The sequence below is a fragment of the Xanthomonas campestris pv. asclepiadis genome, from assembly GCF_020784175.1.
In the GTDB taxonomy this organism is placed as follows: Bacteria; Pseudomonadota; Gammaproteobacteria; order Xanthomonadales; family Xanthomonadaceae; genus Xanthomonas; species Xanthomonas campestris_D.
In genome coordinates this window covers 1-57,671 of record NZ_JAJGQM010000029.1, presented here as the reverse complement: position 1 = coordinate 57,671, position 57,671 = coordinate 1, and the positions used below count along the sequence as shown (strand labels likewise).

The window sequence follows — 57,671 nt, the reverse complement described above, 5'->3', positions numbered from 1 at the left end:
GACGACGACCGACAGCGCACTACCGAAGCGGCCGGTCTCGTCAAGTTTGGTCAGCACCACGCCCTGGGGCTTGGCATGGGCGAAGCGGCGCACGACCTCGTCGAGGTCGGAAAAGTGCGCGTTGGCAGGCAGCACCAGCAGCGAGGTGACCTGGTGCGCGGCGCGCAGCCAGTTCAGCTGGGCGGCCAGGGCGCGGTCGCGCTGGCCCATGCCGGCGGTGTCGATCAGCACCAGCTTGTAGTCGCGCAGGCGCTCGAGCAGTTCCAGCAGGCTCTCGGCGCTGTCGGCCTCGTGCACGGCGATGCCGAGCTGACGGCCGTAGCTGTGCAGCTGCTCGCGGCCGCCGACGCGCTGGGTGTCGGTGGTGACCAGGGCCACGTCGCGCGGGGCGTGCTGGGCGGCGAAGCGCTGGGCGAGCTTGGCAATGGTGGTGGTCTTGCCGGCACCGGTCGGGCCGACCAGGGCGATCACGCCGCCGCGTTCCAGCGGGTCGACCGGGGCCACCGGCAGGCGCTTGGACAGCAGGCCCAGCATCAGCCCGCGGCCGCGGTGCAATTCGGTATCGGCCGGGATCTGCAGCGCCACATCGCGGATCAGGCCGGCGTCGAAGCCATAGTCGTCCATCAGCTCCAGGGCCTGCGCACGCACCGGTGAGCCACGCAGGCGCTCGTCGGTGAGGCGGTTCATTTCGCGCTCGATCATCTGCCGCATCAGCGCCAGCTCGCCACGCAACTGCTTGAGTTCTTCGTCGTTCTGCGGCGCCGGGGCGGCGACGACCGGCACAGCGGCCAGCGCCGGCGGGGCGGCCACCAGCGGCGGCAACGCGGCCGGCGGCAGGATCTGCGGCAGCGCGTCCAGGTCGAAGTCGGCGTCGTCGGCCAGCGCGTCTTCGTCCTGGTCGTAGCCGGCCTGCACGGGGGCCGCGGAGGCGGCCATGATCGGCGTCGGCGCCTGCACCGGGGCGGCCTGCACGGCGGCGCGCTGCACCGGGGCGGTGGTCAGGAAGTCGGCGAACAGTTGTTCCGGCACCGCCGACAACGCGTGTTCCTGGCGCGGCGCGGCGGACACCGCAACGGCGCGGGCCAGGGCCTGGGCGGCGGGCGAGGGGACGGCGGCGGTACGCACCGGCGCGGCGACCGGAGCCTGGCGCGGCACGTTGACCGGCTGGCGCAGCGCCATCGCGGCGATCATGTCTTCGGCGGCGCTGGCAACACGCTGGCGCTGGCTCGCACCGGCATCTGCGGCCGGCGTGAGCGGTGCGTGGACCGGCGCGGCCGCGGCTCGCGGGGCCGGGGCCTGCTGGGCAGGTGCCGACGGGATCGGCGCGGCGGCAACCGCCGGCGTCTCGGAGCGTGCGGTTTCCAGGGCGCGCTGGACGAGTTCTTCGTCGTAGTTGCTGGCAGCGACGATCTCGATGCCTTCGGCGGTGCGGCGATTGGACAGGATCACTGCGTCCGGGCCGTGTTCTTCACGCACCATGCGGAATGCGGTGCGCATGTCCGGGGCAACGAAGCGTTTGATTTTCATGCCAAGTGCCTCCAGGAACGGGACCCGCCGGACGCCGGACGGGTGCGCGATGAATGTGGGTGCGTTGCCAGCGTCATGAGGTGCCTGTCCCGTTCGGTTGTTCCAAGTGCTGCTCTCGCCCCGCAGCGGTGACGCTGGCTGCGGTCTCGCCAGAGCTAATGCACGCGGCGTGCCAAAACGCGGTGCCAGGGTTCCGGCGCGGGACCCTGGCCGGTCGGGGCGGGGCGGCGGCTGTGCGTCTGGTCCGGATTGGGAGGTTCAAGTCAATGGATTGATTGACTTTTCTCCGGGCCGGCACGGCGTTGGCATTGCCCGTGCGGGCGGATGCACCGGCGGTGCGGGCGCCGGGATTGCTGTGCCCGGAACGCCTCGAAACGGCCGGCGGCGTGCAATCGATTGGATGGCCGGACCGGTGGCGGCTTTCCGACGCCGGGTGTGGCGGTCGGTCTGAACGCGTTGCCGGTTGGCGTGGTGGAGGCACAACGGCCTGACGATTTCGTAGGAGCGCACCCGGGCGCGACGGGCTGTCCCGGTAACGCCGGTCGCGCCCAGGTGCGCTCCTACAGGGGTGTTCTGGTTTGCGGCGTGCCGTCGGATACCCCGGCGCGTCGTAGGAGCGCACCTGGGCGCGATGGGGCTGTCCTGGGAAAGCCTTTCGCGCCCGGGTGCGCTCCTACGCCTTAGCTGATCGTGCCGACCAGCTTCAGGCGCTTGTCTTCGGGCACTTCGCTGTAAGCCAGTACCGACAGGCTCGGGACGCTATGGCGGACCAGGCGGGCCAGTGCGGCGCGGACCTGGCCGGGCACCAGCACCACCGCCGGTTCGTTGCGGGCTTCCTGCTTGCCGACGCAGTCGGCCAGGCTCTGGTGCAGGCGCTCGGCCAGGCCGGGTTCCAGCGCCACGCCGTTGCCGTGGGTGGATTCCTGCAGCACGCGCTCCAGCTGCGGGGCCAGCGTATAGACCGGCAGCTCGGCCGACATGCCGGCGATTTCCTGCACGATGAAGCGGCCAAGCGAGGTGCGTACCGCGGCGGTGAGGGTGGTCGGGTCCTGGCTGTGCGGGGCGTGTTCGACCAGCGCTTCGACGATCTTGCGCAGCTGGCGCACCGGGATGCGCTCGATCAGCAGGTTCTGCAGCACGCGCACCACCACCGACAGCGGCAGCGCCTTCGGGGTGAGGTCTTCCACCATCTTCGGCGCGGTCTTGGCCAGGGTCGCCAGCAACTGCTGCACTTCCTCGTGGCCGAGCAGTTCCGGGGCGTGTTCGCGGATCAGGTGCGACAGATGGGTGGCGACCACGGTGGCCGGGTCGACCACGGTGTAGCCCATCGATTCGGCATAGGCGCGTTGGTGCGGCTGGATCCAGCTGGCATCCAGTCCGAACGCCGGGTCCTTGCCGGGAATACCGTCGAGCTGGCCGAGCGCACCGCCCGGGTCCAGCGCCAGTTCGCGGTCGGGATAGATTTCCGCGGTGGCCACCGGCACCCCGTGCACCAGCAGCCGATACGCGTTGGCCGACAGTTCCAGGTTGTCGCGGATATGCACCGGCGGCACCAGGAAGCCGATGTCCTGGGTGAGCTTGCGGCGCACGCCCTTGATGCGCGCCATCAGTTCGCCGCCCTGGTTCTTGTCCACCAGCGGAATCAGCCGGTAGCCCACTTCCAGGCCCAGCGGGTCGATCGGGCGCAGCTCGTCCCAGCTCAGCTCCGAGCTCGCCTGGGCGGCGGTGGCCGCAGCGGCGGCCTTGGGGTCGGTGGCGGGGTCGCCGGTCGGCGAGATGACCAGGCTGCGCTTGTACATTTTCCAGGCGATCACGCCCAGGATCAGGCCCAGCGTCAAAAACGCGACGTTGGGCATGCCCGGCACCAGGCCGACCAGGCCCAGGATGGCCGCGGCCACCGCGAGGGCGCGGTGCTGGCCGAACACCTGGCTGATCATGGCGCCGCGCATGTCCTGCGCGCGCGAGGCACGGGTCACCAGCAAGGCGACCGAGGACGACACCAGCAGGGCCGGCAGCTGCGCCACCAGGCCGTCGCCGATCGACAGCAAAGTGTAGGTGGAGGCGGCATCCACAAAGCTCATGCCGTGCTGGAACATGCCCACCGCCATGCCGCCGATGAGGTTGATGAACAGGATCAGGATGGCAGCGATGGCGTCGCCGCGGATGAACTTGTTGGCACCATCCATTGCACCGTAGAAGTCGGCTTCCTCGCGGACTTCCTCGCGGCGGGCCTTGGCTTCCTCGCGCGTCAGCAAACCGGCGTTGAGGTCGGCGTCGATGGCCATCTGCTTGCCGGGCATGGCGTCCAGGATGAAGCGCGCGGTCACTTCCGACACGCGCCCGGCACCCTTGGTGATGACCACGAAGTTGATGATGGTCAGGATCGCGAACACCACGATGCCCACGGCGTAGTTGCCGCCGATGACGAACTGGCCGAACGCCTCGATGACCTTGCCGGCCGCGGCATGGCCGTCCTGGCCGTTGATCAGGATCACGCGGCTGGAGGCGACGTTGAGCGCCAGGCGCAGCATCGTGGTCATCAACAGCACGATCGGGAAAATGGTGAATTCCAGCGGGCGCTGCACATACACCACCGCCAGCAGCACCATCAGCGAGATGGCGATGTTGAAGGTGAACAGGGCATCCAGCACCGGTGCGGCCAGCGGCACCATCAGCATGGCCAGCATGGCCATCAGGGCCAGCGGCGCGCCCAGGCCGTTGCGCAGCAACTCCATAATGCGCCGGGCATTCGTCGGGGCGGGTTGGGCGCTCATGCGCTGGCTCCCTTGCCGAACTCATCCACGTCCAGCGACGGCAATTCCGGCATCGGGCCGCCGTTCCAGCCACGCAGCTGGTAGACGTAGGAGAGCACCTGGGCCACGACCGAATAGAGTCTCACGGGAATTTCCTTGCCAATTTGTGCTTCCCTATACAAGGCGCGTGCCAAAGGCGGGGCGGTGACGATCGCCACCCGGTGCTGTTCGCAGGCTTCGCGGATGCGGAAGGCCATTTCGTCCACGCCCTTGGCCACCACGATCGGGGCGCGCATCTTGCCGCCTTCGTACTTGAGCGCCACCGCGTAGTGGGTCGGATTCATCAGCACCACGTCGGCCTTGGGCACCGCTTCCATCATCTGGCGCTGCGACATCTGCATCTGCATCTGGCGGATGCGGCCCTTGACCTCCGGGCTGCCCTCGCTTTCCTTCATCTCGCGCTTGATCTCTTCGCGGGTCATCTTGAGCTTCCGCAGCCAGTTCCACTTCTGGTACGGCGCGTCGATGGCGGCCAGCAGCACCAAGGCGCCGGCGGTGTAGAACAGCAGGCTCTTGGTGAAGTCCAGGCCGTTGCCCACCGCCTGTTCCAGCGGCTGGTTCACCAGCGAGCGCAGGCCGTGCAGGCCCTTGGAGATGCACAGGCTGGCGGCCAGGCCGACGAACAGCAGCCGCAGCACCGACTTGACCAGCTCGGCCAGGCTGTTGCTGCCCCACATGCGCTTGATCCCGTTGGCCGGGTTGAGCTTGTTGAGGTCGGGCATGATCGCCTTGCCCGAAAACCGCAGCCCGCTCATCAGCAACGGGCCGGCCAGGCCGGCGGCCAGGCAGATGCCGATCAACGGCAGCATCACCCACAGCAGCTGCAGCAGCAGGTCGCCGAAATGGCCGAACAGCGCCATCGGGTTTTCACGCATCTTCGGGTCCGGGCTAAGCGCGGTCTTCATCCAGACGCTGGCGCCATCGCCGATGCCGCGGGCCAGGGCCATCAGCGCGAACACGCCGGCGCCGAACACCGCGGCGGTGGACAACTCGCGCGATTGCGGGATGTTGCCCTGCTCGCGGGCTTCGCGCAGGCGTTTTTCGGTGGGAAGCTCTGTGCGTTCGCCGCCGTCTTCGGACTCGGACATGGAGGTGCCGGTGACTGGTCAGCCCTGCCTCATGCAAGTGGCGTTCCAGTTTGTGGGCTGGGAATCGGGAATCGGGATTGGGGAATCGGAAGAGCAGCGGCCGGGAGTGGAGCCGCTGGCGGGGTGTTGTGGTTGGTGGTGAGCAAGCGCACGCCGGGCTTTGTGGATGGCGCTGCCGTCGCGATAGATCGCCCCGCCTGCGCGCCTGCGACGGCTGTTGCAGTTGGAAGGCGCGCAGGTCGCCGCGTGCGCGGGGGAGGGCCGCAGGCAGGAAATGGGGGGCGGCGGACCAAGTGCAGGCTGGTGCTTGGCTTGGTTGACGGGTCAGAGATTGATGGCAGATGCCGGGGCGGCGGTCGTTTTGACGCCTTTCGCTTAACCGGTCGGGCGAGTTGCGCCGTCGCGTTGGGCGACCACCACCGCGATGAAGTGCTCGGCGTCCATCGGCCGGCCCAGCAGATAGCCCTGCAGCTGGTCGCAGCCCAGCCGTTCCAGGGTGTTGCGCTGGGCGGTGGTCTCCACGCCCTCGGCCACCACCTGCAGGCGCATGGTGTGGGCCAGCGCCACCACCGCGGCGACGATGGCGATGTCTTCCGGGCCGTTGTCCAGGGCCTGCACGAAGCTGCGGTCGATCTTGAGTTCGTGCGCGGGGAGCTTGCGCAGGTACATCAGGTTGGAATAGCCGGTGCCGAAGTCGTCGATGGCGATGCGCACGCCCAGCGTGTTGAGCTGGCCGAGCGTGCGCAGGCAGGCCTCGGCGTCGCGCATGGCCATGCTTTCGGTGATTTCCAGGGTGAGCTGGGCCGGTGGGATCGCGTAATCGGCCAGGGTGGTGGCCACCTCGTCCAGCAGGCTGGGCGAGGCCAGTTGCGTGGCCGACAGGTTGACCGCCACGTGCCAGTCGCCGTGTCCGGCCTCGCGCCAGTCGCGCATCTGCCGACAGGCCTGCTGCAGGACCCAGCTGCCGAGCGGGCCGATCATGCCGCTGCGCTCGGCCAGCGGGATGAAGCTGTCCGGCGGCACTAGGCCGCGCTCGGGGTGCTGCCAGCGGATCAATGCCTCGGCGCCGACCGGGCGGCCATCGTCGGCGCAGTACTTGGGCTGGTAATGCAGCACGAACTGGCCCAGTTCCAGCGCACGTGGCAGATCCTGCAGCAGCTGCAGGCGCTCGCGGGTGGTGCCGGTCATGGAGTGCTCGAAAAAGCTGTAACGGTTGCGGCCGGCCTGCTTGGCGTGACGCATCGCCGCATCGGCGTGTGTCATCAACTGATGCTCGCTGCCGGCATCCTCCGGATACAGCGCAATGCCGACGCTGCTGCTGAGGCGCAACTCCAGGTCGGCCACCAGGAACGGCACTGCCAGCGCCTGCAGCAGATGCGCGGCGATCGCGGCGGCATCCTCGGGGTCGGCAATGGCCGACACCAGCACGAACTCGTCGGCACCCAGCCGCGCCAGGCTGCCGTGGGCGCTCCGGTGTGCTCGCATGCGCTCGGCCACCGCCACCAGCAACTGGTCGCCGAACGGGTGACCGTAGCCATCGTTGATCGCCTTGAATCCATCCAGGTTGATCAGCATCACCGCAAAGCGTTGTCCGTCGCGCTGGGCGCGGTCGATGCCTTGCAGCACGTGCTCGTGCAGCAGCACGCGGTTGGGCAGGCGGGTCAGCGGGTCGTGCAGGGCGGCCAGCACCAGCTCGGCATTGGCCTGCGCCAACGACGCAGACAGCACGTCGGTGCGTTGCTGGAACCGCCGCGACAGCACCGAGATCACCAGCGCCAGCGCCAACAGGGCCAGCGTGACCAGCACCACCACGGCCGCCAGCCAGGGCAGGGGCAGATGCGCACCGGTGGCCGCGTCGCAAATGCTGCCGGGCGCGAACCGCGCGGCGGCCATGCCGGTGTAGTGCATGCCCACGATCGCCACGCCCATGATCATCGCCGCGATCAGCCGCAGGCTGTAGCGGCGGCCGCCGTGGCGCAGCCGGAAGGCGGTCCACAACGCCGCCGCCGAGGCGCCGACGGCGATGGCGATGGACAGCCCGAACAGCAGCGGGTCGTAGCTGATGGTCGGGGACATGCGCAGCGCGCCCATGCCCATGTAGTGCATCAGCGCAATGCCCAGCCCCATCAGCACCGCACCCAGGCCCAGCCGCGGCCATGGCAGATCCGCACGCGAGGTCAGCCACAGCGCCAAGGCCGAGGCCAGAATCGCCGCCAGCATCGACCAGGTCGTCAGCGCCAGGTCGTAGCCCAGCGGAATCGGCAGGCGAAACGCCAGCATGCCGACGAAGTGCATCGACCAGATGCCGATGCCCATCGCCACCGCGCCGCCCATCAGCCAGGCCACGGCATCGCCGCCACGACTGGCAGTCACGCGGGCGGCCAGATGCAGCGCGGTGTAGGAGGCCAGCACGGCCACCACCAGCGACAGCATCACCATGCCAGGGTTATAGGTTCCGACCACCCATCCACTTCCAGCGCCGAAGGACGCACTTGCTCAAGCACGTAGCGACCTCGGGTGCCAGTTCTTGAGCGCCTGCGGGCAGCCAGCGGCGATCCAAATCGCATGCGCTGATCGACCTGGCGCGGGCGGCAGGCGATGCGGTGATGTGGCGCGTCAGCCATGCACTTTCTGCGCAAGGTGACGATGCTGCCGCACCTGTGATCGGCAGGCGGGTCGGCGTCACTGCACGCGTGGATGCCGTGTATCGGAAGCAGGATCCGTACGTGGGTGTCGAGCCGACCTACGCCCGAGCGGCAGCGCGCATGCTCATGCCACCGACGATTCGGGCTCTTCCGGTTCGATGCGATTGCGGCCATGCCGCTTGGCGCGGTAGAGCGCTTCGTCGGCACGCGCCAGCAGCGTGGCGGCGTTGTCGCCGCTCCGGAACCAGGCCACGCCGACCGAACAGGTCACCTGCAGCGGCCGGGCGGTGCCGACCTCGTACGGTGCCAGGCTGAGCTTTTCGTGGATGGCGCGCAGCCGGTGCTGGCTGTGCCGCGACATGCCCGGCAGCAACAGCAGCAATTCCTCGCCACCATAACGGCCGACCTTGTCCGAGTCGCGCAGGCAGGCGGTCAGGCGCGCACCGACCTTGGCCAGCACCGCATCGCCGACCAGATGCCCGTGTTGGTCGTTGACCAGCTTGAAGTGGTCCAGATCGATCAGCACCACCGCCAGCGGATGCCCGCCGTGCGCACAGGCCTGCAGTTCTTCGGCCATGGCTTCCAGTATGCCGGAGCGGTTGAGCAGGCCGGTCAGGGCATCGTGACTGGCCTTCAGGGCCAGCGCGGCGCGCGCGCTTTCCAGATCACGTTTTTCGTGTTCCAGCTGGTAGGTGCGCTCGGCCACCAGTTCGGCCAGCATGCGTTCGCGCGCGACCAGATGGCGGTGCCGCCAGCGCCACAGGCCGGCCAGCAATGCGCTGCCGATCAGCACATACAACACGATCGCCGGTGGACTGCGCCACCACAGCGGCGCCACCGCAAACGGCAGGTCGGCGATCGGCGAGGCGGTGCGGCGGTAGCGGTCCAGCACCTGCACCTGCAGGCGGAAATGCCCGGAGGGCAGCGGCGGTTGGTCGATCGACAGATCGTCGCTCTGGATCCATTCGTCATGCAGACCGAGCAGGCGGTAACGCACCGTCAGGCGGCTCGGGTCGTCGTACACCTCCATCGTGGACAGCTCGATATGCAGCGGCTTGTCGCTCCAGCCCAGCAATTGGCCGCGCTGCACCGGCACGCCGCCACGGCTGACGCTGTCGATGCGTACGCTGGGCTGGCGCGCGTCGAACAGCCGCGCCGGATCCAGCAGATGACTCACGCCGCGCGCGGTGCCGATCCATACCGACCCATCCGGATCCTCGGCGAAGGCGGCTTCGGAGACGTCATCCCACAGCAAGCCCTGCGACTGCGACAGATGCGCCCAACGCTCCCCGTCGTAGACCTCCACGCCACGCGCGTGGCCCACCCAGACCCGGCCGAGGCTGTCGCCGCGCATCAGGTAGACGCCGACATCGCGCAGCGCTTCGTCGCTGATCGCCTGCAGGTCCAGCCGGTCGCCCAGCAGCATGCCGTGCCAGAGACCGGGCCGATAGAACGCCAGCCACACCTCGCCGCCGTCGCTGATGTGGAACTTGCTGATCCACGGGTCGGACGCGCCGCCATTGACCAGCACCCTGACCTTGGACCAGCGCGCGCCCTGCAGGCGGAACAGGCCGTTGGCGGTGGACACCCACAGCGTGCCGTTGGCGGTCTGCTGGATGTCGGTGTAGGCAATCGTGGGCATGCCGGTAACCGCTTCCATCGTGCCGCCTTCCAGCGGGCGCTGGATCACGAACAGCCCGCCCGCACTGAGCATCCACATCCGCCCCTGCCGGTCGATCAGCAGGCGGCGCGCGGTGCGTGGCAGCTTGGCGACCTGGGTACTGCGGCCATCCGGCCAGGTGCGGCGCAAAAAGCCGGCCGAATTGAGCGTCCACAGGCTGCCGTCGGCACTGCGTTGCATGCCCACGATCTCGATCCCGGAGGCCTGCAAGGCCGGAACGAACCGCCCGCCCGGATCGGCCTGGCGGTCGGTGCCGTGTTCGTTGCCGACCAGTAGTGCCCCCTGCGCGTCGCGGGCGATCGACCAGGTGGGGGCGGCCGGCATGCCTTGCGAGGCGTCCCAGTTCTCGATCCATTCGTAGCCGGCCCAGCGCACCAGGCCTTCGCCATCGACGGTCATCCAGACATCGCCATCGCGGTCCACCAGGATCGCATCGCTGCTGCCGGGCGGCAGCCCGTTGTCGGCACCGAAACTGCGCCAGCGGCCGTTTTCCCAGCGTGCCAGCCCGTCGTTGCGACGCACCAGCACGCGCCCTTCGCGGTCCAGCACCAACGGCGCCTGTCGCCCGATGGTGCTGCCATCGAGCAATGGCAGCGGCCGCACACTGAATTTGCTTGCGCCCGGCGCGCGATAGAGCAGGTTGCCGGTGCCACGCACCCACAGTGCGCCGTCGTGATCGCGCAACACGCTGTACCAGCGATCTTCCGGCACGCCCTGGTCCGGCCCGTAGACCTGCACCTTGCGCTGCGCATCGATGGCGCACAGCCGCTTGGCGCAGCCGGCCCACAAGGTGTCGCCTTCCACCGACAGGCTCAGCACCTTGGACAGTTCGGGCACGCGCACCCGGGTGGCGGTGTCCAGCAGCGGCTCGCTATGCCAGTGGCCGTTGCCGCGTGCGCTCAACCGTTCCAGCGTGCCGCCATTGGCCAGCACCGTTCCCCAGGAGGGACTGGCCAGCAGCATGTCTTCCTGCAGATGTTCGGCCTCATCGGGAGCCAGTTTGCGAAAGCCGTGCTCGTCGCCGACAAACAGGGCCTGGAAGCCGGCCACCCACAGCCGCCCGTCGGCGGCTTCGCTCATCGAGGTGATCGGTTCGTTGCGCAGGCCATCGAGCATGACCTGCTGGAAGCTGCGCCCGTTGTAGCGATACAGGCCGCTTTCGGTGCACACCCATAGCAGCGTGGCGCGGGTCTGCAGCAGGCAGGTGCCGGCGAGCCCGAGCAGGCCCTGGTCGTGGGCATAGCGACGAATGCTCGCGCTCTGCGCGCCTGCCGAATCGGCCAGCGACAGCACAGCCAGCAGCAGCACCGCAAAGAACGGTGCACGCCGGCCTGACGACCTGCATTGGCGGTACTGAAACCCCACGGGCGTTGCACTCTCCCACGCATCGGCATGTGTGGTCCGCGCCCCTCGCGCGGGTGTCTCACGCTTGCCATGGGCGGCCCCCATCGCAGGCCGCAGTAAACCGACTAGCGGCTGTTCACGTGTGTTTCTTTAATGCGTGAGCAGGCATGACGGCGCGAGTGCGCAGCGGGCACAGTCATTACCAGGGGCCTGTTGTTCCCGAGCCGCACACTGTGGCTGCAGGCGCGATCACGCCGATTGCTTGATGCCGGCTTCAAAACAGCGGCGCGCTGCTCGCGCCCAGGCATCTGCCTGGCAGCGGATCAGCCTGCGTCGAAATGCAGGTTCAGCCGCTGGCTGCGGCGTCGTAGGCCACCTGGTCGTAATCGATGCGGTTGCGTCCACTGCGCTTTGCCCGATAGAGCGCGGCGTCGGCGCGCGCCAGCAGTTGTTCCAGGGTTTCGCCCGGCTGCAACCAGGCCACGCCCACCGAACAGGTCACCGGCAAGACGCCGCCATCGATGGGGTAGTCGCCGCAGATGCCGCGATGCAATGCCTGCAGGCGATGGATGGCCTCGGCACTGAGCCCCGGCAGCAGCGCCAGCAACTCCTCGCCACCGTAGCGACCGATGCGGTCGTCGCCGCGCACCAACGTATCCAGGCGCCGGCCGACCTCGGCCAGCACCGCATCCCCGGCCAGATGGCCATGCAGGTCGTTGACCAGCTTGAAGTGGTCCAGGTCGATCAGCACCACCGCCAGCATGCCGCGCAGCGCGTGCAGGATGCCGGCGCGATTGAGCAGCCCGGTCAGTTCGTCGTGGGTGGCCTTGAGCGCGAGTTCGGCGCGCGCCGCTTCCAGCTCGCGCTTGTCCTGTTCCAGCTCGGCAGTGCGCTCGGCCACCAGTTGTTCCAGCTCGCGTTTGCGGCGCAGCAGCTTGCGTGTGCGCCAGCGCAGCAACGCAATCACCGCCGCAATGCCCAGCAGCACGTAGCCGGCCACTGCGGGGGCGCCGCGCCACCACGGTGGGCGCAGCACGAAAGGCAGCCGCGTGACCGGGCTGGCGCTGCGCTGGTAGGCATCCAGCGCCTGCACTTCCAGCGTGTAGGTGCCGGGTGGCAACAGGGGATAGGTGAGGTGACTGAGCGAGGTCGTGGTCCAGCGCGCCTGGTGGCCCTCCACCCGGTAGCGGAAGCTGATGCGGTCCGGGCCACCTTCGGCACCGGGTGCGCTGATGTCGACATCCAGCGGCACCTGCGACCAATCGACCTGCGCCCCCGGGGTGATCGTCTGGCTGCCACGCCGCACGCGCAGGATGTCCACCCGCAATGGCGGTGCGGCGAACACGCGCAACGGGTCGATCAGATGGGTGACACCGCGGCTGCTGCCGAGCCAGATGCTGCCATCCACATCCTCGAAGAATGCATTGGCCGACATGTCGTCCCACAGCAGGCCCTCGGTGCGCGTGGCCCGCGACCAATGGCCGTTTTCCAGCATGTCCAGGCCCTGGCTGCTGCCCAGCCACAGCCGTCCCTTGCGGTCGTGGCGCAGGATGAACGGCATCACCCGCGCTACCAGCGGGTCGTCGACCGCGCGCAGCGCCAGCACGCCATCGGCCTGCAGGCGGCCATGCCACAGCCCGGTGTCGCGCAGCGAGATCCACAGCTCGCCATCGGGAGCAAAATCGATCAGGAAGAAATCCTGGCTGGGCAGCGCGCCACGCACCTGCACGCGTTGCCAGGCGCCGTCTGCCTGCCGCTTGTACAGCCCCTCGCGGGTGCTGGCCCAGAGCCGGCCCCGGGGATCGAGATCGACATCGCCCACGAACGCGGCCGGCACGCCCGGATCGCGGGTGGCCTGACACGGCGCCCCCGGCGGCATGCGATACAGGCCGCGCGGTGTGGTGATCCACAAGGTGCCGGTGGCGTCGAACAGCAGCTTGTTGATCGGCAGGCCCAGCTGCAACACGTCGAGGGTCCTGCCGCTGCGCGGATCGCGCCGCGCCAGCGCGCCGGACGAGCGCGCCACCCAGGCCGCGCCGTCTGTCGGCGAGAGCGCCAGGGAGATCGACTGCAGCAGCGGCTGGCCGTCGTCCAGCGTCCAGGGCTGCATGCGCCCGCTGCGCGGATCCAGCACGTTGGAGCCGGCATCGCTGCCAACCAGCAGTTCCCCGCTGGGCAGGCGCTGGATCATCCAGGTCGGCGCCTCTGCCAGCCCCTGGCTTTCGTCCCAGTGCTCGATGTTGCCGTAGCCCAGCCAGCGCTGTACGCCCAGGCCACGGGTGCCGATCCACAGCTGGCCGGTGCTCTGCATCATCAGCGGGCCGACCATCGGGCTGATCGGCTGCCCCTGGTTGTGGCCGAAATAGCGCCAGTGATCGCCTTCCCAGCGCACCAGGCCGCGATCGGAACGTGTCAGCAGGCGGCCCTGTGCATCTTCGGACAGGGTAGTGGCCGCCGAGAGCGTGTCGAAGCTGGTACCTGCCGGCGGCGCATGACTGCGGAATACACGCTCGCCAGCCGCGCGCGACAGCACCAGGCCACCGCCGCGCAGCCACAGGGTGTGCTGGTGGTCGCGAAAGATCGCCCGCCACTGCCGCTCCGGCACACCGTCGGCTTCGCCGAGCATCTCGGCGCGCCCGTTCTGGTCGATCCGGCAGACGTGCTGTCCGCAGCTGGTCCATAGCGCCGTGCCATCGGCAAGTAATGCCTTGCCGGCCGGCAAGCTGGTGCCATCGGCCAGCTGCAACGGCAGTGGGCGCACCGACCAGCCGCCCGCGCGGTCCGGCGACAGGCGCAGCAAGGCGTTCTCGCTCACCACTACCATGCCGTCGGCGTAGGCGGCCAGCACGTTGCCGCTGTCGGCGCGGATCGGTTTGCCGTCGCGCAGGAGCTGCACGAATGTACCGCCGTCGCGGACGAACACGCCGTTGGCACTGGCCACCCAGAGCCGTCCTGCCGCATCCAGTGCCAGTGCGCGGATATAGCGCGCATCCAGGCCGCTTTCCTGGCCAACCGGTATTAAGCTCTCGCGCTCAAAGCGGTGCAGGGCCAGCTCGGTGCCCACCCAGACCACGCCCTGGCGATCTTCGAGCAGGCTGTTGACGGTCATGCCCTGCAGGCCGTCGGCCTGGGCGTAGTCGCGGAAGCTGTAGGTCTGCGCCTGGGCGTGCCCGCACACCACCAGCCCGGCAATCCAACAGCAGGCCCAGGCCCACCAGTGGCCGCCTCGTGACGCAATCGGAGCGAACAGCGCAGACACGTTGGGCATCGGTTCCCGCGAGCGTTGGCGTGGGGTAAGTGATGGCGATTGGCGGTATCAATCGTCCTCTGGCGTTGACGGCTGGCCGAGGAAAAACTTGAGGTAGTTCACAGTTACGGATGTGCCCGCTAGGCAGTCAATTCCCTGGCGGCGTCGAAGGCGGTATCGAACATGCGTTGCACGGGCGGTGCGAATTCGCTGGCAAAGCTGGACAGCAGAAACAGCCCCAGCAACACCGTCAGCGGCAGGCCCAGCTGCATCGGATTCAACGCCGGCGCGGCCTTGGCCAATGCACCGAAGGCCAGGTTGACCGCCAGCATCGCCACCATCATCGGCAATGCCAGGGTGAGCCCGCCGCGCAGGATCTGCAGGAACAGGGTCGGCGCCACTTCGGCAAATGCGGCGGCGTCGGGGATGGCGGTGCCGATCGGCAAGGCCTTGTAGCTGTCCACCAATAACGCGATCACCGCCAGGTGTCCGTTGGCTGCGAAGAACAGCAAGCCGAATCCCAGGTAGAACCACTGCGCGATCACCCCGGAGGTCACCCCGCGCAGCGGGTCGGACATCTGCGCGAACGACAGGCCGGTGGACTGCGATACCAGCTCGCCGGCCATCGCGCCGGCCTCGAAGATCAGCTTGAGCATGAAGCCCATGCTGGCACCCACCGCCAGCTCACGGGCGACGCTGAGCACTGCCTGCGCGGTGAATCCATCCCAGTCCGGCACCGGCGGCAGCAGCGGCGCCAGCACCATCGACAAGGTGCCGGCCAGCATCACCCGCACCCGTCCCGGTACCGCGCGCGTGCCGATCAACGGCATTGCGGTCAGCAAGGCGCCGGTGCGCAGCATGGTCCACATGATCGCCCCGACCATCGCGAACGCGCGCTGGCCGTCGATCACCATCTGGGTGGCAGCATCCATCCGGCCGGGTCCGCTAACCGATCAGATGCGGAATGCGCTGGAACAGCGCAATGGTGAACTCCACCAGATGCCCCAGCAGCATGCTGCCGGTGGCGAACAAGGTGGCCGTCAGCGCGACCGCCTTGGCCACGAAGGCGATGGTCGGTTCGTTCAACTGGGTGGCGGCCTGCACCACACCAATCACGACACCGACGACCAGCACCGCCAGCAACATCGGTCCGGCGATCCACAGGACGGTGACCAGGCCACCACGTAATTCGGTCAGGGCGATTTCAGGGCTCATGGGGTGTGGTGATGCAAGTGGGGTGCCAAAGGGAATGGGATTGGGGATTGGGGATTGGGGATTGGGGAGGCGGGAGGCGGGAATCGGGAGTGTGAATAGGGGGAGGATATCTGAGCTGTGCGTCGAGGTATGGGCTGACGAAGGTGCGGTCTGCAGAAGCTCGCCCCTCTCCAGCGGGAGAGGGGTTGGGGTGAGGGTGCGAGGCGAAGCCACGCGTATTGGGTGGTTCGGGTGGGGCATTGCTCAGCTGTGCGCTTCGGCCGCTGTTGGCTGCACTGGCTATCGCTGTCGTTGTTTGCTCTGCGGTAGCGTCGGCGTTTGCTGCTCGGCCTCGGGACCGCACACCGACGCTGGCAAACCGGGTCGACACGCCGGCAGGCGGCGCGCATGCAGACCTCGCGGCTACGACGCGTTGAAGCTCGCCGCCAACGTGCCGACCACCAGCACCCAGCCGTCCACCAGGATGAACAGCAGGATCTTGAACGGTGCCGAGATCAGCATCGGCGACAGCATCATCATGCCCATCGACATCAGCACGCTGGCGACCACCAGATCGATGATCACGAACGGAATGAAGATCAGAAAGCCGATCTCGAACGCTGTCTTCAGTTCGCTGGTCACGAACGAGGCCACCAGCACCGGGAACGGCACCGCGTCCGGGCCGGCGTACTTGCCGTCGCCGGCCATGCCGGCGAAGGTCATCAGGTCGGTCTCGCGGATCTGCGCCAGCATGAAGGCGCGCAGCGGCTGGGTGGTCAGCGTCCAGGCGGTCTGGAAGTCGATCTGGTTGTTGAGGTACGGCGACAGGCCGGCGCCCCACATCTTCTGCCACACCGGCATCATCACCAGCGCGGTCAGGAACATCGACAGCCCCAGCAGCACCTGATTGGACGGAGTCTGGCCGGTGCCCAGCGCCTGGCGCAGCAGGCCCAGCACGATGGTGATGCGGGTGAAGGCGGTCAGCACCAGCAGCATCGACGGCAGCAGGGTGATCGCCGTCATCAGCAGCAAGGTCTGCAGCGGCAGGCTCACCGGTTGGTCGCCGATGCGGCCGACGCTGACATTGGGCAACGACGGCAGCTGATTGGCACCGGCCGGAGCGCTCGCCGGCGCGGCGGCGGGAGCGGCAGCCTGGGCCATGGCCGGCCATGCGGCAGGCGTGGCGGCAGCCAGCAGCGGGCAGCTCATCACCAGCAGGATCAGCACCAGGCGGAGGCTGCGCCCCCAGCGATTCCAACGACTCAACATGTCACGGGTCCTTGCGCAGCTTCTGTGCCAGCAGCTGGGCGAAATTGGGAAGTTGCTTGAAGTTGGGCAGGGTGGGGGCGGGCGCGGGCGGCAGCGGTTCGGACAGGGTGTGCAAGGTGTTGATGCCGCCGGCGGTGACGCCCAGCAACAACTGCTGGCCGTTGACCTCCACCACCACCACGCGTTCCTTGGCACCCACCGCCAGGCTGGTCACCAACCGCAGGCCCTCGGTGTTGCGGAAGCCGCTACCGGGCATGCGCTTGAGCAACCAGCCCAGGCCGACGATCAGCGCGAGCACCAGCAGCAATGCAAAGACCGCGCCAAACAGGCTGGGCGAGGACGGCGCCTGCGCACCGACCTGGGTGGCCTTGGCCGCGACCGGCGCGGCAGCGGCCAGCAGGCCGATCACCGCAGCCTCCGGATCCGTTCGCTGGGGCTGACCACGTCGGTCAGGCGGATACCGAAACGGTCGTTGATGACCACCACTTCGCCATGCGCGATCAGGGTGCCGTTGACGTACACGTCCAGCGGTTCGCCGGCGCCGCGCTCCAGCTCCACCACCGAACCCTGGTTGAGCTGCAGCAGGTTGCGGATCGGGATGCGCGCACGGCCCACTTCCAGCGACAGCGTCACCGGCACGTCCAGGATGACGTCCAGGTTGAGGTCGGTGGCATTGTTGTCGTGCTCGGCCTGCAGGCTGTCGAAGGTGGCGGGCGCGGCGTCGAGGGTGTCGGAGTTGATCATTTGCTGGAGTCCTGGGAGGGAACGGCGCGTGGGGCTTGCACGCCGGGCGGGCGTACGGCGGTGATCTTGACGGCGTTGTTGCCATTGGACACGCCGAATTCGCCGGTGAACAACGGGATCTCTTCCACGCACAGCGGCACCTGTGCGGGCAGGTCGATCGGCAGGATGTCGCCGACCTTCAGGCCGGTGAGCTGGCGCAGGCTCATGCGCTTGCTGGCCAGCACGCTGGACAGGGTCACCTCGGCGGTGTCCAGCTGCTCGCGCAGCATCACGTTCCAGGAGTCGTCGCGGTCGTTGCGGTCGCTCTGGATGCCGGCATCGAGCAGTTCGCGGATCGGCTCCAGCATCGAATACGGCAGGGTGATGTGGATCTCGCCGCCGCCGCCTTCCAGTTCGACATGGAAGCGGCACACCACCACGTACTCGCGCGGGGTGACGATGTTGGCGAAATGCGGGTTGATCTCCGAGTTGATGTACTCGAAGTCCACTTCCATCACCGGCGCCCAGGCTTCCTTCAGGTCGGCGAAGGTCTGCTTGAGCATCAGCTGCACCACGCGCATCTCGGTGGCGGTGAATTCGCGGCCTTCGATACGGGTGTGGTAACGGCCGTCGCCACCGAAGAAGTTGTCCACGACGGTGAACACCAGCGTGGGTTCGAACACGATCAGGCCGGTGCCGCGCAGCGGCTTGAAGCGGATCAGGTTGAGGTTGGTGGGCACATACAGCGAGTGCATGTACTCGTTGAACTTGACCAGGTCGATGCCACGCACCGACAGGTCGGCCGAGCGCCGGATCAGGTTGAACAGGCCGATGCGCCACAGCCGCGCGAAGCGCTCGTTGACCATCTCCAGGGTCGGCATGCGGCCGCGGATGATGCGGTCCTGGCTGGACAGGTCGTACTGGCGCGCCTCGCCGGGCAGCGGCTCCGGCTCGGTGTTGACCGCACCCGAATCCACGCCATGCAGCAGGGCATCGATTTCGTCCTGGGAAAGCAGATCGCTGACGCTCATGGGGCAGGCCTTACTGGGTGACGAAACTGGTGAACAGCAGTTCTTCGACGCACTTCTTGCCGGTCTCGCCGGTCATGACCTTCTGCGCTTCGGCCAGGGCCGCCTTCTGCAGCTTCTGCTTGCCGACCAGGTCGGCCACATCGGCGGCCTTGACCTGCGACAGCAGCATCAGCAGATGCGCGCGGATGGCCGGGGCGTTTTCGGTGATCAGCTTGAGGTCTTCCGGATCGCGGGTGACCAGCTGCACTTCGACCTGCAGGTACTGCGGGCCGTCGCCGGGGTCGGCCAGGTTGACCACGATCGCCGGGTCCATCGGGAAGTACTGCGCCGGCTTGGGCACCTCGGCCACCTTGGGCGCGTCGTGCTTGCCGCCTTTCTCCTCGCCCTTGTGGCCGAAGAAGAACCAGGCGCCGCCGCCGGCCGCGGCCAGCACCACGACCCCGACGGCGATCAGCAGAAGTTTCTTGCCGCCCTTCTTCTTGTCGCCCTTGTCGTCTTTGTCTTCGGTCTTCTTGGGTTTTTCCGCGGCTGCCACAGTCTGCTCCAGGGGAATGCTCACCCAATGGATGCAATTGGCATGCCAATGACGCGACGGTTTCCTGGCGCAGGTGGAGGGTCAACGACAAAACCCCCGCAAGCCTTGCGCTGCGAGGGTGGGTGGGCGGTGCCGGCATGTGGCGACACGCGGTTTTCGGCCGCGCCGGGGCGCTTCCGGCGCGCGGGCTCAGGCGTAGGCGTCCAGCAATCCACGCTGGCGTAGCACCACCGACGGAATTCCGACGGGCGGGCTGTCGTCCAGGCTGAGGCCATTGCCGTCGCTGCCGCCACCGTTGCGGTTGCCGGACTGACCCTGCTGTTGCTGGCCGACATCGGCCTGGCCGAGCTGGAAGCCGTTCTGCCCGAGCATTTCGCGCAGGCGCGGCAGGCTCTGTTCCAGCGCCTGGCGCACGTCGGCATTGGCAGAGCTGAAGCTGGCATTGACCTTGTCGCCGTCCAGGTGCAACCGCACCTCGACCGGGCCCATCTCGTTCGGGGTCACCTTGATATGCGCATGGCCGATCTTCTGGTCGGCCAGCCAGCTCATGCGCGCGCCGATGGCGTCGTCGAAGCTGTCGCTGCCCATGTCCGGGGTCGGGGTGGGCGAGGCGCTGAACACCGGCGCCGGGTCCTGCAGGCGGCCAAGCGCGGCCGCCGTGGTGGTCGGCAGCACGAACGCCGGGGCGTCCGGCGCAGCCGGGCCGGCGCTGTCGTCGGTGCCCGGGTCCAGCGCCTTGGTCGCCATGCCCATCAGTGCGGCCGCCTGGGCGTCGCCGCTCAAGGCGGTGACGGAGGTGGGCTTGGCGCCTGCGGCGGCAGCCGGTGCCAGCGCGCCCAATGAGGGCAGGGCGGTGCCGGCAGTCGCGGTTGCGGTTGGGGCGGCCGCGTCGGTCGGCAGCGCGGGTGCGGTCGGCGTGGTGCCGGCACCGGCGGTCACGCCGGCAGCCAGTGCCGCCGCCGCGGCCGCCAGCACATCGCCGCCCGGCAGCGCCTGCGTCAGCAGGCCCATACCGAAGCCGCCCAGGCCCGGCGGCGGCCAGCCGGTGTCGGTTGCGGCGGCTGCATCGGCCGGTGCGTCTTCGCTATTGGTCGTGGTCTTGCCGGTCTTGGTGGTGCCGGCGGTGCTGCTGCCGTCGGTGGCAGCCGGTTCCTTGGCGGCGCCGGACTTGGCCGCCTTGGCATCGCCATCCTGCGCGCGCGGGCGCGCGGTGGCGTCGCCGGGCGCATCGTCGCCGTGGTCCTCGTCGCTGCGCTGCCTGTCGGGCTGGTTGGACTTGGGCGCGGCCTGCTTGGCCGGCACGCGCTCGGGCGCCTGCGGCGGGGCCTGGTTCGGCGTGTTGGCCGGATTGAGCATGCGTGCGAACTGGTCCTGGCCGGCGTCGGGCTCGGACGAGGGGTCGCTGTAGCTGGATTTCTTGCCGGTGCTAGCGAGCGCGCCGAGGCCGGCAGCAAAAGCGGACAAGGGGTTCATGGGGATTCTCCGTGGGTATCTTCGCTGCGGGCCAGGCGCGAACGACGCGCGCCGAGGTCGTCCATCTCACGCTGGTCGCGGCGTTCGATCACCTTGTTCTCCTGTGCGCGGTAGCTGGCGGCCAGTTGCTCCAGCACCTGCTTCTCGCGGCTGGCCAGCAGCAGCCGGGTGCGCTCGGCTTCCACCTTGTTGCGGTTGGTTTCCACGGTCTGCGCCTGCTGCAGCACCGCGCTGTCCAGGCGGTCCAGGAAGGCGCGGCGGTTGGTCAGCGCGGCGGCGCTGGTACCGGCCATGTGGCTGTTGGCGTATTCCTCGGCGTAGCGGCGCAGTTCTTCCAGGCGCGACTGGTGGGTATCCAGGGCGCGCTGACGCTCGGCCAGGTCGCGCGCGACCTTGTCTTCCTGTTCCTGGGCGCGGCGCAGCAGGGGGTCGATCCGTTTGGACTGCATCATGGATTAGTTCTCGGGTTCGACCAGCCGCTGCAACGCGGACAGGCTGTCGGGCAGGTCGGCGGCCCGGTGGACGTCCTGGCCGAGGAATTCGACGATCTCCGGCCAGCGCGCCAATGCTTCGTCGGTGGCCGGGTCGCTGCCGCGCTGGTAGGCGCCGATGGCGATCAGGTCGCGGTTGGCGGTGTAGGCCGACAGCAGGCGCTTGAGCTTGCGGATGCGCAGGCGCCAGGTGTCGTCGGCGATGTCCTGCACCACGCGGCTGACCGAGGATTCGACGTCGATGGCCGGGTACAGGCCGCTGTCGGCAACCCGGCGCGAGAGCAGGATGTGGCCGTCGAGAATGGCGCGCGCGGCGTCGGCAATCGGGTCCTGCGGGTCGTCGCCTTCGGTCAGCACGGTGTAGAAGGCGGTGATCGAGCCGCGCCCCTTGGCGCCGTTGCCGGCGCGTTCGACCAGCGCCGGCAATTTGGCGAATACCGACGGCGGGTAGCCGCGGGTGGTCGGCGGCTCGCCGACCGACAGGCCGATCTCGCGCTGCGCCTGGGCGAAACGGGTCAGCGAATCCATCAGCAGCAGCACGTTCAAGCCCTGGTCGCGGAACCATTCGGCGATGGCGGTGGCGCGGTAGGCGCCATGCAGACGCGCCAACGGCGGGCGGTCGGCCGGTGCGGCGACCACCACGGCGCGGCGCAGGCCTTCTTCGCCCAGGGTGGTTTCGACGAAGTCGCGCACTTCGCGGCCACGTTCGCCGATCAGCCCGACCACGATCACGTCGGCCGAGGTGAAGCGGGTCATCATGCCGAGCAGTGTCGATTTACCGACGCCGGAGCCGGCAAACAGGCCGACGCGCTGGCCGCGGCCGATCGGCAGCAGCGCGTTGATCGCGCGCACGCCGACATCCAGCGAGGTGGTGATCGGCTCGCGCGCCAGCGGGTTGATCGACACGCCGGCCATGCTGACGCTGCCTTCGCCGCGGATCGGGCCCTTGCCGTCCAGCGGGGTGCCGTCGCTGTCGATGACGCGGCCGAGCAGGCCTTCGCCCACTTCCACGCCGCCGCGGCGCCGCGAGGGCACCACGCGGGCGTTCGGCAGCAGGCCATGCAGTTCGGCGCTGGGCATCAGATAGGTGCGTTCGCCGGCAAAGCCGACCACTTCGGCATCGACCCAGCCGCCGTCGACTTCGACCTTGCAGGTGGCGCCCATCGGCGCCTCGCAGCCAGTGGCTTCCAGGGTCAGGCCGACCGCGCGACGCAGGATGCCTTCGCGGATCAGGGTGCGCCCGGCGGTGGGCTCCAGCCCGAGCCCGCTCAGGCGGGTGGCCAGGCGCAGGTTGCGCGCGTCCAGCCAGTCGGCCGGGGCGGGGGTGGCTCCCAACAGGTCGCTCACAGGCCGGCTCCGGATTTGCGCATGACCGTCTCCAGCGCGGCCCGCAGGCGCGCATCCAGTGTTCCGTCCACGCGCACGCTTTCGGCATGCACGCGCAGGTCGCCGCGGCTCAGGCTCAGGTCCGGGGCCACGCGGGTGGTGCTGCTGGGCGCCAGATGCGGCAGCAGCGCGGTGATGTCGTCCGGGTGCAGGCGCACTTCCACCTCGCGGCCGGCGCCGCCGACCGCATCGACGGCCTCCTGCACCAGCTCGGCCAGCAGCTGCGGGTCGGCCTGATAGGCGCGCCCGACCAGCGAGCCGGCGATGCGCACGGCCAGCTCGCCGAGCGCGCCGACCACTTCGTTCTCCAGCCGCGCCAGCGGCCGGGTGAAGTTGTCCAGGATGCCGTCGATCTGCGCAGTCAGGCGGCGCACCTCCGACTGGCCCTGGGCAAAGCCTTCGGCATGCCCGCGCGCGAAGCCTTCCTGCTGGGCGGCGTCTTCGATGGCCTGGATCTCTTCCAGGGTCGGCGGACGCAGCACCGGCTCGTACACCGCCGGTTCGTCGAATTCCGGCTCCGGCGCGGCCGGCTCCAGGTGCAGGTCGGGGGCCAGCCAGCGGGTGACGATGTCGGTCATACCATCGCCTCCGCACCGGCGCCGCCCAGGCTGATGGCGCCTTCGTCAGCCAGGCGGCGGACGATGGTGAGGATTTCCTTCTGCGCCGCTTCCACGTCGGCCAGGCGCACCGGGCCGCGCGCTTCCATATCCTCGAGCAGGATCTCGGCGGCGCGCTGGGACATGTTGCGGGTGATCTTCTCGCGCACCTTGACGTCGGCGCCGCGCAGGGCCAGCCCCAGACGCTCGCCGGAGACTTCGCGCAGCAGCGTCTGCAGGCCGCGGTCGTCCAGGTCCACCAGGTTGTCGAACACGAACATCAGGTCCTGGATCTTGCCGGCCAGGTCGGCGTCGATCTTGCCGATCTCGCCCAGCACACCCTGGTCGGCGCCGGTGTCCAGGAAGTTGAGGATGTTGGCGGCGACCTTGATGCCGCCCACGTTGGACGACTTGAGGTTCTGGTTGCCGGAAAACTGGCGCTCCATGATGTCGTTGAGCTCGCTCAGCGCATTGGGCGGGATGCCGTCCAGGGTGGCGATGCGCAGCAGCACGTCGGCGCGGGTGCGCTCGGGCAGCAGCTTCAAGGCCTCCGCGGCCTGGTCGCTGTCCAGATGCGCCATGACGATGGCGATGATCTGCGGGTGCTCGTTGCGCACCAGATCCGCCACCGCGCGTGGGTCCATCCACTTCAGGGTATCCAGGCCGGTGGTGTTGCGGCCGAGCAGGATGCGGTCGATCAGGCCACCGGCCTTGTCGGCGCCCAGCGCCTGGATCAGCACGTTGCGGATGTAGTCGTCGGCGCCCACGCCCAGCGAGGTCTTGCCGGCCAGTTCGCCGTTGAACTCGTCCATGACCTTCTCGACCTGGTCGCGCGAGATGCCGGTCATGGTGGCCATGGCGATGCCGATCTTCTGCACCTCCTTGGGGTCCATGTGCTTGAGCACTTCGGCGGCGTCGCTTTCCCCAAGCGACAGCAGCAGCACGGCGGCGCGCTGTACGCCGGTCATCGGTGGTGTATCAGGCTTCACTGGCGACCCATCCCTTCACGACTTGTGCGACACGTTTTGAATCGGCTTTGACTGCTTCGCGTGCGAGGCGCATGCGTTCTTCGTAGGCGTCCGGCAGCGCGATCGGGGTCTTGCGGTCCTGACCGAGCTGGGCGGTGTCCTCTTCCAGGCGCGGCATCAGGTCGTCATCGTCGACCATCCGTACGTCGGCGCTCTGCGGAGTGCCATCGTTGCCGCCCTTGGCCTGCTTTTCCTTGATCGCGGTCACGCCGGTGAGCTGGCGCAGGGTGGGGCGCACCACGCCGAACAGCAGCGCCAGCACCACCACCGCACCGACCAGCAGGCGCAGACCGTTCTGCACGCGCGGGTCTTCCCACCACTTCGGACCTTCCTCGCCGGTGACCGCCTCGCGCACAAACGGGGCGTTCATCACCGACACCGTGTCGCCACGGGCCGCGTCGAAGCCCACCGCCTGCTTGACCAGGCCCTCGATGCGGGTGAGCTCGGCGGCCGTCAGCGGCTGCTCGACCATCTTGCCCTTGGCACCGGGGCGCGGGACGTTGTCCAGCAGCACCGCCACCGACACCCGCTTGATGCGGCCGGCCGGCTGGCGGGTGTGTTGCAAGGTCCGGTCCAATTCGTAATTGCGGGTGGCGCTCTTGGAACTTTCGGTCGGCGCGGCCGCTGCGGCGGCCTGGCCATTGGCAGCGGCCGGGGTGCCCGGTGCGCCGGCAGTGGCGTTTGCGGCCGGCGCCGGCGGCTGGCCGGGGCTGTTGCTGGTGGCGCCCGGCGGGCCCTGCGGGCCGGTGGCGCTGGTGCTGGTGTCGCTGACCTGCTCGCTGCGCAGCTTGGCCGGCTCGCCGTTGTAGAGTTCGCGGGCTTCCTCGACCACCGAGAAGTCCATGTCCACGCTGACCTCCGGGTTGACCCGGCCCGGGCCGGTCATCGGCTCGAGCAGTTCGCGGATGCGCTGGTTGTAGGAGCTTTCCTGGCGACGCACCTGTTCGAACTGGGCGGCGTGCTGGGCGGCGTCGCTGTTGGGATCGGCGATGGAGAGCATGCGGCCGCTCTGGTCGACCACGGTGACGCGCTCGGGGGTCATGTCCGGGATGCTGGAAGCGACCAGATTGACGATGGCATCGACCTGGTTGCGCTCCAGGCCCTGGCCGCCGCGCAGCTCCAGCACCACCGAGGCGCTGGCCACGTCACGCTGGCGGGTGAAGGCGCTGGGCTTGGGAATGGCCAGGTGCACGCGGGCCTCGCGCACCGGGCGCAGGGTGCCGATGGTGCGCGACAACTCGGTTTCCAGGGCGTGCTGGTAGCGGGCGTTTTCGACGAACTGGCTGACGCCGAAGCCCGGGTCCTTTTCCATCAGCTCGAAGCCGCCGCCGGTTTCCTTGCCGGTCAGGCCGGAGCCGGCCAGCTTCAGGCGGGCATCGTACAGACGGTCCTGCGGCACCGAGATGGCACCGGTGTCCTGGTCGATCTTGAACGGGATCTGCGCGGTGCGCAGCAGGTCGGCCGCCTCGGCATTGCCCTTGTCGTCCAGGCCGGTGTACAGCGACTGGTAACCGGGTTTCTGCGACCAGAAGAACACCGCCAGACCGGCCGCCACCGCCACGGCGATCATCGCCATCATGGTCAGCTTGCGGGTGATCTGCAGGCTGCGGACACGGTCGAACCATTGCCCCGCCTTTTCGGCGTTCTGGTTCATGTTTTCTTTGGTGATCGCGAGTGCCATGTGTCGTCAACCCTTACAGCGGCATGTTCATGACGTCCTGATAAGCCTGGACGAGACGGTTGCGGACTTCCACGGTGGCGCGGAAGGCCACCTGGGACTGCTGGGAGGCGACCATGACCCGCGCCAGATCGGCACTGGGGTCGCCCATTTCGAAGGCCTTGGCCAAGGCGCCGGACTTCTGCTGGGCCTCGTTGACGCCGCCGATGGCGCCGCGCAAGGTTTCGCTGAAGCTCGGCGCCTGGGTGGCCGGTGTTCCCTGCGTGCCGGCCAGCCCCTGGATCTGATTGCCGCGCGCCGCATCGCCCACCGCGCCCATCGGGCCTTGGCCCATCTGCGTCTGGTAGCTGCGGATCTGCGAGAGGATGGAGGTAACGGAGTCGCTCATGGGTGCGGTCAGCCAGGGAGGCATCCACACCAATGCAAGCGGCGTGCCGAAACTGCGCCGGGATTCCGGCGCTGGGGCGGGGAGGGGCTTTAGTCAGCCGCGGATGGGTCCGGCGCTGGGCGATGGCCCGGGGGGACTTGGCTGCACGGCTTCGGGTCTGTGGCGTGGTTGCGGGAGCAGTACCCGCTCTCCATCGCCGGATGTGTCTTCCCGTACCTTCAGGCTCTTATGCAGTATCCGTACCGCATGAAGTCCCGCGACGGTGGGCGGGCAAGGCCCAATCGAGATGGTCGGTGTGCATGGTTGCAAGCGGGGCATGAAGTGCATGCACCCGCGCTCCTTGATCGATTAATCCGGCAACCATGCCGCGCGCCATCGCTCAAGATTGCTTCCGGTCAGCATCCAGTCCCGGCGCACCACTTCACGCAAGGCCGCGCCCCTTGCTGCCGAAGCGGCCGGGTCGGCCAGATGCTCGCGGATCGCGCCGATCCAGTCGCGGTAGCGGTTCTTCACCAGGGTCACCGGCAGGTTGCCCTGGTAGCAGCGCACGTCGCTGGCGATCACCGGGTAGCCGCAGGCGCCGTATTCCAGCAGGCGCAGATTGCTCTTGCACTCGTTGAACAGGTTTTGTTCCACCGGCGCCAGCGCCAGATCCAGATCCAGCGCCGCCAGTGCGGCCGGGTAATGATCGATCGGCACACCGGGCTGGAACTGATGGATGTGCTGGCGCAGCGCGAACGGGTACATCCCCATGAACACCCACTCGACCTCGTCGGCCAGCTCGCGGACTACATCGGCGATCAGTTCCAGGTCGCCGGTGTGACTGACGCCGCCGGCCCAGCCGATGCGCGGCTTGCCGCCCTGGCGTTGCTTGCGTTCGCTGTGTGCTGGCAGGTGCTCCCACCAATGCGGCGGCAGGCGGTTTTCGGCCACGCGGATGTCGCTGTGCAACCCGGCGAACGCCTCGGCCAGGGCAGGGGTGGACACCACGAAGCGGTCCACCATGCCCAGCCCGCGCCGCACTGTCTTGAGGATGTCCTTGGGCATGTGCTCGCGGTGGGCATTCTTCAGCGGCAGGTTGGGGAGGTAGTCGTCGAGCTCGTAGACCTTGAATGCGCGCGACAGCGCCTGCATCCGCCGCATCGCTTCCAGTCGCGGCTCGCCGACCTGGCGTTGCAGGATCACCACGTCGGGATCCTGGCGCGCCAGCTCGCTGATCTCCAGATAGCCGTTGAACAGCACGCCTTCGACCATGCCGGCCTCGCGCAAGGCGCGCAGCGGCTGGATCACCCGATAGTGGCCGCAGCCTTCGATATCGGCGGGCAGGGCGATCATCGTCGGCAGCGGTCGCCACGACTGCAATGGCCGCCAACTGGCGCGCGGGTCGGCCAGCTGGAAGCCGGCGCCGGGATCCAGCGAGAAGCCCGGGTTGTAGGCCGGGTCGTTGGCCATCACCGGTAGCCAGCGCGCATACATCGCTTCTTCGTCGAGTGCAGTGGCGGGTGTTGTGTCGGGCGGGTCGATCAGCAGCTGCGCGCGCGCGGCGTAGACATTGAGATAGCCTGCCTGCTGCAGGCGCAGACACAGGTCGACATCGCTCCATTGCGCCAATGCCGGTTCCTGCGCAAAGCCGCCGGCGTCCAGGAACAGCTGGCGCGGCAGCATCAGGCATTCGCCACTGAGCGCGCTGTAGTTCTGATCCAGTTGCAGGCGCTGCAGATAGCCCGATTCGTCGAACGCGGCACCTTCGAAGGCGCGTGCTGCCGGTGCACCCAGGCCCAGCAGCAGGCCGGCGTGATGCACGGTGCCGTCGTTGCGCAGCAGCTTGCCGGCCACTGCGCCAACCTCGGGACGCAGCGCGTGGTTGAGCAACTGCGCCAGCCAATCGGCCTTGATCGCTGCGGTGCCGGCCGCCAACCACAGCAAGACCTCCCCACGTGCCTGCTCGGCCGCCGCATTGCAGGCCGCCTCGGGCGAGGGGTCGCCTTCGAAGCGCAGCACGCGGATCTGCTGCAGAGCGAGGTTGTCGATGCCCGTCAGCCAGTCGCGCAGCCCCGGCTCGGTGCTGTCGCCGCGATCCAGCAACAGCAGTTCGTAGTGCGCGTAGCCGGTATTGGCAAGCACGCTTTCCAGGCAGCGTTGCAGCTGCGCAAGGCGTCCATCCACCAATACCAGGATGCTGACCAGAGGCTGCTGTGCATGCTGGTAATCCACCGCATGCCGGCCGGGGCCGGTGCTGCTCACCACCGCGTCCACGTAACCGCGCGCGGCAAGATGGCGGCTGATGGCGCGCTGCTCGTCTTCGTCGCCATGCCGCGTGGTGGCCGATGCCACCAGCAAGGGTTCGGCGATGTGCTGGATGCAGGCCAGCCCGTATCGTTCGACTAGCCCCAACTGGTAATCCAGTTCGAAAGCGTCGCTTGTTTCGGCAGGAAAGCCGCCATCGGCCAACAGCGTTTGGTGCCGGAACAGCCAATGCCGCGACATCGTCGACGGCGCGCTCAATAGCATGTCCAGATACAGCGCCGGCCGCATCGCCAGCCCCAGCTGGCCGTCGTCCAGCGCGACCACTTCGTCGGCGTAAATGGCCTGACACGTGTCCGGCAGCGCGAGCATCTCCAGCGCCAGCATCAGCAGGCCGCTGGCGGTGAACAGGCTGCCGGCCTGGACCAGCAGCACCCAGTCGATGGACTGTTGCGTGGCGATGGTCCGATTGAGGGTAGGCACCAACCCGTCCTGACCGATCAGCACACCGCGCTCGCCGTGCTCGGCGGCTTGCTGCGGGGAGCTGCTGAGTACCCAGGTCTGCTGATTCGGATAACACGCCAGCGCTGCCAGGCTGGCCTGGGTGGCGGCCACCGCTGCCGCATCGCCATGGCCGTCGATCACCATCACTGCGATCCGCGGGCCGCCCGCATGCGCCTGCAGGCGCGCATCGATCAAGGCGCGTTGGACCTCGCTCGGATGCCGCACCCCCAACCAAGTGGCCGGCGACACGCGCTCGGCCATGCCGGCGCTCTGCATCAACGCGTTGACCAGGTCCACCGACTTGAATACCCGCGCCTTGTGCGGGCTGAGCGGGGCGACGCGTACCTGGCGGTTGTCGCCGGTCTCGCGCCGCCAGCCCAACTGGCGGATGCCCTGGCGCAAGTCTTCATGGCCCTGGTCGCCGACCCCGACCTGATCGCGGCCGGCCTGACTGAACTGCGCGCTGGACACGCGAAACTGCGTGAGCGGGCTGGACAGCAGGGCCAGGTTGCCGTGACGCAGCAGCTTGACGTAGATCGCCAGGTCGCCGACCCAGTGGATGGCCTTGCCGTTCAACATCATTAGCTCATTGCCCAGCGCCACCAGGTCGGCGCGCCGTGCAAGCACGCAACTCGGCTCGCCGATGAAGTTGATGGCGTGGTCGGCCAGGAACGACACCAGCTCCGGCCCGTCGATCAGCACGTCCTCGCCGAACGGAAAGCTGGTGGCCAGGATGTCGGGCAACGGCGCACCGTCATCGTCGATGCGCAGCCGGCGCGAGGACGCCAGCGCGGTGCCGGGGTTGCGTTCCATCGCCGACACCAATTGCGTAATGCAGTCCGGCTGCAGCACATCGTCGTCGTGCAGGAACTTGACGTACTCGCCTCGCGCCAGGCCGATGCCCTTGATGGTGCTGCCGAGTTCGCCGAGGCGGGGGGTATTGCGGTGGTAGCGGATCGGAAATGGGGCGTCAGCCAGCCTCGACGCCAGCACGGCCTCGATCGCGCCATCGGCGTTGTCGTCGCAGATCACCAGCTCCAGCGCCGGGTAGGTCTGTGCCAGCACGCTGTCCAGCGCCTGCGCGACATAGCGCGGCTTGTAGGTCGGCATGACGATACTGACCAGGGCGTTGGACGTCATCGGCGATCGATTGTCTTGAACAGTCAAAGGTGCATCCAAGGCGCGGAAACGGGGGAGGGCGGAGCGCCCAATCGTGCACCAGTAGATAGCGCACCTGGGTGTGGTTCAACCTAGCCGATAATGCAATAAGCATGCCGTTAGTGTGTACGGTGGCAACCTGACCGGCGGCGGCACGCAGTCGCCCTTATGGCTGAGAAAGATCTCGCGGTTGTGCTGAGTCTTTGCGATACACCACCTCAATCCAATCGGTACGCAAGCTCTTTGGGTTCTTCGACAGTGTGGCGATGTCCCACAACGAAAAGCCGGCCGCCTGCATCAGGTTGACCACGTCGACGAAGCTGGTGGTCTTGCCATAGAAGTCGTATAGCCCGATCTCGATAACCGCGCAGTCGGTGTGCTGCAGTATCGCAGTTGCCCCCTCCAGCACCTGACGCTCAAACCCCTGCACATCGATCTTGAGAATATGTACCTGGGCGATCCCCAGCATGACGCAGGCGTGGTCGAGGGTGGTCTTGCTGACCACAATTTCCTCGTTCGTCGCCTGCCGCGCATAGCCAAGCGAGTCGGTGGAGTCGGCATTGATCGGCAGCAACCCGCCCAGGTGCGAGATGCTCTGCCGGTAGTAATGACCGACTTCTTCCTTTTCGCCCAGTGCAACGCACATGGTGGTCGTGCCGAACTGTGCAGCCACTTTTTCCAGCTCGGCAAAGTTCTGCGGATCGGGCTCGAACGAATACAGCCGGCAATCCGGATAGATCGACTTGAAGTGCTGGATCGACTCGCCGCGATGCGCGCCCACGTCCAGCACCACCGGAGCGTCGGTCTTCAGTAACTGGTCGAAGAAGCGGCGTGGTGAATACGCCTGGGCATGCGCTTGGTTTCTGAGATCGGAAGTTCCGCAGATGGGCGAATGCATGCCGGGCTGCGTGTGGGACGTCTTATCCTGCGTCATGGCGCGTTCTGCTCGCCAAGCTGCATCATGCGCAGTGCTGCTTCCACCCGCACTACATCAGCCGGCGTATCCACCGCGATCGATCGGTTGCTCATCTGCACCATGCGCACTTCGAAGCCCAGTTCCAGGAAGCGCAGGATCTCGATATCCTCGATTTCTTCCAGCGGCGTCTTGCAAGACACCGATGCAAACGCCTGCAATGCCTGCCTGGGAAACGCATAGGCGCAGACCTGACGCCAGGCGCGCCGGAACTCGCCTTGCTTGGTGATCGGGATTGCCGCGCGCGACATGTAAAGCAAACGCCCATCCGGGCGAACGACCACCTTGGGCACGCTCGGATTACGGAACTCTTCGACGTTGGCAACCGGGCAATAACCATTGATGACATCGTTCGGCGCCGCTACCGCAGCGTCGATCAGCAAGCGCACGTCCTGCGGATTGAATAGCGGATCGTCACCCTGCACGTTGATGTAGGTATCCACATCGAGCTGTTGTGCGACTTCGGCAACGCGATCGGTACCGGTCAGGCAATTGCTGGAGGTCATCAAGGCGCGGATGCCGGCCTGCTCGCAGGTACGTTGAATCACGTTGCAGTCGGTGGCGACCAGAATGTGCTCGGCCGGCGCCGCCTTGGCGCATTGTTGATAGGTGCGCACGATCATGGGCACGCCGCCCAACTCGATCAGCGGTTTTCCGGGCAGGCGCGAAGAGTCGCGCCGCGCGGGGATGATGATGGCGTAGGTCATGGAAGCCTCCTGGCAACCGATGGCGTTGAGTGGCGAGGGCGGCTCAGCCAACTCTGCCTTGCCAAAAATCGGTGGAGTTGAGCTCCAGCAGGCTGACTGCCTCGGCAGCCTCAAGTACCGCATCGGTGTCAGTGAACAGCCGGTTCCACAAGTCCATCGAGAAACCGTAGCTGTTGTCGCGCGCTACATTGAACAACGACACGAGCTTCAATGACGTCCAGCTCATCTGTGGCTCCAATGCCAGCAGACGGGACTTTGCAAAACGGTAGCTATCGACCAGGGTCTCGGCCGGAAATCCGAGCTAGCGTGCGTAGCTCTTCCACAACGACGATTCGAAGGCGTATTGGCTCAGCTGTTGAAAATGCCGATCGGGTGCAAGTTCGTTCATTGGAGAAAACTCGTCGTCCGCATAATTCGCCGGTCGCGGATCCTCTGGCATCGACCACAATGCCAGCATGTCCTGCGTCCTACCAAGCATGGCTTTCTCGGTGAAAAGGAACGGGATGTTTCGAAACCCTGCTCCCAAAGAAATTGCGATTTTTCCTTGATTGCGTTTGCCTCTAAAATGGACATTGATGGCGTCGTGCGTTGAGCCGGTCAGCACGTTGTCGCTACGGCAACGCACCGCAAACGCGATGCCTTGCCCGGCCAGATGCTCCACGCCCAGACGTGCGGAACGCAGCACCGCATTGCGATAGTGCAGGCCGAGGTTGTCCGGCCGAGGCACCAAAATCAGCTTATCCAGCCAGGGCCTGCAGCGGTCCAGTAGCGCACTTGGTTGGTGGTCCCAGGTCACCATGCACTGGTACGCCCAAGGGAAACGCAGACGATTCCAGGCCAGCACCAAAGGTGTAAAGTCGAACGCTAGCCCCTGCACGAAGATGCCGGTATCCGGCTTGGTCAGTTGTCGCGACAGTTGCAGCTCGGGCAACAAGCGCGAGAAATCCTGCAATTCCTGCAACAGTGCAACGCTGCCCTGGCCGTATTCGACGGCACGTACCGTGCGGAAACGGCCATGTGCCTTCGCAATCTGGTTCATCACCTCTGCGGCGTGATTGGAGAAGATGACGATCAGCACATCATCGACCGATTCCTCCTCCAGTGCCGAAGGTGGTCTGACCGGCAGGCCATGGACAGTTGTGCCCTGATTCTCCGGCCGCGGGCAGATGGTGTACTGCAAGTTCAACTGCTGGGCGATGGCTGGATAGAAATCACGGAAAAACTGTCCTGCCCCCCAGCCGATCAACTTGGTGTTGTGCAGATTCAGTCCTGGATATTTGATCGTTGCTCGCTCGATCGAGCCGACTGCTAACGCCATGGCAGGGCTTCCTTATGTGCTTTGCTGGTCTTATCAGTGTCATTGAATTCGGAGATGCTGTTGTTCTTCGTCGAGCAGCATCGCGCCGATTGCGATTGCGATTGCGATCATCCAGCGCCATGTCACGATCGAGTCGGCGACATGGCGCTGGGCGCCTGACGGGTGCGGCGTAGGCGGTCATCGTCGGACAAAGCGGGCCGCGCACATCGCGACGATCTTTTAAGCCCCCCGCGTTGCGGGCGTCAGTCATCGCTCCATCTCTCAAGTCGTGAGTTTCCCCGGGCTTACTCCGCCCAGGGCGGCGGTGCGGCACCGGCCACGGGCGATGCATACAAAACGAGGTCGTAGTAGTGGCCGGGAGAGTGCTGGCGTAGACGGAAGTGATAGCCATCGACCAGTTTGTCCAGTTGCTCCACGATATCCAGCAGATCCTGGGCGTAGTGGTATACACAAATGGCCATGCGGGGGCGCTGGGTACGGATGAGGTGAGATGCGCCTTCCAGTGCCCTGGCCTCGAACCCTTCGATGTCCAACTTCAGTAGCGTCAGCTTTTCCAACTCGTCGTCCAGGCGTGTCGTAGCCACGGAGATTCCGCCATTTGGCGATACATGGCTGGAAACGGTGCCGGTCTGCTCGAAGCGCAGCGTCGTATGTTCGTTGGAGATGGCTTTTTTTATGGCCCTGAAGTTATGCGGGGGAAGTGGAAGGGTGCTGGCGATGCCCTCCAATTTCTGGAAGTTGATGCTATCGGGTTCAAAGGCGGTGATGCTTTCATAATGATGGCGGGATGCTTCTAGAAACTTGTGCACGATAGGACCCTGGAAGGCACCGCCATCGCAGAAATGTTCACGCCGACCCAGCTGGAATGTGCTGCTATCGGCGTATGTTGAAAAGTACTCGTTGATCGGCGTCGCCCAGCAATCCAACAGGAGGCTGGAGTTGTAGGTCAGGCGGAACAACAGGTTGCTGTAGAGCGTAAAGACGCTGAGATCGTCGTCCAGTCGATCGGCAAGACGCAGAAATTCGTCCAGGCGCGCAAGCGTCCGCTGACGGTATACCCGGGCAGGCTCGTATACGGCGGGCAGCCCACAGTGCGCAACGGCCAGGCAGGCATCCACCCTTTCAATGCCTGCTTGTTCGCAGAGCTTGCGGGCAAGGCCCGATTCTCCAGGGCTGTAGGAACAATCGATGGCCAATGCCTGGGGATGCTGGGCCGCTTGTTCAATGAACTGGCGCGAGCTCCAACGCGGCACGCCATGAACGGTGTCGCTGTCGCTTGGCTGGTCATCGACGGCGGCAATGACATGGCTGGAGCGCTGGACGATCTTTGGGCCATAAATCTCGCCAATGCCCGAGCGCGGATGGAGCAGAAAGAGGGGGCGTTGCTCGAAGCGTGGGATCAGCGGATCCAAGCAAGGCGCAATGCTCAGTTGCTCGATGCCCGCGCTGGTACAGAGGTCATTTGCAAACGCCCGACCGCGCGGGCTGCAAGAGAAATCGATAGCGATCGCATCGGCGTACTGCCCTGCCTTGGCAAGGAACTCCTGACTACTCCAGCGCGGTGCGCCGTGAATGCGGTCCAGGTGGATGCTTTGGTCATCAATCGCGGCAACCACATGGCGCAGGTCGGCAACGACGCTGGGGCCATGCACCACGCCAGCATAAGACTCGGGAGCGACGAGGAATGCAGGGCGGTCGGCAATCGCGGGCAGGCGCGCGATGACATCTTCGAGTACGGGGCGTTCCTGCTCCGCAATTCGGAGAATCTGTTGGCGAAGCTGCTCATTTCTTGAGCTCATGAACGTCATCTCTCGTAGGTGTGAATAGGGGCGTCGTAGCGGGCGTCGAAATAGGTCTTGGCAGGTACGTCCTCGCAGTAGACGCGCGGCCAGCCAAGTTCGCAGCTTCGTCCCACCTTGACGCCACTGCGCACGATGGCGCCAGTCCGCAGGATGCTATTGCCGCCGATCTCGACGCCCGCGCCGACGTGCACACCGTTCTCTATCCAGCATGACGATTTGACGCGGCATGCCGGTCCGAGGTGCGCGCCGGCATGGATGACGGTGTTGTAGTCGATCCTGCACCCGTGCCCGACGACGGCATGGGCACCCACGAACGCGTTGGGCCCGATGACCGTGTCAGCGCCGATGGCTGCGCTGGGGTGGATGAAGGGCTCCAGCTTGAAGCCACGTTCCATTGCTGCCTGCATCAATTCCATGCGCTTGAAGTTGCCGAAGCGTTCGTCGAAAGCCACAAACATGGCCCCTGCGGTCGGATTCAGCCCATCCAGCACGCCAAGATCGAATTCGTGTCCCGTGTCTTGTGGCACGTCGACCCTGATGACCGTCTCGTCCTGCCGCGTCTGCTTCCAGGCGTGAAAGGCCAGGTCGAGGTAGTCGCTGCTGCCGATGATCCACCTAGATTTCATGTTCGGTCTCCATCAGCGTCGTGTACCAGCGTTCGACCAGGCGGTTCATGGATTCATAGGCTCCCTGGGTAGGTAGCGGAGCGTCTGTGTGCAAGGCCGCCTGCACCCGCTCCATGATGTCCACGTCTTCGCCTACCACCACCTTGCTGCCGTGCATCTGTGCCAGTAGCACTTGGCTGGAGGAACCGTAAGGCTGCTTCCTGCGTGCGCTAAACCAGTAGATTTCCAGGTCGGTTTGGTCCGGCGCGACGGGAATGTGGTGTTCCAGGGTGAAGGAATAGCCGCCGTTAGCACTGGCGATATGCAGGTTTGGGAAGGCAAGCCAGTTGAAGTAGGCGTCCTGCTTGCCCCAGCGTTCCACTTTCTCGTGCCAGCCGAAATGCTGAAGGTTGGGGATGGCGGCTTCCGGGCCGCCGAAACTGAAGCGGCGCATCTCGCGCCTCAAGGCAGCGGGCGAGCTGTCTCGCAACGCTTCCATGGACTCCCTGGCTTGTTCCTCGTTTACCTCGGGAGTGAAGCTGACGCTCTTGGCCAGTGTCTTGGGGTGGACGAAGCGCGGGTGATTGGCATCGCGAAGATTTTCGTAAGCGAGTTTCCAGTTGTACCGGCCACGCCACGTGGTCACCATGACCTCGGTGTCATAGGCATTGGAACTGCTTTCCAGCAAGGCGATGAAGTCTGCCGAAAACTGTTCCTCGATCGGCATCGGGTCGGGATCGAGGTTGACGAACAGCAGGTTGCCCACCTCGCGCAGGGCGAACTCCCGCAATTTCAGGCCGCGTCTTTCTTCCTCGTCGAAGCCATACACAGCCGCGCACTCGGGGATGTTCTCAACCCGACCGTCTGCGTCGTACTTCCATGCATGGTAGGGACAGACCAACGGGCGCTTTCCCACCGCAGTGGTCTGTAGCAGCGCGCTGCGGTGCAGGCAGACGTTCTCGAACGCGCGCAGGCGGCCCTGGAAGTTCTGGATCAGCACCGGAATGCCAGCGAGCCTGCGGGTGATGAAGCAGTTGTTGTCGGGCAGCAGCGTCTTCAGCCCGGCAAACAGCCAGGCCTTGCGAAAGATCTTGCGCTGTTCACGGGCGAAGATGTCCGTCGATAGGTAGTAGCTGGGGTGCATTCGCGATCGCATCGGCGCGGCTTCCTCAGGAATCCTTGTGGTAGATGACCCGGGCCGGGTTGCCGAACACGCTGGCGCCGGCCGGCACGTCCTTGACCACGACCGCGCCGGCACCGACCACGGCGCCGACGCCAATGTGGGTGCCGGGCAGGATGGTGGCGTGCGGGTGCACGATGGCGCGCTCACCGATCCGCGCGCCGCCGCCGATGAAGGTCATCGCACCGATCTGCGCGTAGTCACCGACATGGACGTCGTGCCCAAGCATGGTGTTGGCATGCACATTGGCGAAGTCGCCCAGCCACACGTCGGGGCTGAGCTGTACGCGATGGCACAGGAAACAGCCCTGGCCGATGCGCACGCGCGGGCTCAGGAACGCACCGGTGAGGATCGGAATGAATTGCGCGCCTTGCGCCAGCAGCGGCTGCGCATAGCGCTGGCGCGCATGCGGATCGCCGATCGCGCAGACGAAGCGCTCTTCGTCCCGCGGCTGGTACGCGAGCGGGCTGCCGACGATGGCCAGATCGCAGCCGTGACCGTCCAGCATCTGCGGGCGCGTGTCGAGGAAGCCCACCGGACGCCACTGCGTTCCGCACGCCGGATCGCCCTGCATCTGCGCCAAGACCTCGCGACCCCATCCGCCGGCACCGATGATCAAGACCGGATGGGTCATAGGATCGAGCCGCCGTCCATGACCAGACTGGTCCCGGTGACCCAGCGGCTGGCGTCGGCCAGCAGGTAGACCGCGGCGTTGGCGACGTCCTGCGGCTCGCCCAGGCCCAGCGGATGCCGCGCCTTCTGCGCCTCGAGCTGGGCGGCGCCCCACATCGGCGTGGCCACGGCCGAGGGGGAAATGCCGTTGACACGGATCCTGCGCTTTGCCTGTTCGAGCGCCAGGCACTTGATGATGCCGATCAGGCCGGCCTTCATCGCCGAATACGGCCCCACGCCGCGCGTGCCAAGGTGCGCGGCAGTGGACAGCATGAACACGATCGAGCCCTGCGGGGCAATGGCGTTTGCCTGCAGCAGGCGCTGCGTCAGCATTACCGGAGCGAGGAAATTGACCGTGTACATCTCGGTCATCGCCGCCTCGGTCAGCTGCCGGATCGGGCAATGCTTCTGCATGCCTGCGCAGTGCACCACGCCATGCACCGTCGCGCCTGCCGAGACAACTAGCGCCTCGCGGTCGGCGGCGCTGGTCAGGTCGCCGAGCACGCCGACATGGCCCGTGCCCTGCAACTGCGCCTGGGTCTGCGCGAGGCGGTCCGTGTCGCGGCCGGCCAGGATGATGCGGGCGCCTCGCTGTGCGCAGGCAATGGCGATCTGCCGGCCGAGCCCCGACGACGCTCCCGTCACCAGGACCGTCTTGCCCTCGAGCGAGAACGCAGTGCGTGCCGGTGTAGTCATGCGTAGATATCCATCGGCACCGTGAGGCCGCCGTCCACCACGAAATAGGTACGCGTGATCCAGCGGCTCGCATCGGCCAGCAGGAACGTGGCGGCGTAAGCGACATCCTCCGGCTCGCCCATACCCAGCGGTGTCAGTTCGAACAGCCCTTCCATGTTGCCGCCGCTGCCCTGCAGGCCGTCCAGCAGCGGTGTGCGCACGTAGCCCGGGGCGATACAGTTGGCACGGATACCGTTCTTGGCAACTTCCTGCGCCAGCGATCTCACCATGCCGAGCAGGGCACTCTTGCTGGCCGCGTACGCGCTGCTCGCCATTGGCCCGATGTGCGAAGCGACCGAAGCGACGAACACCAGCGAGCCGTTTGCGGCGATGCGCTTCTTTGCCAGCAGGCCGCGTGTCAGCAGCATCGGTGCGAACGTGTTGCTGGAGAAGATGGTGTCCAGATGCGCCCGGTTGACCAGGCGCAGCGGCACCAGCCGGGAGATCCCGGCCGCATGTGCCATCCCGTCCAACACGCCGACCTCGGCGACCAAACGGTCGATGTCCTCCTGCCGGTCCAGGTCTGCCGCGATTGCCATATGGCCGTCGCCTGGCAACGCCTCCAGGGTCGACGTCAACCGCACACGGTCACGTCCGTTGATCACCAGCTGGGCACCCAGCTCGGCGCAGGAAATCGCGATCTGGCGGCCGATACCCGAGGAAGCGCCGGTGACGAGGATGCGTTTGCCGGCAAGCGCGAAGGGGTCGGGAGCAATGCTCACGATTCGATGAGATCTGGAAAAGCGGCCCCTTCGATGTCGAGCAGGCAGGTACCCCACGACAGCCCGATGCCGAAGCCGCATAGCAGCACGCGCTTGCGCCCTGATTCCAGGTCCTTGTTGATGCGTGCGGTCATGGTCACCGGCAGCGAGGCGCCGCTGGTATTGCCGAAGTCGCGCAACGTCGAGGGCACCTTTTCCACCGGCAGGCCGAGCTTCTTGCGGATGGTCTCATTGATCATGCGGTTGGCCTGGTGGAACACGAAATGGTCGATCTCCTCCTTGGACACGCCCGCATACTCAAGCAGCTTCTGCACTGCCGGCGGGATGCGCTGGGTAGAGAAGCTCAGCACTGCCACGCCGTCCAGGATCAGGTCCACGCCACGCTTCCAGGCACCATCCGCCTCGTCGCGATACGGCACCAAGTGCTGGATGCCGACCGGTTCACGGTGGCCGCCCACTGGCAGGATGATCGCCCTGTAGCCGCTCCCATCGCTATTGAGGTCGAAATGCATCGGCGGCGCGTCGGCGCTAAATTCCAGCGCGGTGGCGGTGCCGGAATCGGAGAAGATCGGATCTTCCAATGTGGCGCTGCGGTCACCGACCAACAGCAGCCCTTTTTTGACGCCGCCGGCGGCGATCATCGAGCCGAGCAGGTTGATGCCGAACGGGTAAGCGGAGCAGCCCAGATTGACGTCGAAGGCGACCGTGGCGTGCGACAGCCCCAGCCGGTCCTGCAGGATGATCGCGGTGGCCGGAATCGGATAATCCGGCGACTGGGTCACCACGATCAGTGCATCGATCTCCTCGCGCTTCCACTGCAGCTTTTCCAGCAGCACCTCGGTCGCATCGAAGGCCAGGTCGGAAAAACACTGCCATTCCGATGCCATGCGGCGCGTCTCGATGCCGATGTTGCGCACCAGCCGCTCGCGCTCGGAACGGATCTGCGGCCGACAATCGGTGAGATTGGACACCACGCGCTTCGGCACGCAGGTCGCCATGCCGGCAAAGCGGACGTTGTGCAGCGTGGAGGTCGGCATGCTGCTTACGCCTCGGTCAGTTTGTAGAGATCGCCGACGGTGACGGCAGCGGTCAGGTCTTCGCCGGTGATGGTCTTGCCGTATTCCATATCGAACATCACGATCACGCCCAGCGCGGCCAGCGAATCCCATTCCGGGAGTTCGAGCAGCACGGTGTCGGTGGTGACATCGACCGGCTCCTGGAAGTCGGTGGCGGAGAGGAAGTTCTCGATAAACGTTGCCTGGGTCATGCGATCTCGCCTGGTTGCCTGTTGAAGATGCGGGAGTCTGGAAACACGGTGTTGTGTACTGAGGTCATGTGGCCTGTGCGCCGGCGATCAGGTCGGCAATGGTATCGACCTGGTCGCGGGTCAGGCCAGGAAAGATCGGCAGGCACAATACCTGTGCGGCCACCGAGCGCGCGACCGGCAGCCATGCCGGCGCCGAGGAGGGCAGGGCGCGATACATCGGGAAATCACTGATCAACGGGTAGAAGTAACGCCGTACCAGGATGCCGTGCTCGCGCATCAATTGGTACAGCGCATCGCGCGACAACGGGTAGTCGTCCTGCACCAGGATCGGGAAGTACGCGTAGTTGGCACTGGCGTGATCGGGCCGCGCCACGCAACGCACGCCGCGGACATCGCCCAGGCGCTGCCGATACTGCGCGTCGATGGCGCTGCGTTGGGCGATGGCGTGATCGATGTGCTTGAGCTGCAGCAGGCCGAAGGCCGCGCTGATCTCATTCATCTTGCCGTTGATGCCCGGTGCCACCACCGTGGTTTCATCGACGAAGCCAAAATTCTTCAGATGCCCGATGCGCTGATAGGTTCGTTCGTCGGGGCAGACGATGGCGCCACCTTCGAAGGTGTTGAACACCTTGGTGGCATGGAAACTCAAGACGCTCAGGTCGCCATGGCGCAGGATCGAGCCGCCGTCATCGCGCACGCCGAAGGCATGTGCCGCGTCGTAGATCACCTTGAGGTTGTAGATGTCGGCGATGCGCGTGATCGCGGCGGTATCGCACGCCGTGCCGTAGCAGTGCACCGGCATGATGGCGGTGGTCTGTGGGGTGATGGCCGCCTCGATCTTGGACGGATCCATGTTGAGCGTCACCGGGTCGATATCCACAAACACCGGGGTGATGCTCTTCCACAGCAGCGAATGCGCGGTGGCCACGAACGAGTACGGTGTGGTGATCACTTCCCCGGTGATGCGCAGCGCCTGCAGGGCGGTGATCAAGGCGGTGGTGCCGTTGGTCAGCAAGGCCAGGTACGGCACGTCCAGGTATTCGCACAACGCGCGTTCGAAGGCGCGATGCATGTCCCCCCCATTGCTGACAATGCGGCTGTCCCAGATCTGCTCGAGGTAGGGCAGAAATTCTTCCAGCGGCGGCAGCAGCGGACTGGTGACGGGGATGGGCATCAATGCCTCGGCAGGTGCTGATGAATGTCGGGATTCCGCCGCAGCCGACGGCTGCGGACGGGGTGATCCTGCTGAAGCAAGCGCCATGCCAGCAAGCGGGGCCAGGCGCGTGGCCCGGTCAGTTCGCCAGCTCGGTCTGCTCGCGATCGATGCCGTACTTGCGCAGCTTTTCCACCAGCGTGGTGCGGCGCAGGCCGAGTAGCTGCGCTGCATGTGCCACCACGCCCTGGGTGCGTTCCAGCGCCTCGTTGATCAGCGCCAGCTCGATGTTGGCCATGTGGCCACGCAGGTCGATGCCATCGTCGGGCAGGCTGGACGTGGCCGTCGGCTCGGCATCGGCTGTGGTGGGCTGCAGGGTCACCACATTGTCCGGCAGCGCGATGGCTTCGACGGGGGCGGCAACCAGCGCCGGTTCGGGCGCAGGCTCGACCGCAGTGGCTGATGCAAAATCACCGCGGTAACGCGCCGGCAGGTCCTGCACGCGCACCAGTCCGCCCGGATGCAGCACCGCCAGGCGCTCCACCAGATTGGTCAGCTCGCGCACGTTGCCCGGCCAGTCGTAGCTGCGCAGCGCCTGCAGGGCTTCGTCGGCAAAGCGCACTTCGCCGCGTCCGGTGCGTGCCAGTTGCCCGGCGATGGTCTGCACCAGCATGGCCAGGTCGTCGACCCGTTCGCGCAGCGCCGGCATTTCGATCGGAAACACGTTGAGGCGATAGAACAGGTCCTCGCGGAACTGGCCGTCGCTGATGCGGGTTTCCAGGTTGCGGTGGGTCGCGGCGATCACGCGCACGTTGCAACGGATGGTCTGACCACCGCCAACGCGCTCGAAGCTGCGCTCCTGCAGCACGCGCAGCAGCTTGACCTGCATCGGCAGGCTCATGTCGCCGATTTCGTCCAGCAGCAGCGTGCCGCCCTCGGCCATTTCGAAGCGTCCCTTGCGGGTGCTCAGCGCGCCGGTGAAGGCGCCTTTTTCGTGACCGAACAGTTCGCTTTCCAGCAAATCCGGCGGGATCGCGCCGCAGTTGATCGCTACGAACGGCCCGTCGCGCCGCGGCGAATGCTGGTGGATGGCACGCGCCACGACTTCCTTGCCGGTGCCTGATTCGCCCAGCACCAGCACCGTGGTGTCGAATGCGGCCACCTGGTCGATCAGGCGGCGCAAGCGGGTCACGGCCTCGCTGTTGCCGGTCGGGCCGGTGTCCTGCTGCACCCCGGCCTGATGTTCGGCATCCAGGCGCTTGAGGCTGGCACGGCGCAGCAAGGCTTCCAGCTGCGTATGCCGCAGCGGCGTGTCCAGCGTCCAGACATTGGCTTCGTGCAGGCCATGGGCCTGCGCAAACGCGCTCGGGCTGCCTTCCATCAGCAACACCGGTGGCGGCAGCTTGGCATCGGCCAGCCAGTCGAAGAACTTGTCGGCCTGTGCGGCATCCTGCGCCGAGCCCACCATCACCGCCATCCACTCGTCATGGCGATGGCGGCCAGGATTGATGTCGGCGCCGTCGGTGACCCAGCGGGGATTGAAGTCCATGAACTCAAGCAACGAGACGGTGCGCTCGGCGCGCACGGCATCGCTGTCGATCAACAGAATGCGGGACTCACTCATTCCTGGCTCCTTACCGTCAGGCCCTCCAGGATTGGCATGACTTCCTGGATATAGGACAGCTTGCTAACAAAATTGTCAGCACCCGCGCGAAGAGCATGTTCACGATGCTCTGCATCGTCAAAGTGGCTCGCGATGACAATATACGGCGGATCGTCCTGCGTCTTGATCAGACGCGTTGCCTGCAGCCCGCCCATCTCCGGCATGGCCAGGTCCATCAGCACGACATTGGGGCGCAGCGACTCAGAGCGCTCGATCGCTTCCAGTCCATTGGCGGCACTGCCCACGATATCGAGCCACTCCACTTTGCGAAAATGACGCATCGCAGCGTTGATGAAGCCCTCGTGGTCATCGACCAGCAGCACGGTGAGTTTGCTCATAGTAGTCCTTATCCTGCCCGGGCAAGCAGTGGTTTGTTGGTGCGGCGGCGCTCGCGTGCCGGGGCGATGTCGAGTTGTTCGCGGTACTTGGCCACAGTGCGACGGGCAATGTTAACGCCCTGGTGCGACAACAGCCCGGCGATGGCTTCGTCGGCCAGCGGCCGACCGGCCGGCTCGCTTTCGATCAGTCGGCGCACCATCGCCTTGACCGCCTGGCCGGAGACGCTGGCGCCTTCCAGGCGCACGGCAAAGAAGTGCTTGAGCTCGAAGGTGCCGCGCGGGGTCTGGATGTATTTACCGGTGGTAATGCGCGAAATCGTCGATTCGTGCATGCCGATCTCATCGGCGATTTCCTTCAGCGTCAGCGGTGCCATCGCTTCTTCGCCGCGCACCAGGAAGGTGGCCTGGCGTTCGACGATGGCGCGCGTGGCACGCAGCAGGGTCTCGTAGCGCATCGACAGGCCCCGGGTCAGCCAGCGCGCTTCCTGCAGCATGTCGCGCAGCGGCTGGGCGGCGTCACCGGCCTCGGCCAGTGCGCGCTCATGCACGGGGTTGATGCTCACCCGATGCGTGGTGGCCGGGTTCAGTGCCACCCGCCAGCTGCCGTCTGCATGCCAGGCGAGCACGTCCGGAATCACGCTGGCGTTGCTCTCCTGCAGCAGGTCATCGCCGGGGCGCGGTTGCAGCGACAGGATCAGGCGTACCGCTTCGCGTGCATCGTCCACTTCGGCATCGTGCGCGCGCGCCAGCAGCGGATAGTCGTGGCTGGCCAGCAGGTCCAGATCGCCGGCAAGGATGCGCGCGGCCAGATGGCGCGCCGGCACGCGGCCGGGCAGGGCGCTCAGCTGGGCCTGCAGGCACTCGCGCAGGTCGCAGGCGGCCAGGCCGGCCGGGTCGCCGTGCAGCAGGCGCTGACGGATCGCTTCCACTGCCTGCACGGTCATACCAAGCCGGGTCGCGCCGAGTTGCTGCAGCGTCGCCAGGGCTTCTGTCAGGTAGCCGGCATCGTCGGTCTGTTCCAGCCAGAACGCGGCGGCCCCCAATGCGGCCTCGTCCAGGTCCAACGCCAGCTCGCGCAGGATGCGCACGTGCGGGTCGGTGGAGTCGCCGGCCGCCACGCGCTGCATGCGGTCGTCGTCGTCGCCGTTCCAACTGCTGCTCTGCACGTCCCACATCGTGCTTTCCGGCAGTTCGTCGAAGGCAGCGACATCGGAGGCGCCATCGTCGCTGCTCGCGACGGCGTCGCTGTCGGCCAGCTCTTCCAGTTCCAGCAGCGGATTGGTTTCCAGCGCGCGACGGATTTCCAGTTCCAACTGCATGCCGTCCAATTGCAACAGACGGATCGACTGCAGCAACTGCGGGGTCAGGTGCAGTTGCTGGCCAAGCTGGGCGGAAATGGTCGTCTTCATCGAAGCGCTTCCGGAAGGCGCCGCACGTGGCAGCGATGGAACGCATCTTGCAGGACAAGACGACGGGTTTCTAATCAGGGAATCGCGTGAGGCGATTCGTGATTTTCCTGACAGCGTGTGGGGAATTCCCTGACGTTCAATACGGACTCAAGCGTGCCCGCCGGAATCCCGTCACTGTTTCGGTCGCTGGCGGCCGTTTCCGGGCACGCACAGCGCTCGGCTCAGACCAGTTCGTTGTGATGCTTGGCGGCCAGCAACACCAGGTCGTTGGCACGCCGGCAACCGAGCGATTCCATCATGCGCGCGCGATGGGTCTCCACCGTCTTGACGCTGATGCCAAGATCGGCGGCGATTTCCTTGTTGCTCTGGCCGCGGCCGATTTCGCGCAGGATCTCGCGCTGGCGCGGCGACAAGGCAGCAATGCCGACCGGTTTTTCGCGGCCCAGCATCGGCGCGATCATCTTGGACGAAATCTGCGGGCTCAGGAACACCTGGCCGGCCGCCGCTGCACGCAATGCCAGTTCCAGCTCCAGCGGCGCCGCATCCTTGACCACGAAGCCGACCGCGCCGCGATCCAGCGCGTCGCGCACATGCACCGGATCGTCGTGCATCGACATCATCACCACGTGCGTGCGCGGCGCAGCGCGCAACACATCAGTCATGGCATCCAGGCCGCTGCGGCCGGGCAGGGACAGATCCATCAACACCAGATCAGGCCGGTGCAGGGATGTCATGTCCAAGGCTTGCTGTGCATTGCTGGCCTCACCCACGACATCGATGCCGGCGAAGGTTTGCAGCAGCCTGGACAAGCCGGCACGGACAAGGGTGTGATCGTCGACGATGATGACTCGCACGGAGCAGAAGAGACCTTTTTTCAGTAAAGGGCACCTTAGCCGACCCGGCGCCCCGCGCCAACAGGCGGCGTCAGCGCTGGCGGCGGGCGTCGGCGATCTGACGGCGATGCAGACGGAACAGATGGCGTTCCAACGCCTCCTGCAAGCCTGGCGAAAGCGGCGCAAACCGCAGCCATAGCCAATGATCGTGGCCATCACTCGCGCTTGCCAGGACCTCGGCAGGAAGCTGTACCAGTTCAGGAAGCCAGTCGGAGGGTTGCAGGCAAACACTCCCCAGCGTGCCCGGCGGATGGCTGCTTGCGCAGCTCAGGCGGATCCCGCGTACCGACCAGTGCACGTTCGCCTGGATCAGTCCGCTATCGCCCTGCTGCACCAGACGGCCGATCAGGGCCAGCATCAGGTCGAGCTTGGCGTCCATGCGCTGCACCAGCAGCGGCAACTCGCCACGGTCTTCGCTGGTGTCTTCGCTGCGCAGGTCTTCCACCTGGCCCAGGCTGCGCAGCAGGGTTTCCGCAGCGCTGTGCGAGCCGGCGTCGCTGCCGGCACGGAAGCCGGCCGGCAGACGCACTTCGCAGCTGAGCGTGTCGGCGAACAGCGCGGCATCGGCCGATGGCGCGAGTGTGCCGAGCGCGGACATCAGATCCGTCCGACCCGTGCGTAGGCGCGGCTGGCCGACGACGAGGTGCGTTGCGCGCGGATCAGGTCCAGCAGCTTGCGTCGGCGCTCGAGCATCATCCGCATCAGATCCTGCTGCATGGCCTGCAGCGTCTGCAGTGCTTCGCGGTCCTGGCTCAGGTCCACATGCTGCGCATACTCGCGCAGGTGCAGATCGTGGGCGTCCAGCATGAACGGCATCACCTCGAACTCCTCCTGCGCCATGGCGAGGCGGATGTCGGCAATTTCGGCTTGAAGGCTTTGCGCGCTATGCATGGTCTGACTCACGAAACGGCAGAAAGGCCGCGTTGGTCCAGGGGGATGGAATTCCACGCCGAGTCGATTTCGCTGAGCAGTTCCAGTGCTTCGACCAACGCGGTCTCGTCATTGTGCAGGTTGGCGGCAGTCAGCCGCTGCATCACGTAGTCGTAGAGCGCCGACAGGTTACCAGCGATCTCGCCACCGGCTTCGTGATCGAGCGAGCCGTTCAAGTGACCGACGATGGCGCAGGCTTCGCCGATGGCCTTGCCCTTGCGCGCCTGGTCGCCCTGCGCCAGGCAGGCCTGGGCCAGACGGATGCGTTGGCAGGCGCCGGCAAACAGCAGCGACACCAGCTTGTGCGGGTCGGCTTCGGTCACGCTGGTGGACACGCCGACCTTGCGGTATTGCTCGGCATACTGACGATTGGAACCGTACATGGATGACTCCTCAATGGGCTGACCTTCGTTGGTCCCGGAGCGCTGCGCTCCTGCGACGACGCTCCTGCCGGAAGGCAAGGCCGAAATCACGATAGGCCCTTCTTGTATCGGCAAGACCATTGCGGGACTTGAGGATCCTCATCACGGAAATCAGCTCGTCAGCAGGCTGCTGAGCGAACTGGTGCTGCTCTGCAGCTTGCTGATCATGGTTTCCATCGCGGTGAACTGCGCGGTGTAACGGTCGCTGAGCTTGGTCATGCGCGCGTCGAGGTCATCCAGGTCATCCTCGTAGCCCTTGATCTGCTTGTTCAGGCTGTCCGAACGCAGGGTCAGGGTGCCGTTGTTGGCGTTGACGTTGCTGTCGAGCAGCTTGGTCATGGCCGAGCCGAACTTGCTGTCCTTGCCGAGCACCTCGGCGGCGGCACCGCCGTCGGCGGCGATGGCGGTGTCGAACTTGCCGCCATCGAAGCTCATCACGCCATCCTTGTCGATGGTCAGGCCGAGCGACTTGAGTTCGGTGAGGTTGCCGCTGACCTGGCCGCGCAACTGCTGCTGCAGGCCGCGCACCAGCGAGTCGCCGGTCAACGCCGCGGCGGTCTTGGTGGTGGCGTCGTAGGCGCTGCTCTTGGCCAGCAAGGTATTGGCGGTGTTGTAGGCGGCGGCGTACGCGGTCAGATTGGCCTTGAGGCCGCTGGTGTCGGCCGCAACGCCCAACGTGACCTTGGTGCCTTCGGCGGCCTTGGTGAGGTTGAGCACCACGCCCGGCACGATGTCGGTGACGGTGTTGGAGCTGGAGGTGCGTTCGAAGCCGTCCACGCGCACCAGCGCATCGGTCGCGGCCACGGACTGGTTCAGGCCGCCGCTGACGCCGGGGCCATAGGTGAGGCTGCTCAGGCTCGGGTCGCTGGCGCTGACCGTCAGCGCGCCCTTGGTCCCGGTGTCGACCGCGTTGAACACCAGGTGCTGGCCGTCGTTGGCGGTCACCACGCTGGCGGTGACGCCCTTGCCACCGGCCGCCTTGTTGATGGCGGCGGCGATGTCGGTGAGCTTGTCGGTGCCGCTGATGTCAACGGTGATCTTCTTGTCGCCATACCCGATCGTCAGCGTGCCGCTGCCGACGGTGGCGTCGGCGGTGAACGCGCCGGAGGCGAGCTTCTGCGCGCTGGCCAGCGAGACCACTTCCACCGAGTAGTTACCCGGCGCGGCCGAACTGGTGGTGGTGGCGGTGAAGCCGGCATCGGTCGGCACCGTCGCCTTGTAGGCGTTGGTGTCGGCGCTGCTGATGACCTTGTCCAGCGCAGACTTGAGCGTGGTCATGCTGCTCTTGATCTGGCTGATCGCCGACAGCTGCGTGGTCGCGGCGGTCCCGGCCTTGTTGATGCGCGCCTGCTCCGGGTCTTTCTGCCGGGAGACCAGGGTGGACACCACAGTTGGGATGTCCAGACCGGAGCCGGAAGTGCTGATCACCGATGCCATGTTGCATTCCTCGTCTGGGCGTCCAAGCAAGGATGGACGCATGGGATTACGAGACGGGTATCGGCCGCATCCGCCAGGACTTTAGCGGCGGCGACCCGTTTCGCTCACGAGCTTGGGTAATGCAATTTCCATGCCGGCGGGGTGCGTCAAAAAACCCGCGCCAGGAAAGCGTGCTGCGCGTTCGCGCCAAATCTTGGGCGAAGGAGATCTGCGGCCACAAAAAAAGCCCCTCCGAAGAGGGGCTTTGGACTTGCTGCGAAGCGCTGCCGATTACTGCAGCAGGCTCAGCACGTTCTGCGGAACCGACTTGGCCTGGGCCAGCATCGCGGTACCGGCCTGCTGCAGGATCTGCGTGCGGGTCAGCTCTGCGGTGGTCTTGGCGTAGTCCGTATCCGCGATGCGGCTACGTGATGCAGACAGGTTCTCCGACGTCGCGCTCAAGTTGGCGATGGTGGAGGTGAAGCGGTTCTGCACCGCACCCATGTCGGCGCGCGAGGAGTTGACCGTGGTCAATGCCTTGTCGACGATTTCCAGGGCCTTCTGCGCGCCGGAGAACGTGGAGATATCCAGGCTGCTTAGGGTCGAAGCGGTCGAGCCGGACGCGGCCGAGGCGGTAGTGATGCCGGCGCCGACGGTGATGCCAGCGGCGCTGGAGGTACCGGCCGACAGCGAGGTGAAGTCCTGGCCAGCCTTCAGCGATTCGATCTGCACCGTACCGTCGGTCTTGATCGAGGCGTACATGCCGGTCTGGTCCAGCTTGTCGTTGATCGCGGCGGCCACCTTCTTGTTCACGTCAGCCGCAGTGTCGCCGGCACCGACCTTGACGTCGGCGATGGTGACGCTCTTGGCCGAGCCGCTGGCGTCCTTGAACGACAGGCTGATGCCGCTGACCGAACCCGAGGCGGTGGCGGTGCCGCTCACACCGGCGCCGGAGACGGCGGCAGCGAAGTTGGCCTTGCCCAGCGAATCGATGTTGGCGTCGGCGATGCTGTTGATGCCGATGGTCTGGCCGGCATCGGCACCGACCTGGAACAGCGCGCCGCTGAAGGAGCCGTCGAGCAGCTTGGTGCCGTTGAAGCTGGTTTGATTGGCGACGCGGTCGATTTCGCTGGTCAGCTGTTTGACTTCGGAGTTCAGCGCCTCGCGGTCGGTGGACGAGTTGGTCGCATTTGCCGACTGCACCGACAGCTCGCGGATACGCTGCAGGTTGTTGCCGATTTCCTGCATCGCGCCTTCAGCGGTCTGGGACAGCGAGATGCCGTCGTTGGCGTTGCGCGAGGCGACGTCCAGGCCACGGATCTGGGTAGTGAAGCGCTCGGCGATTGCGCCGCCGGCCGCATCGACCGAGAAGCTGGTGATGCGCTTGCCCGACGACAGCTGCTGGATGCTCAGCGCCAAGCTGGAGCTGTTGGTGTTGAGGTTACGCTGAGCGTTCAGCGACATTACGTTGGTGTTGATTACCTGTGCCATTTTGATTTCTCCTAAGCGATTTTTCCGGCAAGGGGGACTTGCCCGGAGCCTCCGCAGGGGGGCCATCAAGTTGGCCGTTGCCGCTGCTGAGATGAATAACGGCGTTGCGTCGGGAACCTTTAGCGAAATCCAGTATTTTTTTACTGTTTTTCTGCTGCAGGACGAAATACGGAAGCGTTGTGTATCAAGGGGTTTGGTTTATTCGGCAGCACCCCGTGAATCTTTAGCGTTGGTATAACTTTCGACGAATAAACTCCGTCGGCCTGCGCAGGTACTGGCGCGCAGGAGTGCAGAAAACGCGGGTTTTCTGCTGCAAATCAGCGGATCAGGTTGAACAACGACGACGACTGCATCTGCTGAAAAATCGTTTGAGCGGCCTGCAACGAGGCCTTCTCCAGTTCGTACTGGCCAAGCGCCGAGGCGTAGTCCAGATCGCGGATCGACGACAGGGTGGTCTTGAGGGTGACCTCGTTGGACTCGAGCAGGGAGTTGGCGTTGTCGATCGCCGACAGCTGCGCACCGCCGGAGGCGCGCGCATCGATCATCTTCGACGAGGCCTGTGCGATGTCGCGCATCGAGGACTGCAGCGTGTTGATCATCGCCGCCTTCTGCGGCTGGGTCTGGGTATCGGAGTTGAGCGCGCCGACCAGGTCGTCGATGGTGGAGAACACGTCCTTGGTGGTGGAGGCGCCGATCTGGAAGCTGTCGCCTACCGCCGGCGCGCCGCTGATGCGCATGCGCACGCCGGCCGCGTTGATGTCTTCGCCGTCCTTGTAGGTGCCGGTACCGACCACCGTATTGGTGCTGTCGCGCACCTCGTAGGTGTCGGCGGCGGTGAACTGCACGCTGTAGCTGCCGCCGTTCCAGCTGCCGGTGCTGGCATCGCGGCTGAAATCCAGCAGCAGGCCGGTGCCGGTGTTGGCGTTGTTGGGGTGCGCATCCACGGTGCCGTCGCCGGTGCGGATACGCATGAAGATTTCGCTGCCGGGCAGGGTGTCGCTGACGAAGGTGTCCGGCGCCACTTCGACCTGTTTCTGGGTCTGGTCGCCGTTGTAGGTGATGCCGCCATTGCTCTTGATGAACGGTGCGCTGCCATCGGCGCTGCCGCCGAACAGATAGCGCCCGGTGCCGTCGGTGCTGTTGGCCAGGCTGACCATGCTGTCGCGCAGCGCGGTCAGTTCCGAGGCGATCGCCTTGCGGTCGTCGGGGCTAAGCGAGGAGTTGTTGGCCTGCACCGCCAATTCGGTGACGCGCGCCATTTTGTCGCCGGCCTGCGACAGGGCGTTTTCCTGCAGGCCGAGCCGGTTCTGCACGTTGTTGGCGTTCTCGCCAAAGCGGGTGATCGCTGCCAGCGCGCGATCCAGGCCGACCGCGGTGCCGGCGGCGACCGGGTCATCCTTGGCGGTGACCAGGCGCTGCCCGCTGGCGAGCTGGGCCTGGATCTGGTTCAGCCGGGACTGCTTGGCCGTCATCGACGACACCGACTGGCTGTACATCATGCTGGTGGAGATACGGTCGGTCATCAGCGTACGGCGCCCAGGATGGCTTGGAAGATGGTGTCGGCGGTGGAAATCATCTGTGCGGCGGCCTGGTAGGCCTGCTGCAGTTTCAGCATGTTGGCGGCTTCCTCATCGAGGTTGACGCCGGAAATCGAGTCGCGGCTGGCCTGCGCCTGGTCGTTGATGACCTTCTGCGCGTCCGAGGCGTAACTGGCCGCGCGCGCGGCCGAGCCGACCGAGGTGGTCAGGCCCGACAGCGCGCCGTTGAGCGTGACCGTGCCGCCACTGAGCGCCTTGGCGTCGTCGATCTTGGCCAGCAACTTGGCGTTGCCGTTGTCGCTGGAACCGGCACCGGTGGGGCCGACCCCGAAGGTGTCGCCAGCCTTGGGCGCGCCGTCCAGCGCAAAGCTCCAGCCGTTGGCGCTGATGGTCTGGCCGGCGGTATAGGCGAACGGGCCGGTACCGTCGATGGTGTACTGGTTGGCGTCGATGAACTCAACCGACGACGGGGTCAGCAGCGCCGGGTTCTGCGCATTGGTGACCTTGACGTCGCTGATCTTGCCGGTGCCCAGGTTGGCGACCGTGGCGGTGGCCTTGACCGGGGTGGCCGCGGCAATCCGCGAGGGGTCGGTGATGGCCACCGACAGGGTGCCGGCCAGCCCGGCGGTGGGCTGCAGCAGGAACTTGTCGCCGTTGGCCGGCGTGCCGCCGACCACCAGGCTGACACCGTTGAGCACCAGCGGATTGGCCGGGGTGCCGGCGCCGCTGATCGGTACCGCCGAGCCGGTGCTGGCGTTGGTGGCCTTCCACGCAGTGCCGTCGAAGCTGAGCGTGACGTTCTGCCCATCCACCGCCGACATGTTGCTGAAGCTGGCGCTCAGCGACGCGCTGCCGGTGTTGCCGGGGTTGGCAGCGGTGGTGGGCGAGCCGATGTTGAAGAAGTTGCCGCCCATCGCGCCGTACAGGTCCATGCCTTGCGCGTGACCGGCGTTGAAGGTGCTGGCCATGCCCACGGCCAGGCGACCGAGTTCGGCTTGGGTCGGTTCCAGCACGCTGGTGCGGAACTCCAGCAGGCCGCCGATCTGCCCGCCCAGCGAGTTGGCGCTGAGGCTGACGTTCTGGCCCTGGGTCTGCATTGCCACCTGCAGCTTGCTCGGCTGATACGGGTCGGCGACGGTGGTCAGCTTGGACGAGGTGGTCCCCACCACCAGGGCCTGGCCGCCGGAGGTGAAAACATTCATAAAGCCGCCGTCCTGCATCACCGCAGTGCCGCCGGTGTAGCCGACCAGCTTGGACACCAGCGCATCGCGCTGGTCGAGCAGATCCGGCGAGGCATTGTCGATGCTGTTGCCGATGGTGCCGTTGATCTTGGCGATCTGCTGGGTCAGGCGATTGACCTCGTCCACCGAGGAGGTCAGGCCGCTGTTGACCTCGTTGCTCAGGCTGTCCATCTGCCCGTTGAGCTGCTTGAAGCGCGTCGCCAGCGAGTTGCCGCTGTCGAGCATGCTCTGCCGCTCGGCGGTGGACGAGGCATTGGACGAGACTGCGCTGGTGGAGTCGAAGAAGTTCGACCACAGCCCGGCCACATTGGTGGCGGTGTTGGAGTACAGGCTGTCGACGCGGTTGGACAGCGAGGACAGCTGCTGCAGCCGCGAAAGCTCGCCGCCGCTGTCGAGCAGGCGCGAGGTGGCCAGCTGGTCGGCCACCCGGCTCACGTCGGTGATCTTGGCGCCATTGCCCACGAACGCGTAGCCCATGTCGGTGGGCGTGCGCGTTGCAAATTCCACACGTTGGCGGCTGTAGCCTTCGGTATTGATGTTGGCGACGTTATGGCTAACGGTCGACAACGCCCGTTGGAAGGCGATCAGCGCACTGGTCCCGGTGGACATGATGGACATGGGCGTTTACCTCAACGACGGATGGTGCCGAGCCCGGCAGGCTCGGCGGTGCTGGCATAGCGGTTGGACAGGTCGGCCGCCGCGTTGCCGATTGCGGCTACCGCACGGTCGATGGTCGGACCGTTGGCGATCGCCGCGATCTTGGCTGCGTAGCCCGGATCGGTGGCGTATCCGGCCTGTTGCAAGCCGCGTGCAAAACCCTTGATATCGGTGCCGGCCTGCAGCGCGGGCTGGTAACGACTGTTGTTCTTCAGCAGCCGCACGTAGTCGGCAAAACTCTCCTCGGCCGAGCCGTAGGCACGGAAATCGGCTGTTTCGGTGGTTTTGACGCCATTGACGTATTCGTGGGTGCCGGTGGTGACCTTGTCGCCGCTCCAGCCGGTGGCCTTGATGCCGAACAGGTTGTTGGAGTTGCCGGCATTGCCGATACCGCGCCGGCCCCAGCCGGTTTCCAGCGCGGCCTGCGCCACCAGCGCACGCGGATCCACGCCCAGTTCGCGCGCGGCCTTCTGCGCATGCGTCCAGATCTTGGCGACGAAGCCTTCCGGGGTACGCTCGCCCAGGCTGGCGGCGGCGCTGCTCGCCGCGCTCGCATTGACTGCAGCATTGGCATCGGCGGCATCGCTGGCCGCCACATCGCTCCAGCGATCGTTGGCCGAGGGCCAGCTCAGCGCGGCCGCATCGTCGCTGCCCGCATCGCTGCTGCCGGTGCGCCCGGCGATCAGATCCAGCACCTGGCTCATGCCGATGCCGCCCAGGCCGCCTGCGCCGATGCCTGCGCTGGTGCCGGTGCCTGCACCGATGCCGGTCGCCGCGCCATCGCGGGCCGGCAGCGGCAACGAGGCGTCGCGCTTGCCGGCTACCAGCGAGTAGGCCTTGGCGGCATCGGCGGTGCTCAGCGAGGTATTCAACGCCGGGCCGCCGGTGTCGCCGCTCAGCTGCTTGGAGATCATCGCCGACAGGCCCAGCCCCTTGCCGTCGGTCAGCGCCTTGGCCATCTGCTGGTCGTACATCTCGCGGAACATCTGGTTTTCGCCCGGAAACATCGGGTCGCCGGAGCTCGCATCGCGCATGCTCTTGACCAGCATCTGCGCGAACTGTCCTTCGAGCTGACGTGAGACCTTATCGATCTTGGCGGGATCGGCCTTGGTGCTCGGGTTGAGATCAATGGGCGAGGCTGCGATACGCATGTCAGATCACCTCCAGCTCCGCCGTGAGCGCACCGGCTTGCTTGAGCGCCTCCAGGATGGCCACCAGGTCGCCGGGTGCGGCGCCCACTTCGTTGACTGCGCGCACGATCTGATCGAGCGTGGTGCCGCCTTCGAACTTGAACATGCGGCTGCCTTCGGAGGTGGCGGTGATCGTGGATTGCGGGGTCACCGCGGTGCGGCCGCCACTGAAGGCGCCCGGCTGGCTGACGTTGGTGTTCTCGCTGATGGTCACGGTGAGCGAGCCATGCGCGATCGCCGCCGGCATCACCCGCACCAGCTGGCCGATCACCACCGTGCCGGTGCGTGCATTGACCACCACCTTGGCCGGCGCATCGCCCGGAGAGAGTTCGACATTTTCCAGCCGCGACAGCAGGCCGATACGCGCGCCGGGATCGGTCGGCGAGCGCACTGCCACGGTCACGCCATCCACCGCACGCGCGGTACCGGCGCCGAAGCTGCTGTCGATCGCCGCGACCATGCGCGAGACGGTGGTGAAGTCGTTCTGGTGCAGGTTGAGGGTGATCTCGCCGCTGCCGGCAAACACATCCGGCAAGGCGCGTTCGACGGTGGCGCCGTTGGGAATGCGGCCGACGCTAGGAATATTGACCGACACCCGCGAGCCGTCCTTGCCCTGCGCGCCGAAGCCACCGACCACCAGGTTGCCCTGCGCCATCGCATAGACCTGGCCGTCGGCGCCTTTCAGCGGTGCCATCAGCAGCGAGCCGCCACGCAGCGACACCGCGTTGGCGATCGAGGACACGGTAATGTCGATCGGCTGGCCGGGCTTGGCGAACGGCGGCAGTTCGGCATGGATGGCCACGGCGGCGACGTTCTTCAGCTGCGGATTGACGTTCGCCGGAACATTGACGCCCAGCTCGCCGAGCAGGTTCTTCAGGCTCTGCACGGTGAAGGGTGCCTGGCTCGTGCGGTCGCCGCTGCCGTCCAGGCCGACCACCAGGCCGTAACCGACCAGCGCGTTGCCGCGCACGCCGCCGACCTGGGCAAGATCCTTGATGCGCTCGGCCGAGGCCGGCGCGGCGATCGCGCAGACCGCCACAGCGGCAGCCAGCAGACGGAAGGGCAGGGAAGACAGATTCATGGTCGCAGGCTCAGTAGGGCGACAGACGGGAATTGAAGAAGCGGCTCAACCAGCCCATCGCGTTGGACTGCGCGATCGCGCCGCGGCCGCCGTAGGCGATGCGGGCGTCGGCCACCTTGCTCGAGGGCACGGTGTTGTCCGGGCCGATGTCGGCGGCGCGCACGATGCCCTGCACCTGCACCAGCTCGTCGCCCTGGGTCAGGCGCAGGTTCTTCTGCCCCTGGATCACCAGATTGCCGTTGGGCAGACGCTGCATCACGGTGACGGTCACGCTGCCCTGCATGCGGTTGCTCTGCGCGGTGTTGCCCTTGCCGGCAAACGTGCGGTCGCCGTTGGTGGAGTTGCGCAACACATCGGTGCCGTTGACGGTGAGCGGAACGCCGAGCAGCGTAGGCGTGCTCATGTCCACGGTGTCGGCCTTGCTGACGCTGGTGTTGGCGGTGGACGAGGCGGTGGTGCTTTCCACCAGGTTCACCGTCAGCAGATCGCCGACATCGCGGGCACGGCGGTCGCCGTACAGATTCAGGCTTGGGCCGGCGGCGTAGATCGCCCCGGCGGTGGGCTGCGCCACCGGCGCGACCACCGGCACGATCGGCGCCAGTTCGGCGAACGGCCGGACATCGCCGGCCGCCACGCAGCCGCCCAGCAGCGCGCTGCAGGCGATGGCGAGGCACAGGGAGGAAAGGGAAGGCAGGCGTGACATGGCGTGGATTCCTGAGAGGGCAGCGACCGGCGGGCCGATCAGACGTTGTTGTTCAAGTAACCGAGCATCGAGTCGGTGGTGGAGATCGCCTTGGCATTCATTTCATAGGCGCGCTGGGTCTCGATCATGCTCACCAGCTCTTCCACCGTATTGACGTTGCTGCCTTCCAGCGCGCCCTGCACGGTGTTGCCCAGGCCGTTGAGGCCAGGGGTGCCGTTCTGCGCGGGCCCGGAGGCGGTGGTTTCGACGAACAGGTTCTCGCCCTTGGACTGCAGGCCCGAGGGATTGATGAAGTCGGTCAGCGTCAACGCACCGATTTCCTGCGCGGCGGCCTGGCCGGCCAGTGTCACGCTGATGGTGCCGTCGTTGCCGATGGTCAGCGACTGCGCGCCTTCGGGGATCTGGATACCCGGCTGCAGCGGGTAGCCGCTGTTGGTGACCAACTCGCCCTGCGCATTGATCTGGAAGGTGCCGTCGCGGGTATAGGCCGAGGTGCCGTCAGGCATCTGCACTTCGAAGAAGCCGCGGCCGTTGACCATCACGTCGAGCGCGCGGCCGGTCTGCTGCTGGCTGCCCTGGTCGAAGCCCTTGAAGGTGGAGACCACCCGCACGCCGGTACCCAGCTGCAGGCCGGTCGGCAGCTGCGTCTGCGCGGAGGTGGAGCCGCCCGGCGCACGCACCTGTTGATACAACAAGTCTTCGAACGCTGCACGATCGCGCTTGAAGCCGGTGGTATTGGTATTGGCCAGGTTGTTGGAAATGACCGACATGCGCGTCTGCTGCGCATCCAGTCCGGTTTTGGCGACCCACAAAGCCTGATTCATGACCCGATTCCTCGTTAGACCCGGGGATGTGTTCCGGGTACGGCTGGGTATATGCACGTGCCGTGCCAAACCCGCGCCGGGTTTTCGCCGGCTGTGCGCTGGATCACGCGGCGCGGGGCGCGGCGGCCTGCGCGGGGCGGGGCTGATGGCGGACAGGCAGCGGCTAGGCCGAAGCGGTGGAAATCTGCGCGGCAGATCAGGCGCGGTAGATCGGTCGCCGGTCAGCGATGTGTTCGATGACGTGTGAACCCTTGGCGCTGCGTGCGGGAGGGTTCTTGGGATTTGCCGGCCGGCATTGCGACGCAGTCAACAGTCTGGTTGGTCGAGCGCGCGGTGCCCTCACCGCTCGCGGGACACGCCGCAAGTACGTCCATGTAGGCTCGGTGGCGGCATCCATGCCGCCACACGGTCCCGCAATCGGTGAGGCCACCGCACCTGAGAGTGAATCGGTGGTCGTGTGAAAAGCTGCTTGTTGCTCGGGTTGAATCGGGAAGCTGATCGGAAGCGATGCGATCCGAGCAACACACCGCATGCCCTGCTCGCAATCCTGCGTACCGACTATCTCGACTGGTCCTTGCCCGCCCACCGTCGCGGGACCTTACGCGGCATGGATGCCGCGTAAGAGCCTTATCTGTTCGGATTCTGGCAGTTTGGGCGTCGAGAGCCGGCGTGGGCCACCGTGAGAGCCTGGATCGTTA

Annotated in this window: 49 protein-coding genes (1 of these 49 running past the window's edge); all 49 read right to left on the bottom strand. The window is 66.3% G+C overall.

The window, feature by feature from the left end; translation table 11 throughout:
• Positions 1-1,527, bottom strand: the 5' portion of a protein-coding gene (flhF, locus tag LL972_RS13820) for a flagellar biosynthesis protein FlhF (RefSeq protein WP_228328073.1). 156 nt of this gene lie to the left of the window's left edge; the window shows 1,527 of its 1,683 coding nt (coding positions 1-1,527); its start codon is at positions 1,525-1,527; the stop codon falls past the left edge of the window.
• Positions 1,528-2,207: 680 nt separating this feature from the next.
• On the bottom strand, positions 2,208-4,301 hold the full coding sequence (gene flhA / locus LL972_RS13815; RefSeq protein WP_228328072.1) for a flagellar biosynthesis protein FlhA: 2,094 nt from the start codon (positions 4,299-4,301) through the stop codon (positions 2,208-2,210).
• The gene (gene flhB / locus LL972_RS13810; protein ID WP_228328071.1) at positions 4,298-5,428 is read right to left on the bottom strand and encodes a flagellar biosynthesis protein FlhB; all 1,131 of its coding nucleotides are present in this window, start codon (positions 5,426-5,428) and stop codon (positions 4,298-4,300) included. The genes flhA and flhB overlap by 4 nt, the downstream gene beginning before the upstream one ends.
• A gap of 375 nt (positions 5,429-5,803) precedes the next feature.
• Positions 5,804-7,891: a putative bifunctional diguanylate cyclase/phosphodiesterase gene (locus LL972_RS13805; RefSeq protein WP_228328070.1), complete on the bottom strand. Its 2,088-nt coding sequence runs from the start codon at positions 7,889-7,891 to the stop codon at positions 5,804-5,806.
• 306 nt (positions 7,892-8,197) lie between these two features.
• Complete coding sequence (locus LL972_RS13800) at positions 8,198-11,119, bottom strand: diguanylate cyclase domain-containing protein (RefSeq protein ID WP_228328069.1); 2,922 nt, start codon at positions 11,117-11,119, stop codon at positions 8,198-8,200.
• A 325-nt stretch (positions 11,120-11,444) separates the two neighbouring features.
• The gene (locus LL972_RS13795; RefSeq protein ID WP_228328068.1) at positions 11,445-14,366 is read right to left on the bottom strand and encodes a diguanylate cyclase; all 2,922 of its coding nucleotides are present in this window, start codon (positions 14,364-14,366) and stop codon (positions 11,445-11,447) included.
• A 119-nt stretch (positions 14,367-14,485) separates the two neighbouring features.
• A complete protein-coding gene (gene fliR / locus LL972_RS13790; RefSeq protein ID WP_053051291.1) occupies positions 14,486-15,277 on the bottom strand; it encodes a flagellar biosynthetic protein FliR in 792 nt (263 codons plus the stop codon).
• Positions 15,278-15,290: 13 nt separating this feature from the next.
• On the bottom strand, positions 15,291-15,560 hold the full coding sequence (locus LL972_RS13785) for a flagellar biosynthetic protein FliQ (RefSeq protein ID WP_005917968.1): 270 nt from the start codon (positions 15,558-15,560) through the stop codon (positions 15,291-15,293).
• A gap of 402 nt (positions 15,561-15,962) precedes the next feature.
• The gene (fliP, locus tag LL972_RS13780) at positions 15,963-16,808 is read right to left on the bottom strand and encodes a flagellar type III secretion system pore protein FliP (RefSeq protein WP_228328067.1); all 846 of its coding nucleotides are present in this window, start codon (positions 16,806-16,808) and stop codon (positions 15,963-15,965) included.
• A gap of 1 nt (position 16,809) precedes the next feature.
• A complete protein-coding gene (fliO, locus tag LL972_RS13775; protein WP_104533353.1) occupies positions 16,810-17,217 on the bottom strand; it encodes a flagellar biosynthetic protein FliO in 408 nt (135 codons plus the stop codon).
• Positions 17,214-17,552: a flagellar motor switch protein FliN gene (gene fliN / locus LL972_RS13770; RefSeq protein ID WP_104648690.1), complete on the bottom strand. Its 339-nt coding sequence runs from the start codon at positions 17,550-17,552 to the stop codon at positions 17,214-17,216. Before fliN ends, fliO begins: the two co-directional genes overlap by 4 nt.
• Positions 17,549-18,562, bottom strand: a complete 1,014-nt coding sequence (fliM, locus tag LL972_RS13765) for a flagellar motor switch protein FliM (protein ID WP_228328066.1) — start codon at positions 18,560-18,562, stop codon at positions 17,549-17,551. The genes fliN and fliM overlap by 4 nt, the downstream gene beginning before the upstream one ends.
• A gap of 10 nt (positions 18,563-18,572) precedes the next feature.
• Positions 18,573-19,121 (bottom strand): flagellar basal body-associated FliL family protein, encoded by a 549-nt coding sequence (locus LL972_RS13760; RefSeq protein WP_180496968.1) that lies wholly within the window; start codon positions 19,119-19,121, stop codon positions 18,573-18,575.
• A 165-nt stretch (positions 19,122-19,286) separates the two neighbouring features.
• Positions 19,287-20,570, bottom strand: a complete 1,284-nt coding sequence (locus LL972_RS13755) for a flagellar hook-length control protein FliK (protein ID WP_228328065.1) — start codon at positions 20,568-20,570, stop codon at positions 19,287-19,289.
• Positions 20,567-21,022 (bottom strand): flagellar export protein FliJ, encoded by a 456-nt coding sequence (gene fliJ / locus LL972_RS13750; RefSeq protein ID WP_228328064.1) that lies wholly within the window; start codon positions 21,020-21,022, stop codon positions 20,567-20,569. Before fliJ ends, LL972_RS13755 begins: the two co-directional genes overlap by 4 nt.
• Positions 21,023-21,025: 3 nt before the next feature.
• Positions 21,026-22,408 (bottom strand): flagellar protein export ATPase FliI, encoded by a 1,383-nt coding sequence (fliI, locus tag LL972_RS13745; protein ID WP_228328063.1) that lies wholly within the window; start codon positions 22,406-22,408, stop codon positions 21,026-21,028.
• On the bottom strand, positions 22,405-23,025 hold the full coding sequence (locus LL972_RS13740) for a FliH/SctL family protein (RefSeq protein WP_228328062.1): 621 nt from the start codon (positions 23,023-23,025) through the stop codon (positions 22,405-22,407). The genes fliI and LL972_RS13740 overlap by 4 nt, the downstream gene beginning before the upstream one ends.
• Positions 23,022-24,011, bottom strand: a complete 990-nt coding sequence (gene fliG / locus LL972_RS13735; protein WP_016904678.1) for a flagellar motor switch protein FliG — start codon at positions 24,009-24,011, stop codon at positions 23,022-23,024. Before fliG ends, LL972_RS13740 begins: the two co-directional genes overlap by 4 nt.
• Before the next feature lie 10 nt (positions 24,012-24,021).
• A complete protein-coding gene (gene fliF / locus LL972_RS13730) occupies positions 24,022-25,752 on the bottom strand; it encodes a flagellar basal-body MS-ring/collar protein FliF (RefSeq protein ID WP_228328061.1) in 1,731 nt (576 codons plus the stop codon).
• 13 nt (positions 25,753-25,765) lie between these two features.
• Positions 25,766-26,137, bottom strand: coding sequence for a flagellar hook-basal body complex protein FliE (fliE, locus tag LL972_RS13725; protein WP_006449786.1), 372 nt, complete (start codon positions 26,135-26,137; stop codon positions 25,766-25,768).
• A 348-nt stretch (positions 26,138-26,485) separates the two neighbouring features.
• Positions 26,486-29,995: a glycosyltransferase gene (locus LL972_RS13720; RefSeq protein WP_228328078.1), complete on the bottom strand. Its 3,510-nt coding sequence runs from the start codon at positions 29,993-29,995 to the stop codon at positions 26,486-26,488.
• A 214-nt stretch (positions 29,996-30,209) separates the two neighbouring features.
• Positions 30,210-30,977 (bottom strand): FkbM family methyltransferase, encoded by a 768-nt coding sequence (locus LL972_RS13715; protein ID WP_228328060.1) that lies wholly within the window; start codon positions 30,975-30,977, stop codon positions 30,210-30,212.
• The gene (locus tag LL972_RS13710; RefSeq protein WP_228328059.1) at positions 30,974-31,723 is read right to left on the bottom strand and encodes a 3-deoxy-manno-octulosonate cytidylyltransferase; all 750 of its coding nucleotides are present in this window, start codon (positions 31,721-31,723) and stop codon (positions 30,974-30,976) included. The genes LL972_RS13715 and LL972_RS13710 overlap by 4 nt, the downstream gene beginning before the upstream one ends.
• A gap of 43 nt (positions 31,724-31,766) precedes the next feature.
• On the bottom strand, positions 31,767-31,949 hold the full coding sequence (locus LL972_RS13705; RefSeq protein ID WP_228328058.1) for a hypothetical protein: 183 nt from the start codon (positions 31,947-31,949) through the stop codon (positions 31,767-31,769).
• Positions 31,950-32,024: 75 nt separating this feature from the next.
• Entirely contained in the window at positions 32,025-33,041 is a 1,017-nt protein-coding gene (locus LL972_RS13700) for a hypothetical protein (protein WP_228328057.1), read from the bottom strand.
• A 284-nt stretch (positions 33,042-33,325) separates the two neighbouring features.
• Complete coding sequence (locus LL972_RS13695) at positions 33,326-34,849, bottom strand: FkbM family methyltransferase (RefSeq protein ID WP_228328056.1); 1,524 nt, start codon at positions 34,847-34,849, stop codon at positions 33,326-33,328.
• A complete protein-coding gene (locus LL972_RS13690) occupies positions 34,846-35,469 on the bottom strand; it encodes a UDP-3-O-(3-hydroxymyristoyl)glucosamine N-acyltransferase (RefSeq protein WP_228328055.1) in 624 nt (207 codons plus the stop codon). Before LL972_RS13690 ends, LL972_RS13695 begins: the two co-directional genes overlap by 4 nt.
• Entirely contained in the window at positions 35,459-36,604 is a 1,146-nt protein-coding gene (locus tag LL972_RS13685) for an aromatic ring-hydroxylating oxygenase subunit alpha (RefSeq protein ID WP_126970243.1), read from the bottom strand. Before LL972_RS13685 ends, LL972_RS13690 begins: the two co-directional genes overlap by 11 nt.
• A 13-nt stretch (positions 36,605-36,617) precedes the next feature.
• Positions 36,618-37,262: a NeuD/PglB/VioB family sugar acetyltransferase gene (locus LL972_RS13680; protein ID WP_228328054.1), complete on the bottom strand. Its 645-nt coding sequence runs from the start codon at positions 37,260-37,262 to the stop codon at positions 36,618-36,620.
• On the bottom strand, positions 37,259-37,996 hold the full coding sequence (locus tag LL972_RS13675; protein ID WP_228328053.1) for an SDR family NAD(P)-dependent oxidoreductase: 738 nt from the start codon (positions 37,994-37,996) through the stop codon (positions 37,259-37,261). The genes LL972_RS13680 and LL972_RS13675 overlap by 4 nt, the downstream gene beginning before the upstream one ends.
• Positions 37,993-38,757, bottom strand: a complete 765-nt coding sequence (locus tag LL972_RS13670; RefSeq protein ID WP_127168627.1) for an SDR family NAD(P)-dependent oxidoreductase — start codon at positions 38,755-38,757, stop codon at positions 37,993-37,995. Before LL972_RS13670 ends, LL972_RS13675 begins: the two co-directional genes overlap by 4 nt.
• Positions 38,754-39,794 (bottom strand): ketoacyl-ACP synthase III, encoded by a 1,041-nt coding sequence (locus LL972_RS13665; protein ID WP_228328052.1) that lies wholly within the window; start codon positions 39,792-39,794, stop codon positions 38,754-38,756. The genes LL972_RS13670 and LL972_RS13665 overlap by 4 nt, the downstream gene beginning before the upstream one ends.
• Positions 39,795-39,799: 5 nt before the next feature.
• Complete coding sequence (locus LL972_RS13660; protein ID WP_228328051.1) at positions 39,800-40,024, bottom strand: acyl carrier protein; 225 nt, start codon at positions 40,022-40,024, stop codon at positions 39,800-39,802.
• A gap of 64 nt (positions 40,025-40,088) precedes the next feature.
• Positions 40,089-41,198 carry a DegT/DnrJ/EryC1/StrS family aminotransferase gene (locus tag LL972_RS13655; RefSeq protein WP_228328050.1) on the bottom strand — a complete coding sequence of 370 codons (1,110 nt, stop codon included), beginning with the start codon at positions 41,196-41,198 and terminating at the stop codon, positions 40,089-40,091.
• 118 nt (positions 41,199-41,316) lie between these two features.
• The gene (locus tag LL972_RS13650) at positions 41,317-42,801 is read right to left on the bottom strand and encodes a sigma-54 dependent transcriptional regulator (protein WP_228328049.1); all 1,485 of its coding nucleotides are present in this window, start codon (positions 42,799-42,801) and stop codon (positions 41,317-41,319) included.
• Positions 42,798-43,178, bottom strand: a complete 381-nt coding sequence (locus LL972_RS13645) for a response regulator (protein WP_104582687.1) — start codon at positions 43,176-43,178, stop codon at positions 42,798-42,800. Before LL972_RS13645 ends, LL972_RS13650 begins: the two co-directional genes overlap by 4 nt.
• A gap of 8 nt (positions 43,179-43,186) precedes the next feature.
• Positions 43,187-44,587 carry an RNA polymerase factor sigma-54 gene (gene rpoN, locus LL972_RS13640; protein ID WP_228328048.1) on the bottom strand — a complete coding sequence of 467 codons (1,401 nt, stop codon included), beginning with the start codon at positions 44,585-44,587 and terminating at the stop codon, positions 43,187-43,189.
• A 221-nt stretch (positions 44,588-44,808) separates the two neighbouring features.
• Positions 44,809-45,441 carry a response regulator transcription factor gene (locus tag LL972_RS13635; protein WP_003482986.1) on the bottom strand — a complete coding sequence of 211 codons (633 nt, stop codon included), beginning with the start codon at positions 45,439-45,441 and terminating at the stop codon, positions 44,809-44,811.
• A 70-nt stretch (positions 45,442-45,511) separates the two neighbouring features.
• The gene (locus tag LL972_RS13630) at positions 45,512-46,078 is read right to left on the bottom strand and encodes a PilZ domain-containing protein (protein WP_104595128.1); all 567 of its coding nucleotides are present in this window, start codon (positions 46,076-46,078) and stop codon (positions 45,512-45,514) included.
• On the bottom strand, positions 46,078-46,371 hold the full coding sequence (locus LL972_RS13625; RefSeq protein WP_115050258.1) for a hypothetical protein: 294 nt from the start codon (positions 46,369-46,371) through the stop codon (positions 46,078-46,080). The genes LL972_RS13630 and LL972_RS13625 overlap by 1 nt, the downstream gene beginning before the upstream one ends.
• A gap of 8 nt (positions 46,372-46,379) precedes the next feature.
• A complete protein-coding gene (fliS, locus tag LL972_RS13620; protein WP_228328047.1) occupies positions 46,380-46,793 on the bottom strand; it encodes a flagellar export chaperone FliS in 414 nt (137 codons plus the stop codon).
• A 150-nt stretch (positions 46,794-46,943) separates the two neighbouring features.
• Positions 46,944-48,269: a flagellar filament capping protein FliD gene (gene fliD / locus LL972_RS13615; protein WP_228328046.1), complete on the bottom strand. Its 1,326-nt coding sequence runs from the start codon at positions 48,267-48,269 to the stop codon at positions 46,944-46,946.
• Positions 48,270-48,539: 270 nt separating this feature from the next.
• Positions 48,540-49,739 (bottom strand): flagellin, encoded by a 1,200-nt coding sequence (locus LL972_RS13610; RefSeq protein WP_228328045.1) that lies wholly within the window; start codon positions 49,737-49,739, stop codon positions 48,540-48,542.
• A 317-nt stretch (positions 49,740-50,056) separates the two neighbouring features.
• Entirely contained in the window at positions 50,057-51,262 is a 1,206-nt protein-coding gene (flgL, locus tag LL972_RS13605; RefSeq protein WP_228328044.1) for a flagellar hook-associated protein FlgL, read from the bottom strand.
• On the bottom strand, positions 51,262-53,136 hold the full coding sequence (gene flgK / locus LL972_RS13600) for a flagellar hook-associated protein FlgK (RefSeq protein WP_228328043.1): 1,875 nt from the start codon (positions 53,134-53,136) through the stop codon (positions 51,262-51,264). The genes flgL and flgK overlap by 1 nt, the downstream gene beginning before the upstream one ends.
• An 11-nt stretch (positions 53,137-53,147) precedes the next feature.
• Positions 53,148-54,326, bottom strand: a complete 1,179-nt coding sequence (gene flgJ / locus LL972_RS13595; protein WP_228328042.1) for a flagellar assembly peptidoglycan hydrolase FlgJ — start codon at positions 54,324-54,326, stop codon at positions 53,148-53,150.
• A gap of 1 nt (position 54,327) precedes the next feature.
• Entirely contained in the window at positions 54,328-55,446 is a 1,119-nt protein-coding gene (locus tag LL972_RS13590) for a flagellar basal body P-ring protein FlgI (protein WP_039521506.1), read from the bottom strand.
• A gap of 10 nt (positions 55,447-55,456) precedes the next feature.
• Positions 55,457-56,149, bottom strand: a complete 693-nt coding sequence (gene flgH, locus LL972_RS13585; protein ID WP_228328041.1) for a flagellar basal body L-ring protein FlgH — start codon at positions 56,147-56,149, stop codon at positions 55,457-55,459.
• Between the two features lie 38 nt (positions 56,150-56,187).
• A complete protein-coding gene (gene flgG / locus LL972_RS13580) occupies positions 56,188-56,973 on the bottom strand; it encodes a flagellar basal-body rod protein FlgG (RefSeq protein WP_016901723.1) in 786 nt (261 codons plus the stop codon).
• Between the last annotated feature and the right edge of the window lie 698 nt (positions 56,974-57,671).

Excerpts from the sequence above, each read along its gene's own strand:
- flhA (WP_228328072.1), bottom strand. The coding sequence starts at position 4,301 with ATGAGCGCCCAACCCGCCCCGACGAATGCCCGGCGCATTATGGAGTTG.
- flhB (WP_228328071.1), bottom strand. The coding sequence starts at position 5,428 with ATGTCCGAGTCCGAAGACGGCGGCGAACGCACAGAGCTTCCCACCGAA.
- LL972_RS13795 (WP_228328068.1), bottom strand. The coding sequence starts at position 14,366 with ATGCCCAACGTGTCTGCGCTGTTCGCTCCGATTGCGTCACGAGGCGGC.
- fliR (WP_053051291.1), bottom strand. The coding sequence starts at position 15,277 with ATGGATGCTGCCACCCAGATGGTGATCGACGGCCAGCGCGCGTTCGCG.
- LL972_RS13785 (WP_005917968.1), bottom strand. The coding sequence starts at position 15,560 with ATGAGCCCTGAAATCGCCCTGACCGAATTACGTGGTGGCCTGGTCACC.
- fliP (WP_228328067.1), bottom strand. The coding sequence starts at position 16,808 with ATGTTGAGTCGTTGGAATCGCTGGGGGCGCAGCCTCCGCCTGGTGCTG.
- fliN (WP_104648690.1), bottom strand. The coding sequence starts at position 17,552 with ATGATCAACTCCGACACCCTCGACGCCGCGCCCGCCACCTTCGACAGC.
- fliM (WP_228328066.1), bottom strand. The coding sequence starts at position 18,562 with ATGAGCGTCAGCGATCTGCTTTCCCAGGACGAAATCGATGCCCTGCTG.
- LL972_RS13755 (WP_228328065.1), bottom strand. The coding sequence starts at position 20,570 with ATGAACCCCTTGTCCGCTTTTGCTGCCGGCCTCGGCGCGCTCGCTAGC.
- fliJ (WP_228328064.1), bottom strand. The coding sequence starts at position 21,022 with ATGATGCAGTCCAAACGGATCGACCCCCTGCTGCGCCGCGCCCAGGAA.
- LL972_RS13740 (WP_228328062.1), bottom strand. The coding sequence starts at position 23,025 with ATGACCGACATCGTCACCCGCTGGCTGGCCCCCGACCTGCACCTGGAG.
- fliG (WP_016904678.1), bottom strand. The coding sequence starts at position 24,011 with ATGACCGGCGTACAGCGCGCCGCCGTGCTGCTGCTGTCGCTTGGGGAA.
- fliF (WP_228328061.1), bottom strand. The coding sequence starts at position 25,752 with ATGGCACTCGCGATCACCAAAGAAAACATGAACCAGAACGCCGAAAAG.
- fliE (WP_006449786.1), bottom strand. The coding sequence starts at position 26,137 with ATGAGCGACTCCGTTACCTCCATCCTCTCGCAGATCCGCAGCTACCAG.
- LL972_RS13720 (WP_228328078.1), bottom strand. The coding sequence starts at position 29,995 with ATGCCGACCTACAAGCCGCGCTATGTCGCGCAGGCGCTGGACAGCGTG.
- LL972_RS13715 (WP_228328060.1), bottom strand. The coding sequence starts at position 30,977 with ATGACGCAGGATAAGACGTCCCACACGCAGCCCGGCATGCATTCGCCC.
- LL972_RS13710 (WP_228328059.1), bottom strand. The coding sequence starts at position 31,723 with ATGACCTACGCCATCATCATCCCCGCGCGGCGCGACTCTTCGCGCCTG.
- LL972_RS13705 (WP_228328058.1), bottom strand. The coding sequence starts at position 31,949 with ATGAGCTGGACGTCATTGAAGCTCGTGTCGTTGTTCAATGTAGCGCGC.
- LL972_RS13700 (WP_228328057.1), bottom strand. The coding sequence starts at position 33,041 with ATGGCGTTAGCAGTCGGCTCGATCGAGCGAGCAACGATCAAATATCCA.
- LL972_RS13695 (WP_228328056.1), bottom strand. The coding sequence starts at position 34,849 with ATGACGTTCATGAGCTCAAGAAATGAGCAGCTTCGCCAACAGATTCTC.
- LL972_RS13690 (WP_228328055.1), bottom strand. The coding sequence starts at position 35,469 with ATGAAATCTAGGTGGATCATCGGCAGCAGCGACTACCTCGACCTGGCC.
- LL972_RS13685 (WP_126970243.1), bottom strand. The coding sequence starts at position 36,604 with ATGCGATCGCGAATGCACCCCAGCTACTACCTATCGACGGACATCTTC.
- LL972_RS13680 (WP_228328054.1), bottom strand. The coding sequence starts at position 37,262 with ATGACCCATCCGGTCTTGATCATCGGTGCCGGCGGATGGGGTCGCGAG.
- LL972_RS13675 (WP_228328053.1), bottom strand. The coding sequence starts at position 37,996 with ATGACTACACCGGCACGCACTGCGTTCTCGCTCGAGGGCAAGACGGTC.
- LL972_RS13665 (WP_228328052.1), bottom strand. The coding sequence starts at position 39,794 with ATGCCGACCTCCACGCTGCACAACGTCCGCTTTGCCGGCATGGCGACC.
- LL972_RS13660 (WP_228328051.1), bottom strand. The coding sequence starts at position 40,024 with ATGACCCAGGCAACGTTTATCGAGAACTTCCTCTCCGCCACCGACTTC.
- LL972_RS13655 (WP_228328050.1), bottom strand. The coding sequence starts at position 41,198 with ATGCCCATCCCCGTCACCAGTCCGCTGCTGCCGCCGCTGGAAGAATTT.
- LL972_RS13650 (WP_228328049.1), bottom strand. The coding sequence starts at position 42,801 with ATGAGTGAGTCCCGCATTCTGTTGATCGACAGCGATGCCGTGCGCGCC.
- LL972_RS13645 (WP_104582687.1), bottom strand. The coding sequence starts at position 43,178 with ATGAGCAAACTCACCGTGCTGCTGGTCGATGACCACGAGGGCTTCATC.
- rpoN (WP_228328048.1), bottom strand. The coding sequence starts at position 44,587 with ATGAAGACGACCATTTCCGCCCAGCTTGGCCAGCAACTGCACCTGACC.
- LL972_RS13630 (WP_104595128.1), bottom strand. The coding sequence starts at position 46,078 with ATGTCCGCGCTCGGCACACTCGCGCCATCGGCCGATGCCGCGCTGTTC.
- LL972_RS13625 (WP_115050258.1), bottom strand. The coding sequence starts at position 46,371 with ATGCATAGCGCGCAAAGCCTTCAAGCCGAAATTGCCGACATCCGCCTC.
- fliS (WP_228328047.1), bottom strand. The coding sequence starts at position 46,793 with ATGTACGGTTCCAATCGTCAGTATGCCGAGCAATACCGCAAGGTCGGC.
- fliD (WP_228328046.1), bottom strand. The coding sequence starts at position 48,269 with ATGGCATCGGTGATCAGCACTTCCGGCTCCGGTCTGGACATCCCAACT.
- LL972_RS13610 (WP_228328045.1), bottom strand. The coding sequence starts at position 49,739 with ATGGCACAGGTAATCAACACCAACGTAATGTCGCTGAACGCTCAGCGT.
- flgL (WP_228328044.1), bottom strand. The coding sequence starts at position 51,262 with ATGACCGACCGTATCTCCACCAGCATGATGTACAGCCAGTCGGTGTCG.
- flgK (WP_228328043.1), bottom strand. The coding sequence starts at position 53,136 with ATGTCCATCATGTCCACCGGGACCAGTGCGCTGATCGCCTTCCAACGG.
- flgJ (WP_228328042.1), bottom strand. The coding sequence starts at position 54,326 with ATGCGTATCGCAGCCTCGCCCATTGATCTCAACCCGAGCACCAAGGCC.
- LL972_RS13590 (WP_039521506.1), bottom strand. The coding sequence starts at position 55,446 with ATGAATCTGTCTTCCCTGCCCTTCCGTCTGCTGGCTGCCGCTGTGGCG.
- flgH (WP_228328041.1), bottom strand. The coding sequence starts at position 56,149 with ATGTCACGCCTGCCTTCCCTTTCCTCCCTGTGCCTCGCCATCGCCTGC.
- flgG (WP_016901723.1), bottom strand. The coding sequence starts at position 56,973 with ATGAATCAGGCTTTGTGGGTCGCCAAAACCGGACTGGATGCGCAGCAG.